The 57,671-nt window shown below is 74.9% G+C and carries 36 protein-coding genes (2 of these 36 cut by a window edge); 23 read left to right on the top strand and 13 right to left on the bottom strand.

Going from position 1 to position 57,671, the window contains the following annotated elements; genetic code table 11:
- From ACGFSC_RS16680 to ACGFSC_RS16650, 7 genes are all read left to right on the top strand, one after another.
- A protein-coding gene (locus ACGFSC_RS16680; RefSeq protein WP_359912069.1) for an amino acid adenylation domain-containing protein crosses the window boundary here: on the top strand, nt 1-512 show its end. It extends 3,691 nt beyond the left edge of the window; 512 of the gene's 4,203 nt are visible here — the last part of the coding sequence; its start codon lies off the left edge, out of view; it ends in the stop codon at nt 510-512.
- 20 nt (nt 513-532) lie between these two features.
- On the top strand, nt 533-3,952 hold the full coding sequence (locus ACGFSC_RS16675) for an amino acid adenylation domain-containing protein (RefSeq protein ID WP_359912067.1): 3,420 nt from the start codon (nt 533-535) through the stop codon (nt 3,950-3,952).
- Between the two features lie 4 nt (nt 3,953-3,956).
- Nucleotides 3,957-5,507 carry a GMC family oxidoreductase gene (locus ACGFSC_RS16670; protein WP_359912064.1) on the top strand — a complete coding sequence of 517 codons (1,551 nt, stop codon included), beginning with the start codon at nt 3,957-3,959 and terminating at the stop codon, nt 5,505-5,507.
- Nucleotides 5,495-6,295: an alpha/beta fold hydrolase gene (locus tag ACGFSC_RS16665; RefSeq protein WP_359912061.1), complete on the top strand. Its 801-nt coding sequence runs from the start codon at nt 5,495-5,497 to the stop codon at nt 6,293-6,295. The genes ACGFSC_RS16670 and ACGFSC_RS16665 overlap by 13 nt, the downstream gene beginning before the upstream one ends.
- Nucleotides 6,296-6,517: 222 nt before the next feature.
- Nucleotides 6,518-7,309: an alpha/beta fold hydrolase gene (locus tag ACGFSC_RS16660; RefSeq protein ID WP_359912058.1), complete on the top strand. Its 792-nt coding sequence runs from the start codon at nt 6,518-6,520 to the stop codon at nt 7,307-7,309.
- Between the two features lie 126 nt (nt 7,310-7,435).
- On the top strand, nt 7,436-9,004 hold the full coding sequence (locus ACGFSC_RS16655) for an AMP-binding protein (protein WP_359912056.1): 1,569 nt from the start codon (nt 7,436-7,438) through the stop codon (nt 9,002-9,004).
- 160 nt (nt 9,005-9,164) lie between these two features.
- Nucleotides 9,165-11,360, top strand: a complete 2,196-nt coding sequence (locus ACGFSC_RS16650) for an MMPL family transporter (RefSeq protein WP_359912053.1) — start codon at nt 9,165-9,167, stop codon at nt 11,358-11,360.
- 84 nt (nt 11,361-11,444) lie between these two features.
- Here the strand turns inward: ACGFSC_RS16650 and ACGFSC_RS16645 are convergent, their stop codons facing one another.
- From ACGFSC_RS16645 to ACGFSC_RS16635, 3 genes are all read right to left on the bottom strand, one after another.
- A complete protein-coding gene (locus tag ACGFSC_RS16645) occupies nt 11,445-11,837 on the bottom strand; it encodes a YrdB family protein (protein ID WP_359912050.1) in 393 nt (130 codons plus the stop codon).
- A complete protein-coding gene (locus tag ACGFSC_RS16640; protein WP_359912047.1) occupies nt 11,834-12,358 on the bottom strand; it encodes an SRPBCC family protein in 525 nt (174 codons plus the stop codon). The genes ACGFSC_RS16645 and ACGFSC_RS16640 overlap by 4 nt, the downstream gene beginning before the upstream one ends.
- 87 nt (nt 12,359-12,445) lie before the next feature.
- Nucleotides 12,446-14,017 (bottom strand): MFS transporter, encoded by a 1,572-nt coding sequence (locus ACGFSC_RS16635; protein ID WP_359912045.1) that lies wholly within the window; start codon nt 14,015-14,017, stop codon nt 12,446-12,448.
- 216 nt (nt 14,018-14,233) lie between these two features.
- Between ACGFSC_RS16635 and ACGFSC_RS16630 the strand changes: the two genes are divergently transcribed.
- The 4 genes from ACGFSC_RS16630 to ACGFSC_RS16615 all read left to right on the top strand — a co-directional run bounded on the left by ACGFSC_RS16630 (nt 14,234) and on the right by ACGFSC_RS16615 (nt 17,196).
- Nucleotides 14,234-15,292, top strand: coding sequence for a ketoacyl-ACP synthase III family protein (locus ACGFSC_RS16630; protein ID WP_359912042.1), 1,059 nt, complete (start codon nt 14,234-14,236; stop codon nt 15,290-15,292).
- Nucleotides 15,289-16,578, top strand: coding sequence for a type III PLP-dependent enzyme (locus ACGFSC_RS16625; RefSeq protein WP_359912040.1), 1,290 nt, complete (start codon nt 15,289-15,291; stop codon nt 16,576-16,578). The genes ACGFSC_RS16630 and ACGFSC_RS16625 overlap by 4 nt, the downstream gene beginning before the upstream one ends.
- A gap of 5 nt (nt 16,579-16,583) precedes the next feature.
- The gene (locus ACGFSC_RS16620; protein WP_359912038.1) at nt 16,584-16,871 is read left to right on the top strand and encodes an acyl carrier protein; all 288 of its coding nucleotides are present in this window, start codon (nt 16,584-16,586) and stop codon (nt 16,869-16,871) included.
- A gap of 142 nt (nt 16,872-17,013) precedes the next feature.
- Nucleotides 17,014-17,196, top strand: a complete 183-nt coding sequence (locus tag ACGFSC_RS16615; RefSeq protein ID WP_392863510.1) for a hypothetical protein — start codon at nt 17,014-17,016, stop codon at nt 17,194-17,196.
- Between the two features lie 195 nt (nt 17,197-17,391).
- Here the strand turns inward: ACGFSC_RS16615 and ACGFSC_RS16610 are convergent, their stop codons facing one another.
- Both ACGFSC_RS16610 and ACGFSC_RS16605 read right to left on the bottom strand, forming a co-directional pair.
- Nucleotides 17,392-18,618, bottom strand: a complete 1,227-nt coding sequence (locus tag ACGFSC_RS16610; RefSeq protein ID WP_359914433.1) for a cytochrome P450 — start codon at nt 18,616-18,618, stop codon at nt 17,392-17,394.
- Nucleotides 18,619-18,650: 32 nt separating this feature from the next.
- Entirely contained in the window at nt 18,651-19,928 is a 1,278-nt protein-coding gene (locus ACGFSC_RS16605; RefSeq protein ID WP_359914430.1) for an FAD-dependent oxidoreductase, read from the bottom strand.
- A 167-nt stretch (nt 19,929-20,095) separates the two neighbouring features.
- Here ACGFSC_RS16605 and ACGFSC_RS16600 point away from each other — a divergent pair, with 167 nt between their 5' ends.
- The 11 genes from ACGFSC_RS16600 (at nt 20,096) to ACGFSC_RS16550 (ending at nt 34,366) form a co-directional block, all read left to right on the top strand.
- Nucleotides 20,096-22,039 carry an HAD-IIIC family phosphatase gene (locus ACGFSC_RS16600; protein WP_359914428.1) on the top strand — a complete coding sequence of 648 codons (1,944 nt, stop codon included), beginning with the start codon at nt 20,096-20,098 and terminating at the stop codon, nt 22,037-22,039.
- A 2-nt stretch (nt 22,040-22,041) separates the two neighbouring features.
- Nucleotides 22,042-22,296 carry a DUF6059 family protein gene (locus tag ACGFSC_RS16595; RefSeq protein WP_359914425.1) on the top strand — a complete coding sequence of 85 codons (255 nt, stop codon included), beginning with the start codon at nt 22,042-22,044 and terminating at the stop codon, nt 22,294-22,296.
- A 70-nt stretch (nt 22,297-22,366) separates the two neighbouring features.
- Complete coding sequence (locus tag ACGFSC_RS16590) at nt 22,367-24,136, top strand: fatty acyl-AMP ligase (protein WP_359914422.1); 1,770 nt, start codon at nt 22,367-22,369, stop codon at nt 24,134-24,136.
- Between the two features lies 1 nt (nt 24,137).
- On the top strand, nt 24,138-25,916 hold the full coding sequence (locus ACGFSC_RS16585; RefSeq protein WP_359914419.1) for an acyl-CoA dehydrogenase family protein: 1,779 nt from the start codon (nt 24,138-24,140) through the stop codon (nt 25,914-25,916).
- Entirely contained in the window at nt 25,910-27,694 is a 1,785-nt protein-coding gene (locus ACGFSC_RS16580; protein ID WP_359914416.1) for an acyl-CoA dehydrogenase, read from the top strand. Before ACGFSC_RS16585 ends, ACGFSC_RS16580 begins: the two co-directional genes overlap by 7 nt.
- Nucleotides 27,695-27,734: 40 nt before the next feature.
- Nucleotides 27,735-28,034 (top strand): acyl carrier protein, encoded by a 300-nt coding sequence (locus ACGFSC_RS16575; RefSeq protein ID WP_359914414.1) that lies wholly within the window; start codon nt 27,735-27,737, stop codon nt 28,032-28,034.
- Nucleotides 28,034-31,036, top strand: a complete 3,003-nt coding sequence (locus tag ACGFSC_RS16570; RefSeq protein ID WP_359914435.1) for a beta-ketoacyl synthase N-terminal-like domain-containing protein — start codon at nt 28,034-28,036, stop codon at nt 31,034-31,036. Before ACGFSC_RS16575 ends, ACGFSC_RS16570 begins: the two co-directional genes overlap by 1 nt.
- Nucleotides 31,037-31,064: 28 nt before the next feature.
- Entirely contained in the window at nt 31,065-32,105 is a 1,041-nt protein-coding gene (locus ACGFSC_RS16565; protein ID WP_359914412.1) for a 3-oxoacyl-ACP synthase III family protein, read from the top strand.
- A gap of 22 nt (nt 32,106-32,127) precedes the next feature.
- Nucleotides 32,128-32,358 carry an acyl carrier protein gene (locus tag ACGFSC_RS16560; RefSeq protein WP_359914409.1) on the top strand — a complete coding sequence of 77 codons (231 nt, stop codon included), beginning with the start codon at nt 32,128-32,130 and terminating at the stop codon, nt 32,356-32,358.
- Complete coding sequence (locus tag ACGFSC_RS16555; RefSeq protein ID WP_359914406.1) at nt 32,355-33,170, top strand: 2-oxo acid dehydrogenase subunit E2; 816 nt, start codon at nt 32,355-32,357, stop codon at nt 33,168-33,170. The genes ACGFSC_RS16560 and ACGFSC_RS16555 overlap by 4 nt, the downstream gene beginning before the upstream one ends.
- A 119-nt stretch (nt 33,171-33,289) precedes the next feature.
- A complete protein-coding gene (locus ACGFSC_RS16550) occupies nt 33,290-34,366 on the top strand; it encodes an alpha/beta fold hydrolase (protein WP_392863507.1) in 1,077 nt (358 codons plus the stop codon).
- Nucleotides 34,367-34,400: 34 nt separating this feature from the next.
- Here ACGFSC_RS16550 and ACGFSC_RS16545 read toward each other — a convergent pair whose 3' ends face one another.
- The 8 genes from ACGFSC_RS16545 to ACGFSC_RS16510 all read right to left on the bottom strand — a co-directional run bounded on the left by ACGFSC_RS16545 (nt 34,401) and on the right by ACGFSC_RS16510 (nt 44,384).
- Entirely contained in the window at nt 34,401-37,121 is a 2,721-nt protein-coding gene (locus ACGFSC_RS16545) for a BTAD domain-containing putative transcriptional regulator (protein WP_380636671.1), read from the bottom strand.
- A gap of 26 nt (nt 37,122-37,147) precedes the next feature.
- A complete protein-coding gene (locus ACGFSC_RS16540; protein ID WP_359897594.1) occupies nt 37,148-38,161 on the bottom strand; it encodes an AfsA-related hotdog domain-containing protein in 1,014 nt (337 codons plus the stop codon).
- 65 nt (nt 38,162-38,226) lie between these two features.
- Nucleotides 38,227-39,396 carry an alpha-hydroxy acid oxidase gene (locus ACGFSC_RS16535; protein WP_359897595.1) on the bottom strand — a complete coding sequence of 390 codons (1,170 nt, stop codon included), beginning with the start codon at nt 39,394-39,396 and terminating at the stop codon, nt 38,227-38,229.
- Nucleotides 39,393-40,490, bottom strand: coding sequence for a 4-hydroxyphenylpyruvate dioxygenase (gene hppD, locus ACGFSC_RS16530; RefSeq protein ID WP_359897596.1), 1,098 nt, complete (start codon nt 40,488-40,490; stop codon nt 39,393-39,395). Before hppD ends, ACGFSC_RS16535 begins: the two co-directional genes overlap by 4 nt.
- A 134-nt stretch (nt 40,491-40,624) precedes the next feature.
- Complete coding sequence (locus tag ACGFSC_RS16525; RefSeq protein WP_359897597.1) at nt 40,625-40,837, bottom strand: MbtH family protein; 213 nt, start codon at nt 40,835-40,837, stop codon at nt 40,625-40,627.
- A gap of 56 nt (nt 40,838-40,893) precedes the next feature.
- Entirely contained in the window at nt 40,894-41,625 is a 732-nt protein-coding gene (locus ACGFSC_RS16520) for an alpha/beta fold hydrolase (RefSeq protein ID WP_359897598.1), read from the bottom strand.
- Between the two features lie 91 nt (nt 41,626-41,716).
- Entirely contained in the window at nt 41,717-42,958 is a 1,242-nt protein-coding gene (locus ACGFSC_RS16515) for a PLP-dependent aminotransferase family protein (RefSeq protein ID WP_359897599.1), read from the bottom strand.
- 130 nt (nt 42,959-43,088) lie between these two features.
- Entirely contained in the window at nt 43,089-44,384 is a 1,296-nt protein-coding gene (locus tag ACGFSC_RS16510) for a cysteate synthase (RefSeq protein ID WP_359897600.1), read from the bottom strand.
- A 1,096-nt stretch (nt 44,385-45,480) separates the two neighbouring features.
- Here ACGFSC_RS16510 and ACGFSC_RS16505 point away from each other — a divergent pair.
- A protein-coding gene (locus tag ACGFSC_RS16505) for an amino acid adenylation domain-containing protein (RefSeq protein WP_359897601.1) crosses the window boundary here: on the top strand, nt 45,481-57,671 show its 5' portion. The gene runs 817 nt beyond the window's last position; 12,191 of the gene's 13,008 nt are visible here — the first part of the coding sequence; the start codon lies at nt 45,481-45,483; its stop codon lies off the right edge, out of view.

Here is a 57,671-nt window from a genome sequence, read left to right as displayed (position 1 = left end):
CCCCCGAGCGGGCCGCCGCCCCAGAGGTCCGGGAGACGGACGGGGCCCGGGAGACGGACGAGGCGGCCGTGCTGCTCTGGTTCCTGGAGGACCTGGACATCGGCTTCGACCCGGCGGCCGTGCGCCCCGGGGCGGCCGCCGAGGTGGCCGCGGCCCCGGCGGCGGAACGGCTCGCCCGGGCCGTGGCGCTGGCCCGCGAACAGGGGCTCGACCTCCCGGACGCCGCCGACCTGGCCCTCAGCTGGCCGGTGTTCCGGGGAATCATCACCGCCTGCCACCGCTACCGCGCCGGGACGATCACGGCCGACACCACCGTGATCCGGGCGGCGCACGGGAGGGTCAGCGAGTTCGCCGACCACCCCCACGCGGACTCCGCCGAGTGGGGCTGGGCCCCGCTCACCACCGGCCGGACCACCGCCGACCGGACCGACGGCACCCACCACACCCTGCTCACCGGCACCCGTGTCGCGGCCGTCGCCGCACTCATGACCACGTGTCCGGCTCAGCACTGACCCCAGGGGGACGACCCGCGATGGACCACGACCTGATCTCGGAACTCCAGCACCTGGGCATCAAGCTGAGGCTCTCCGGCGACAGCCTCGAAGTGATCGCGCCGCCCGGCGCGGTCACCGCCCGGATCCGGGACGAACTCCGGGCCCGGCGCGGCGAGCTGATCGACCTGCTGCGCGCGGCCGGACAGGGCGCCGGCCCGGCGCCGCTCACCGCGCGGCCCGACCAGCGGCACGAGCCGTTCCCGCTCACCGACATCCAGCACGCCTACTGGATCGGCCACAACCGGGCGCTCGAACTGGGCGGGGTGGCCACCCACTTCTACTTCGAGCTCGACCGCGACGGCCTGGAGGTGGACCGTCTGGAGCGCAGCCTGCGCAAGGTCATCGCCCGGCACGACATGCTGCGCGCGGTGATCGGCCCGGACGGCCGCCAGCGGGTGCTGCCCGAGGTCCCGGACTACGAGATCCGCCACTACGACCGGGCGGACGCCACCGAGGACGCCTTCGAGGAGCACCTGCGCTCGCTGCGGGCCGAACTGGACCACCAGGTCCTCGCCCCCGACACCTGGCCGCTGTTCGACATCCGCGCCACCCGGCACCGCGAGGGGCTGCGCCTGCACGTCAGCCTCGACCTGCTGATCATGGACGCCTACAGCTTCGACCTGTTCTTCCGCGACTGGCAGCGCCACTACGAGGACGAGCAGTGGACGCCGGAGCCGTTCGCGATCGGCTACCGGGACTTCGTCCTCGCCGAGGAGGAGAAGCGCGGCGGCGCCCGGTACCGGGCCGCCGAGAAGTACTGGCTGGACCGCCTCGACGAACTGCCCCCGGCCCCGGACCTGCCGCTGGCGATCCAGCCCGGCTCGGCCGAGCGGACCGTCTTCACCCGCCGCCGGGCCTCGCTGCCCCGCGAGCAGTGGGAGCTGGTCAAGAAGACCGCCAGGGAGCGCGGCCTGACCCCCTCGTCGGTCCTGCTGGCGGCCTTCGCCGACGTGCTGCGCCAGTGGACGTCGCAGGGCGACTTCACCCTCAACCTGACCCTGTTCAACCGGCCCGCCGAGGCGCACCCGCAGATCGGCGGGATCATCGGCGACTTCACCTCGCTGACCCTGCTGCGGATCAGCGGCGGCCAGGACGAGAGCTTCGCCCGGCGCACCGCCGGCTTCCAGCAGCAGCTGATGCGGGACCTGGAGCACCTGTCGTACAGCGGCGTGCGCGTGCTGCGCGAGCGGGCCCGCCGGCTCGGCAGCGGCCTCGGCGCCGGCATGCCGATCGTCTTCACCAGCGCCCTCGGCTTCTCGGGCGACGCCGACACGATGGACGGCATGGCGTTCTTCGGCGACTACCGCCACGGGGTGAGCCAGACCCCGCAGGTCTGGCTCGACCACCAGGTGCTGGAGGAGAACGGCGAACTGGTCTTCAACTGGGACGCGGTGGAGGCGCTGTTCCCCGAGGGCCTGCTCGACGACATGTTCGCCGCCTTCCGGACCCTGCTCGGCCGGCTGAGCGACGATCCGGTCCTCTGGGACGACCTGGCCCCCACGGTCGGGGCCCCGGCCGCGCAGCTGGAGGAGCGCGAGCGGGTCAACGCCACCGCCCTCGACCTGCCCGGCGGGACGCTGCTGAGCCTCGTGGCCGACCAGGCGCGGCGCACCCCGGACGCCACGGCCGTCGTCTCCGAGGGCGGCACGCTCTCCTACGGCGACGTGCTGGCCTCGGCGCACCGGCTCGGCCACCGGCTCGCCGGCCTCGGCGCCGCCCGCGGCGAACTGGTCGGCGTGGTGCTGGACAGGGGCCCGGAGCAGATCCCGGCGGTCCTCGGGGTGACGGCCTCCGGCGCGGCCTACCTGCCGATCGATCCGCAGTGGCCCGCGGCGCGCCGCCGGCAGCTGCTGGAGTCCGGCCGGGCCGCCCTGGTGGTCACCTCGGCCCGCCACCGGGACGAGCTGGAGTGGCCCGCCGGGACGGTCCTGGTGACCCTGGACGACGAGGAGACGCTGGCACAGCCGGCCACCGAGCCGCCGACCGCGCCGGCCCCGGAGGACCTCGCCTACGTGATCTTCACCTCCGGCTCCACCGGCGTCCCCAAGGGCGTGATGATCGACCACCGGGGGGCCGTCAACACCGTTCGGGACATCAACCGCCGCTTCTCGGTCGGACCGGCCGACCGGGTGCTCGCCCTCTCGGCGCTCACCTTCGACCTGTCCGTCTACGACGTCTTCGGCACCCTCGCGGCCGGCGGCACCGTCGTCGTGCCGAGCCCCGAGCGCTCGCACGACCCGCTGCACTGGGCCGAGCTGGCCGAGCGCCACGGCGTCACGGTGTGGAACTCGGTGCCCGCCCTGATGCAGCTGTGGGCGGACTCCTCGGCCCGCCTGTCCGACGAGCGGGCCGGCGACCTGCGGCTGGTGCTGCTCAGCGGCGACTGGATCCCGGTCGCGCTGCCCGACGCCGTCCGCGCCCGGCACCCGCGCGCCGAGGTGGTCAGCCTGGGCGGGGCGACCGAGGCCTCCATCTGGTCGGTGCACTACCCGATCGGTCGGGTGCCGGCCGAGTGGGCCAGGATCCCCTACGGCAAGCCGCTGGCCAACCAGACCCTGCACGTCCTCGACGACCGGTTCCGGGACCGCCCGCTCTGGGCCACCGGGGAGATCTGGATCGGCGGCACCGGCGTGGCGAAGGGCTACTGGGCGGACCCGCAGCGCACCGCGGAGCGCTTCGTGCGCCACCCGGAGACCGGCGAGACGCTCTACCGCACCGGGGACCTGGGCCGCTACCTGCCCGGCGGGGACATCGAGTTCCTCGGCCGCCGGGACTTCCAGGTGAAGCTCAACGGCTACCGGGTGGAACTCGGCGAGATCGCCGCCACCCTGGAACGGCTCCCGGGCGTCGGCCGGGCGATCGCCCGGGTCGACACCAACCCCGCCACCGGCCGCCGCCAGCTCGTGGCCTACGCCGTCCCGGCCAGGCCCGGCTCCGACCCCGGCTCCGACCCCGGGGCCGCGGCATCCGGCGGCCCGGTGCGCCCGGATCCGGCCGTACTGCTGGCGGAGCTGGCCGAGCGCCTCCCCGACTACATGGTCCCCAAGCACTGCCTGCTCGTCGACGCGATCCCGCTGAGCGCCAACGGGAAGGTCGACGCCGCCGCGCTGCCGGCGCCGTGGAGCGAACTGGACGAGCAGGAACTCGTCGCCCCCCGCGACGAGTTCGAGGCGGCCGTGCTCGCGGTCTGGGCCGAGGTCATGGAGTTCGACGGCTTCGGGGTCGAGGACAACTTCTTCGAACTCGGCGGCGACTCCCTGCACGCCGTGCACATCCTCACCAAGGTGCGGGAGGCGTTCCAGTGGGAGGGCGACACCGAGGAAGGCCTCCAACTGCTCTTCGAGAACCCCACGGTGGCCGGACTGGCCGCCCTGGTCAAGGACCGGCGGGGGGCGTGAGCAGGTGAGCACGGAGAGCGGGATCCCGTACTGGGACGACGTGGTCGTCGGCGCGGGCTCGGCGGGGGCGGTGCTCGCCGCACGCCTGTCGCAACGGCCCGGGCGCCGGGTACTGCTGATCGAGGCCGGGGAACTCCCGGACGGCGACGGCGCGTCCGACGACCGGGCCGGGGTGCCCGTCCTGACCGGCCGCAACTGGGACTTCACCGCCAAGGCGTCCGAGGGCGCCAGGCGCGGGTTCCCGTACGGGGTCGGCAAGGTGGTCGGCGGCTCCTCCGCCGTCAACGGCGCGCTCGCGCTGCGCCCGCTGCCCGCGGACCTCGACGCCTGGGCGGCCGCCGGCAACCCGGAGTGGACCTGGGAGCGGATGCTGCCGTACCTGGTCGCCCTGGAGACGGACCACGACGCCGAGGGGCCGGCGCACGGCACGCGGGGACCGGTGCCGATCCGCCGGACCGGCGAGGACGCGCTCGCCACCACGGCCCGGGCCTTCCTGAACGGCTGCGCCCGGCTCGGCGTGCCCGTCCTGGCGGACCTCAACTCCGGCGCCGCGCTCGGCGCCGGCGTCACGCCCGCCAACGCCGTCGACGACCGCCGGATCTCGACGGCCGAGAGCCACCTGCGACCCGCCCGGGAGCGGGGCGACGGCCCGACCCTGTGGACCGGCAGCACGGCGACCCGGGTCCTGCTGGACGCGCGGAACCGGGCCACCGGGGTCGAGGTGCGGCGCGACGGACGGCTCCGGCAGGTGGCGGCCGGCCGGGTGACCCTGGCCGCCGGGGCGGTCAACACCCCGGCGGTGCTCCAGCGTTCGGGCATCGGCGACCCGCGGCTGCTGGCCGCCCTGGGCATCACCCCCGCACTGGACCTGCCCGGCGTGGGACGCAACCTCGTCGACCACCCGGCGGTCGTGCTCTGGTCCGAGCCCCGCGCCGGGGTCTGCCGGGCCGGGGACAGCTGGCACCAGGTCACCGCCCGCTGCGCCGCCGACCCGGCCGGCGCCGCGGCGGACCTGGGGCTGTTCCTGCTGGACGCGGTGCCCGTCGCGGCGAACCCGCTGATCGCCGGCATGCTCCGCGCCGAACTGGCCGTCGGGCTGTCGGCCATGGTGCTGCGGCCCGCCTCCCGCGGCTCGGTGACGATCCGGGATGCGGACGCCGCCACCCCGCCGGAGATCCTGCTCGGCCTGGCGACCGACCCGGCCGACGTCGACCTGCTGATGGCCGCCGTCCGGCAGGCCTGGGAGCTGCTGCGGTCGGCGCCGATGGCGGGGCTGCTGGAGCGGGTGCTGGTCTGGACCGACCGGATGGTCCGGGATGACCGGCTGCTGCGCGGCGCCGTGACCAGGTTCGTCTCGCCGAGCTGGCACGCCGTCGGCACCGCCCGGATGGGGCCGGCCGACGACCCGGAGGCGGTGGTGGACCAGCGCTGCCGGGTGCACGGCGCCGAGGGACTGTACGTCGTCGACGCCTCGGTGCTCCCGGTGATGCCCAGCGCCCCGCCCAACCTGACCTGCCTCGCACTCGCCGAAAGGGTGGCCCGATGGATGGACTGACCGGGATCCCGGCCGCCCCCCGGGCCGGGGAGTGGGCCGTGCGCCGCCGGGGACGGCCCCCGGCCCGGCTCCGGCTCTTCTGCCTGCCGCACGCGGGCGGCGGCGCGGCCGCCTTCCGCTCCTGGGCCCCGCACCTGGGCCCGGAGATCGAGGTCGTGCCGATCCGGCTGCCGGGGCGCGAGTCCCGCTTCCGGGAACGCCCCCACGACCGGCTCGGCGACCTGCTGCCGCCGCTGCTGCGCGACGTCGCCCCGCTGCTCGACGGGCCGCACGCCTGGTTCGGCCACAGCATGGGCGCGGGCATCGCCTTCGAGGTCTGCCGGGCCCTGCACCGGCTCGGCCTGCCCGAACCGCGGCGGCTCCTGGTGGCCGGCCTGCCGGCGCCGCAGCTCCCGCGCCGGGCGACCCCGGTGCACGACGCGCCCGCGCCCGAACTCTTCGAGCGGATCGGGGCGTTGAACGGGCACGGCGCCGAGGCCCGGGCCGGCAACCCGCTGCTGAACGTCATGCTGCCCACCCTGCGGGCCGACTTCGCGGTGGCCGAGACCCATGTGCACCGGCCCGGCCCGCCGCTGGACTGCCCGATCACCGTCTACGGCGGCCGCTCGGACGCCTCCACGACCGAGGACGAACTCCGGGCCTGGGGCCCGCACTCCACCGCCGGCACCACCGTCCGCCTCTTCGACGGCGGGCACTTCTTCCCGCACGACGCCCCGGAGGCGTTCCTGCCGGTCCTGGCGCGGGACCTGCTCGGCCGCCGGCCGGCGCCCGCCCCGGAGCGGGTCTGACGGGCCCCTCCGGGCGGGTGGTGCACAGCCGAACCTTTAGCGCCCGCACCGAGGCTGACGCACCGTCGGCCGGTCCGCCCCCACCGGCCGAACCCCGCCGCTCCGCCCGCCCGGCCCGGCACCCCCGACCGGGGCCGGGCGGGCGGAGCGCGAGAGGACGCCGGGGCAGGGTGCGGAGCCTCGGCCGCCGGGCGCCGCCCGGCCGAGAGGAGACCCAGCACCATGACGCGCTACCTCACCCGCACCCCGCCGCCCCCGGGACGACTGCGGGTGTTCTGCTTCCCGTACGCGGGCGGCGGGGCCTCGGCCTACGCGGGCTGGCAGCGCCGGATCACCGCGGACGCGGAGCTGCTCCCGGTCCAACTGCCCGGCCGGGAGGGGCGGATGGCGGAGCCGCGGTTCACCGACCTGGACGACCTGGTCGCCGACCTCGACGCGGAGCTCGGGCCGGAACTCGACCACCCGCACGTGCTCTACGGGCACAGCATGGGCGCCCTGATCGCCTTCGCGCTCGCCCAGCACCGCCACGCCCGCGGCGCCAGGCTGCCCGCGGCCCTGGTGCTCGGCGGCCACCGGGCGCCGCACCTGCCGGCGCCGCTGCCCGACGAGCCCGACATCCCCGACGCCGACCTGGTGCGGACCCTGGACGCCTACGGCGGACTGCCCCGGATCCTGCTGGACCACCCGGAGTGGCTCGCCGCCCTGCTGCCGATCGTCCGCGACGACCTGCGGCTGTGCGCCGCCGCCGGCACCGTCGCCCGCACGCCGCTGCCGGTGGCGCTGCACGCCTTCGGCGGGGCCGAGGACCGGCTGGTCACGGTGCCCGAGGTCCGGGAGTGGGCGCGCTACTCCACCCGGGAGAGCGAGATCAACGTGGTGCCCGGCGGCCACTTCTTCCCCCGGGAGGCGCCCGGGTTCCCGGAGCTCCTCTCCGCCGTGCTGCGCCGCTACGAGGCGGCCCCCGGCGCGATTCCCGGCACGCCCCCCGGGCCGGCCGGGGCCGGGCAGGGCTGACCGGAGCCGGGACGGCGCGCTTTTAGCGGTGCCAAAGCCCCCTCTCGGACGATGCGGAACGAGGCCGGGGGGCCGCGCACCGCCAGATGCCCGACCACCCGTCACCGTCACCGACTAGGGGGAGCATTGACCACGCGCACGTTCGAGACCGTAGCCGTACCCGGGGTCGCCACCGCCGCCGGCTCGGAGCACGCCGCCCGGATCGCCAACGCGGCCGAGGAGTTCCTCGGCGCCGCTGCCGCCGCCCGCCCGGACGCACCCGCCGTACGGGACCGCTACGGCGCCTGGACGTACGCCGAGCTGGACGCCGCCGCCGACTCCTTCGCCCGGATCCTGGCCGGCCACGGCATCCGGCCGGGCGACCGGGTGCTGGCCCGGGTGGGCAGCGGCCGCGAGTTCACCGCCCTGCTCTTCGGGGCCTGGCGGCGCGGCGCCGTGCTGGTTCCCGTCAACCCGGCGATGCGGGCCTTCCACCTGGGGCCGGTGCTGGCCGACTCGGCGCCGTCGCTGATCGTGGCGGAGGCGGCGGAGCGGGAGCAGGCCGACGGGCTGCGCTGGCCCGCCGGGGTGCCCGTCGCCGTGGTCTCCGAGCTGGACCTCTCCGGGCCCGCCGACCCGGCCGGGCGCGGCGAGGCGCTGGTGCCCGCCGACCGGCTGGCGCTGCTGATCTACACCTCCGGCAGCACCGCCGCGCCCAAGGCCGTGGCCTGCCCGCACGCCCAGGTGGTGTTCGCCGCGCGGGCGATCGCCCGGCGGCTGAACTACCGCCCGGACGACGTCGTGCTGACCGCCGTGCCGCTCTCCTTCGACTACGGCCTCTACCAGGTGCTGCTCTCGGCGCTGGCCGGGGCCGAACTGCTGCTGTCCGGCCCGGAGGGCCACGCCCGGCTGCTCGGGTTCGCCCGCGACCACGGCGCCACCGTGGTGCCGCTGGTGCCCTCGCTCGGCGAACTGCTGGTGCGCCTGGCCTCCCGGGACCCGCGGCCCACCGGGGTCCGGCTGTTCACCAACACCGGTGCCGCGCTCAACCCGCCGCTGATCGCCTCGCTGCGGGAGGCCTTCCCCGGCGCGGCGGTGGCCCCGATGTACGGCACCACCGAGTGCAAGCGGATCACCGTCCTGGAGCCCGACGGCGACCTGGCCCGGCCCGGCTCGGTGGGGCGCGCGCTGCCCGGCACCGAGGTGCTGACGCTGGACGACGACGGCCGGCCGCTGCCGCCGCACGAGATCGGCGAGATCGCCGTCCGCGGCCCGCACGTGATGGCCGGCTACTGGCAGGCCCCGGAGCCCACCGCGCAGCGGTTCCGGGTGAGCCCGGAGGACGGCCGGGTCACGCTCCGCACCGGCGACTACGGCTGGCTGGACGAGGACGGCCACCTGTACTTCCAGGGCCGGCGCGACGACCTGTTCAAGCGGCGCGGCTCGCGGATGAGCACGGTGGAGATCGAGGCCGCCGTCCTGGACATCGACGGGGTTCGCGAGGCGGCCCTGCTCGCCCCGGAGGAGGACCGGGACATGGTGCTGTTCGTGGTCGGCGAGGTCACCGCCGAGCAGGTGCTGGGCCGGCTGGCCGACCGGCTGGAGGCGGCCAAGGTCCCGGACCTCTGCCGGGTGCTGCCCGCGCTGCCGCTCACCGCCAACGGCAAGACGGACGGCAAGGCGCTGCGCGCCCTGCTGGCGGGGGAGCCGGCCTGACCGTCCGGCCGGAGCGCCGCGCCGCGCCGGTGACGTGCAGTCAGCGGACGGGCACGCCCCGCTCAAGCGAGAGCCAAGGGCCTTCGCCGAGGGTGGGGCGGCCGTGTCCGCCTCTGCGCCCGCGCTGCCGCACCACGGCCGCGCGACGGAAGGAATACCGATGTTCACCGCTCTGGGCTCCGCTCTGCACGGGCGACGGAGAGCCTCCCTGCTGCTGACCCTGCTGATCACCGTGCTGGCCGCGGTCTTCGGCGGCTCCGTCGGGGACAGGCTCACCAACGGGCTGTCCGACTACGACGACCCGGGCGGCGGCAACGTCGTCGCCCGGGAGACGATCACCCGCGCCACCGGCATCGACTCCCAGCAGGGCTACCTGCTGCTGGTCCGCACCGACGAGCAGCTGCGCGGTGCCGGCGCGCCCCCGGCCGCCGTGACCGCGGCCGTCCGGCTGCTGAAGGACCGGCCCGAGGTCGAGCGGGTCGTCGACTACTCGGCCGACCCCGCGCTGATCTCCCGGGACGGGCACAGCACGGTGGTCGTCGGCGCCGTGCGCCCGATGGCCGAACCGGAGACCAAGGCCGCCGAGCAGGAGCTCCAGCGGGCCGTCAAGGACGACCCGGCGCTGAACGGCCGGGCCTGGCTCGGCGGCGCCACGCCCGGCCACGTCCAGGTGGCCCAGGTCTCCGACACCGACCTGGCCGAGGCCGAGGGCCTGGCCACGCCGGTCATCCTGATCGCGCTGTTCCTGGTCTTCCGCGGCCTGGTGGCCGCCCTCGTCCCCCTGCTGGGCGCCGTCGTCTCGCTGCTGCTCACCATGGCCGGCCTGCGGATCGCCACCACCGCGATGGACGTCTCCACCGGGGCGATGAGCCTGGCCTTCGCCCTGGGCCTGGGGCTGTCCATCGACTTCGGCCTGCTGATCGTCACCCGCTACCGGGAGGAGCTGGCCGAGCACGGCCCCGGCGCCGAGGCGCTGCGGCGGACGGTCGCCACCGCCGGGCGCACCGTGCTGTTCAGCGCGCTCACGGTGGCGGCCGCGCTGCTCGCGATCATGGTGTTCCCGCACCCGTACCTGCGGTCCATGGGCCTGGCCGGCGTCATCACTGTCGTCTCGGCGGCCCTGTTCGCCCTGCTCGGACTGCCCGCGCTGCTCGCCGTGCTGGGCCACCGGATCAACGCGCTGGCGCCGCGCCGCTGGCAGCGGTCGGCGGCGGCCGGGCAGGCCACCGCCGGGCGCTGGCACCGGCTGGCCTCGGCGGTGATGCGCAGGCCCGCGGTCTTCACGCTGGTCGCCACCGCCGTCCTGCTGCTCGTCGCCTCCCCGCTCACCGGGGTGCGGTTCACCGGCGTCGACCCGACCTCGCTCCCCAAGGACATCAGCGCCGGGCAGGTCGCCGCGCGGCTCGGCGGCGACTTCGACGAAATCGCCACCAGCCCGTTGCAGATCGTCCTCGACACCGCCGACGACACCGGGCTCCAGGAGTACGCCCGGCGGGTCGCCGCGGTGCCCGGGGTGGAGTCGGTGGGCGAGCCGCAGCGGCTGGACGCCGCGCACTGGGAGATCGACGCCGTCCTCGCCGGCAACCCGCTGGACGGTCCGGCACTGCGGGCCGGCGAGCGGGTCCAGGACGTGGCGGCGCCCGTCACCGCCCGCTTCACCGGGACGACGGCGGACTTCCTCGCCCAGCGGGGCAGCATCGCCAACCGCCTGCCCCCGGCGTTCGGCGTGCTGGCCGGTGTGACGGTGCTGCTGCTGTTCGCCTTCTCCGGATCGGTGCTGCTGCCGCTGCTGGCCCTGGTGATGAACCTGCTCTCCACCGGCGCCGCGTTCGGCTTCCTGGTGTGGGTCTTCCAGGACGGCAACCTCGGCTTCGCCGCCCACAGCGGGCTGGAGACCACCACGCCCGTGCTGGTCTTCGCGCTCGCCTTCGGCCTCTCCACCGACTACAACGTCTTCCTGCTGGGGCGGATCAAGGAGGCCCGGGCCGCGGGCCGCGGCGACCGGGAGGCGGTCGCCGACGGCCTGGCGCAGATCGGCTCCACCGTCACCAGCGCCGCCGCGCTGTTCTGCGTCGCGGTGGGCGCGCTGGCGATGTCCCGGCTGGTGTTCGTCCAGGAGCTGGGCCTCGGCGCGGCGTTCTCCGTCCTGCTGGACGCCACGGTGGTGCGGGCGCTGCTGGTGCCCGCGCTGATGGCGCTGCTCGGCTCCGCCACCTGGTGGGCCCCCGGTCCGCTGCGCAGGCTGCACGCGGCGCTGCGGCTGGACCGCATGGAGGGCCCGGCCGCCCCGGAGCCGGCCGCCCCGGAGCCGGCCGCCGCGCCGGCCACCGGGAGGGTGCGCCGGCCGGTCGGCTGACCGACACGCCGGCGGCCTGAAGGCGGCGTACGACGGCCCGTCCTCCCTCCGGTGAGGGGGACGGGCCGTCGCGCCGGTCGCGGGTCAGTGCTGGAGCAGCCACCAGATCCGGTCGTACGCGGCGACGTGGTACACGGCCAGGACGATCAGGAACCACTGGGCGGTCCTGCGCATCCCGGCGTGCCACAGCCCCGCCGCGGCACCGCCGAACACGGCGAACTCCAGCAGCAGGCGGATCGGCCCCGGGGTGTCGAAGGTGGTCTCGCCGCTGCGGGCCTCGTCGCCCGCGGTGGCGAAGTCGCCCCAGACGACGGCCACCACCACGGGTATCGCGACCACCGCCAGGTACTTCAGCGCGCCGGGCGCCTTGCGCCAGCCCCACACGCCGAAGCCGTACAGGGCGAACAGCTCCAGCAGGAAGCGCAGGCCCAGGAAGACCGGGGTGTAGGCCAGGGCCAGGTCCGTCGTCGTGTTCACCGCTCGCCCTCCACCGTGCTCTTCAGCGCGCCCAGCCAGCCCCGCAGGACCGCCGACAGCTTCTCGCTGCTGTAGTACAGGCCGACCAGCGCGCCGCCGATCGACTCCTCGGACCGCACCACGGTGCCGCCCCCGGGCGCCGGCCGCAGCAGGAACCGGTGCACGCCCCGCGAGCCGGCCAGCCGACCGGTCCAGGCGATCTCCCGCCCGGGCGTCACCACGGCCAGCGTGGACCGGATGCGCATGCCGTTCAGCACCCAGCGGAAGGTCAGGTCCGCGGCCGGCCCCGCGCCGTCCAGGGCGGCCTCCCTGACGCCCGGCACCCAGCCCGGCCAGCCCGGCACGTCGGTGAGCACCCGCCAGACCTCGTCCGGCGGTGCGGCCACCGTCACCTCGCTCGCCGCGACCACAGGGGCCCGTTCGTCGATCCGCCCGCCCTTCGCGTACTCCTCGTGCAGGGTCCGGATCGGTGGGCCGACGTACATGGCCCGGCTGAGCAGCGAGCCTCTGGAAACGGTCATGGGAAAACACCTCCGCTGAAAACGGGCGAGCAGGCGTGACGGAGGCAGGCGCGATCCTTCCCCCGTCACTCGAATCGCGCTTGATCATTACCTTACGGGGCCGGGTTGACGGTCCGTCGGGGAGCGCGCGGGGTCGACCGGGGAAGCGCTCCGCGGCGCCGGTCCGGCCGGCGGCTCCGACCGGCCCGGCAGCAGGACGGCGCCGAGCACGGCGCCCACCGCCACCACCGCGGCGGCGGTGCCGAGCCCGGCCGCCGCGGCGTGGTCGAAGGCCTGCCGCGCCGCGGCCGCGAGTGCGTCCCCGGCCCGGCCGCCGGTGCGCTCCGCGAGCTCCAGGGCGTCGTGCAGCGAGCGGTCGGCCGGGTCCGGCAGCCCGGCCGCCCCGCTCGCGTAGCGGCGGGCGAGCACCGTGCCGACCAGCGCCACCCCCAGCGCGTTGCCCAGCTCCTGCAAGGTGTCGTTGAGGGCCGCGCCGGAGCCCGAACGGGCCTCGGGGACGAGGGAGATCACCGTGTCGGTCACCGGCGTCATGGCCAGCCCGAAGCCGATCCCGGTGACCACCAGGCCGGCCAGCACCGGCGGGTAGCCGCCGTCCACCACACCGACCACGACGATGCCGGCCGCCGCCAGCGCCAGTCCCGCGCCGACCGCCCCGCGCGGGCCGTGACGGCGGGTCAGCCGACCGGAGAGGAAGGCCCCGACACCCACCGAGAGGGCGCTCGGCAGCATTCCGAGCCCGGCCCGCAGCGGGCTGAGCCCGAGGCCGAACTGCAGCCGCTGGGTGAGCACGAAGAACGTGCCGGCCACGCCGGTCATCAGCAGCAGGTTCCCGCCCCCGGCGCCGACGAAGGCCGGCCTGCGCAGCAGGGCCAGGTCCACCATCGGGTGCGGGTGCCGGCGTTCCCAGGCGACGAAGGCGACCGCGGCGGCCCCGCCGGCGGCCAGCGCCGCCAGCACGCCCGGCGAGGTCCAGCCGTGCCCGGAGGCCTGGATCGCCCCGTACACCACCCCGCCCATGGCGCCGGCGCCCAGCAGGGCGCCCACCGGGTCGGCCGGGCGCGGGGCCGGATCGGCCGACTCCGGCAGCAGCACGGCGCCCGCCACCAGCACCAGCACCGCCGGCACCAGGCTCACCGCGAACACCGACCCCCACCAGAAGCGGTCCACCAGCGCGCCGCCCAGGACCGGGCCGGCCGCCACGCCGAGCGCCGAGACCGAGCCCCAGACGGCGATCGCCCGGGCGCGTTCGCGGGCCGGGAAGACGTTCACCAGGATCGCCAGGGTGCCCGGCATCACGAACGCCGCCCCGAGCCCCATCACGGCCCGTGCGGCGAGCAGTTGGGACGGTCCGTCGGCGAACAGCGCCACCAGGGAACCGGCCCCGAACGTCGCGGTGCCGGCCAGGGTGGCCCGCTTGCGGCCGTAGCGGTCGCCGAGCGTCCCGGCGGTCAGCAGGGCCCCGGCGAACACCAGGGTGTACGCGTCGACGATCCACTGCGCCTGCGACATGCCCGCGCCGGTGCTGCGGATGAGCTGCGGCACCGCCACGTTGAGCAGGCTGTTGTTGAGCAGGATCGCGAACAGCGCGGCGGACAGCACCGCGAGCACCCACCACCGGCGCGGGTCGGGGGGCGCCTCGTCCCCGGGGGATTGCTGCATGCTCGGCTCCCGTCGTCGGCAGGGCCGGCCCCGGTCGCGGGGCCGTCGCGCCCCAGGCTGGTCGGCCGGGCTGAAGCCGGGCTTGTGCGCGGCCCGGGCGCGGGTCGCCCGCCGGGTTTTAGCGGCACCCAAGTTGGCGCTCGGAGGATGCCGTGGACGGCGGGGTGAGGGCTCGACTCCATCGCCCGACGGACCGTCACGAGGAATGGAGACCCCATGCGCTGGCAAAACGTGTATGTGTCGGGGACCGGAGCCTGGCTGCCGCCGGCGGTCTCCGCGCGCTCCGCCGTCGACTCGGGTGAGTACGACCCCGAGCAGTTCGAGGCCGACGGGCTGCTGTCGGTCCGGGTGGCCCCGGACGACGTGGCGCCGCCCGACATGGCGGTGCAGGCCGCCACCACCGCGCTCAAGCGCTCCGGTGCCTCCCCGGAGGACGTCGCGCTGCTGGTGCACAGCTACATCTACTTCCAGGGCATCGACGGCTGGCCGGCCGCCTCCTACGTGGCCAACCACGCCGTCGGCCCCCGGGTGACCGCGCTGGAGCTGAAGCAGGAGTGCAACGCCGGCCTCGCCGGCCTGGAGCTCGCCGCCCACCGGCTGGCGTCGGCGGAGCCCGGCACCAGCGCGGTGCTCACCACGGCCGACCGCTTCGGCGCGCCGCTGATGCGCCGCTGGCGGCAGGAGCAGGGCATCGTCTACGGCGACGGCGCCGCCGCCGTGGTGCTGAGCAACCGGGGCGGGTTCGCCCGGCTGGTGTCCACCGCGACGGTCTCGGACAACTCGCTGGAGGCCGTGGTCCGGGGCAGGGGCTTCGAGCCGCTGCCCACCGGCGAGCAGCAGACCCTCAGCGAGCGGGTCGGCCACTACGTGCAGCAGCACGGCAGCCTGCGCGAGGCGACCGAGCGGCTCGTCGGCGTGGTCGGCGAGGCCATCGACACCGCCCTCGCGGACGCCGGCACCGACCGTCAGGGCCTGGCCTGGACGGTCATCCCGGCGACCGGACGCAGCAAGATGGAGTGGCAGGTGCAGAAGATGCTCGGGGTCTCCGAGGAGCGCACCACCTGGGAGTTCGCCCGCCGGGCCGGACACCTCGGCGCCGCCGACCAGTTCGCCGGGCTGAACGACCTGGCCGAGACGGGCGTGCTGCGCCCCGGCGACAAGGTCCTGGTGGTCGGCAGCGGATCCGGCTTCACCTGCACCTGCGCCGTGCTGGAGATCCTGGCGGAGCCCGAGTGGCGGGCCGCGGGCGGCCCCGGTGCCGAGGTGGGCCCGTGACCGCGGGCGCGTTCACCGATCCCGAACTGGTCGCGGCGTACGGCAGCCCGCTGTACGTCTACGACGCGGCCCGGGTCCGGGCCGCCGCCCGGGACCTGCGCGAGGCCGTCCCGCAGCCCTCCCGGATCTACTACTCCCTGAAGGCCAACCCCCACCCCGCCCTGGTCGCCGAACTGCGCCGCGGCGGCGTGCACGCCGAGGTCACCTCGCGCGGCGAGCTGGCCGCGGCGCTGGAGGCGGGGCACCCGGCCGGGGAACTGCTGTACTCCGGGCCGGGCAAGGTGGCGGCCGAGCTGGACGAGGCGGTGCGCGCCGGGGTGCGCGCCTTCTCCGTCGAGTCCTTCGGGGACCTGGAGCGGGTCGGCGCGGCCGCCGCCGCCCATGACGCGGTGGCCGACTGCGTGCTGCGGATCAACGCCGCCGGCGCGCCGGGCACCGCGGGGCTGCGGATGACCGGCGGCCCCTCCCAGTTCGGCTTCGACCTGGACTGGCTCGCGAAGGAGGCCGACCGGCTGCGGGTCGCCGGCACCCGGGTCGTCGGGCTGCACTTCTTCCCGCTGACCAACTCCGCGGACGAGGACGGCCTGATCGCCGAACTGGCCCAGAGCGTGCGCACCGCCGCCCACCTGCGCGACCGGCTCGGCATCGAGCTGGAGCTGCTGGACCTCGGCGGCGGCTTCGCCTGCCCGTACGCGACGGCCGGCGAGCGGCCGGTGTACCGGCGGCTGCGGGAGGCCCTGGCCGAGGTGCTGGACGAGAACCTGCCCGGCTGGCGCGAGGGGCGGCCGGTGATCGCCTTCGAGTCCGGCCGCTACCTGGTCGGCGACAGCGGGCGGCTGCTGAGCACCGTGACCGACGTCAAGCCGAGCCGGGGCAGCACCTACGCGGTGCTCGACGCCGGGATCAACCACCTCGGGGGGCTGTCCGGTCTGGGCCGGCTGCTGCCCCTGCGGGCCCAGCCGACCGGGCCGGCCCGGACCCCGGCCGCCGGGGAGCCGGCCGAGCCGGTGACCCTGGCCGGTCCGCTCTGCACCCCGGCGGACATCCTGGCCCGGGCCGTGGAACTGCCCGGGGTCCGTTCCGGCGACCTGCTCGCCGTCCCCAACGTGGGCGCGTACGGCCTCACCGCCAGCCTGCTCGGCTTCCTCGGCCACCGGGCCCCGGCCGAGGTACTGGTCGACGGCGACCGCGTGGTCTCCGCGACCCGGCTGGCGCTGCAGCGCCGGGCCCTGGAGCCCGGCGACGACGCCGCCCGCACCACCGACCCATCCACCGCACGGAGGTAGCACCCATGACCGACGAGACCCGCCAGGACCGGCCGTGGGACACGGCCTTCGAGGAACTGCTGCTCCAGACCCTGCCCCGGCTCGCCGCCCGCGGCCCGCTGACGGGTGACGCCAGCCTGCGCGCCGCGGGCCTGGACTCGCTCGCCATGGTCGAGCTCCTCGTCCAGGTGGAGCAGGTGTACGGGATCAGCATCCCGGACGGCGAGCTGGTGGCCGACACCTTCGCCACCCCGGCGCAGCTGTGGGACGTGATCGCCGGGCTGCGCGGCGGACGCGTGGCCGACCCGGCCTGACGCCGTCCCCGACCGACCGACCGCCCGTCCCCGAACCGCCCCGGGCCCGTCCCGGGAGCCGCCCCGCAGCGGCGGCTCCCGGGACGGGCCCCGGCGCCAGCACAGGAGTTTCCATGCGCCCCATCCAGTCCCGGAGCACGCGGTGATCTCCGCGGCGATCGTCGCGGTCGTGGTCCGCGTGGCGTTCTGGGTCCGGTCCCGGCTGCGCCGGCGGCAGGCCGAGGCCGAGCAGCCCGCCACGGGCGCGGCCGGGGCGGCCGTCGCGGCCGCCCCGGAGCCCGGGCCGGTGTCCACCGCGCCCGACCGGGCGGCGTCGGGCCGCTGAGCAGGGCCTCGCCGGCAGGCGGCTCCCGGGTCCGCGAGTTCCGTCTCGCGGACCCGGGAGCCGTTTCCGTCCTCCCCGGACACCTGGCCCGCACACCCCGGCCCGGCGCACCGTACCCGGGCCCGGCGAACGACGAGCAGCCCCCGGACTCCGGTCCGGGGGCTGCTCGTCGTCAGGGGCGGGGACGCGCCGGGGTCACCACACCACGGGCAGCGCGCTGATGCCGTGCACCAGCATGCCCGAGGGGCGCGGCAGGTCCTCCGGGGCCACGGCCAGCTTCAGGGTGGGGAAGCGCTGGAACAGCGAGCCGATCGCGATCTGGAGCTCCAGCCGGGCCAGGCCCGCGCCGATGCAGTAGTGGGTGCCGTGGCTGAACGCGAAGTGCGGGTTGCTCGGCCGGTGGAAGTCGAGCTCGTCCGGGTCGGTGTACTGGCGGCGGTCGCGGTTGGCGGAGGCCAGGCCGGGCAGCACCGCGGAGCCCTTGGGGATCACCACGCCGCCCAGTTCGAGCTCCTCGGTGGTGATCCGCAGCAGCCCCTCGTCGCCCGGCGGGTAGGCGCGCAGCAGCTCCTCCACCGCGGCGTCGATCAGCTCCGGGTTCGCCTGCAGCTCGGCCAGCCGCTCCGGGTTGGTGAGCAGCGCGACCACGCTGTTGGCGATCTGGTTGACCGTGGTCTCGTGGCCGGCCACCAGCAGGCTGATCCCGAGGAAGATCAGCTCCTCGTGGCTGAGCCGGTCGCCGTCCTCGTCGTGGATGGAGACCAGGGCGGACAGCAGGCCGTCGTCCGGCTGCTGCCGCTTGGCCTCGACCAGCTCGGAGAGGTAGGTGAACAGGCCGACCTGGGCCTCCAGCATCTCCTCCTTGGTCCGCGAGGTGGTCGCCAGGAAGGCGCTGGACCAGGCGGAGAACTTCTCCCGGTCCTCGAACGGCACCCCGAGCAGCTCGCAGATCACGGTCACCGGCAGCGGGAAGGCGAGCGCCGGGATGAGGTCCACCGGCCCCTCGCTCGCGGCCATGGCGTCCAGCAGGGCGTCGGTGTGCTCCTGGATCCGGGGCCGCAGGGCGGCCACCCGGCGGACGGTGAACTCCCGGGAGACCAGCTTGCGCACCCGGGTGTGCTCCGGCGGGTCCATGTTCAGCAGGCTCTTGAACTTCTGCGGCGCCGCCGCGAGCCGGGGCGCACCGTCCTCCAGGGTGGCGGCCCGGCTGAAGCGCGGGTCCGAGAACACGGTGCGCACGTCGTCGTACCGGGTGACCAGGTACGCGTGGTCGCCGCTGGGCATGCGCACCTCGGCCACCGGCCGGTTCTCCCGGAGGTGGCCGTAGAACGGGCAGGCCTGCATCGCGGACGGGCGCTCGAACGGGTAGTCCGGCACCTCCTGGGCCTCCGGGGCGGGTGCTGCGTCGGGCTGTGCGGTCATCGGTGGTTCCTCTCCGAATCTGTGGTTGTCGGTCAGCTCACGGAGCCCGTGCGGTGGGGGGCCACGGGCAGGACGGCGCGTCCGCTCCGGTGCGCGTCCTGGAGCGGGTAGTAGATGCCGGCGACGATCCTGCGCTTGAGGAGGCTGTTGGAGCTCACCAGGCGGTAGGCCAGCCGGCGCAGCGCCACCGGGACGGGATCGCTCAGCGCGAACGCCCGCTCCTGGCGCATCTGGAGGCCGCGGGAGCGGGCCACGTGCCCCTCCCGCACGTGCTGGAACCGGCGGCAGGCGGCGTGCAGGGCGCCCGGTCCGCCGTCGCCGGCCAACGCCTCGGCGACCAGCGGCGCCAGGACCACCGCGTCGGCGATCGCGTGGTTGACGCCCTGTCCCAGCACCGGGGTCAGGGTGTGCGCGGCGTCGCCCACCAGCACCAGGCCGGGCTGCGACCAGTGCGGCACCACGGTGGTGAAGATGTCCAGCATGGAGGTGTCCGACCAGCTGGTGACGGACTCCCGCACTCCGGCGGAGACCTCCGGGGCGAGCTCGTCGACCCGGGCGTACAGCGACTCGATGCCCTGCCTGCGCATCTCGCGCAGGCCGCCCTTGGGGATGTTGAAGCCCACCCGCACCAGGTCGGGCACGGTCGGGATGAACAGTCCGTGGCGGTCGCCCTGGATGCGGACCCGGTAGGTGTGCGGGTCCCAGGCCTCGGGCTGCGGCACCTTGAACCAGACGAAGTCCCGTTCCAGCGGGATCTTCTCGTACGGCAGCCCCGCCATCTCGCGGACCTTGCTGAAGCGGCCGTCGGCCGCCACCGTCAGCGCCGCGTGGACCTCGGACTCGCCCTCGGGGCCGCGGACCCGGACGCCGGTCACCGCCGTGCCGTCCCGCAGCAGTTCCACCGCGGTGGTCCGGCGCAGCAGGGTGAAGCCCGGCAGCGCGGCGGCCTCGTCGGCCAGCGCGGTCAGCAGCGGGGGCTGCGGCAGCTCCATCGGGAACGGGCAGGGCTGGTCGAAGGCCGCGAACTCGGCCTTCAGCACCGGTCGGCCGCCGTCGAGGATCTCCATCCGGCGGGTCTCCAGGGTGCTGTCCCTGACCTTGTCCAGGATGCCGAGCCGCTCCAGCAGCCACACCGAGTCCGGCGAGATCGACTCGCCCCGGAACGAGCGGTCGAAGTGGGCGCTCTGCTCCACCACGGTGACCGACACCGACCGGCGGGCCAGCTCCAGCGCCAGCGTCAGCCCGGCGGGACCGGCGCCGACGATGCACACCTGGGTGCTCACCGGCCTGGATCCGGCCGTATCTGTCATGGCTTGCTCCTCGCGTGTGGGTGGATCCGGAGGCACGGTCTCGGCCGCCACCCTTCGCGGACCGGCTAAAGCCCTCCTTGCGAAGCGCTCCCGGCCCGCGCGCAAGGACGCCTTAAGAGGGTCCGCGCAGGCTCGGCGCGTCCATCAGAGGCAGCGAAGGAGAGACCGTGACCGCGGTTGTGAACACGGCCACCGGCGAGCGGACCGGGCCGCTGGACCGGCTGCGCGCCCTGCACGGCGAGGGGCGGCTGGCCGAGGAGTACCCGCAGGTGCCCGGGCTGCTGGCCGAGCTGGCGGCGGGCGCGCCGGCCGGGACGCCCGGGCGGGACCTGGCCCGGGCCGGGCAGTTGCTGGCCCGGCTCGACCCGGCCGAGGTGCTGGCCCGCCACGAAGGGCTGGAGGCGGTCGGCGTGGCCGTCACCGGCCACTCCACGCTCGGCGCCCTCACCGCCCCGCTCACCGCCGAGCTCGCCCGCCACGGCTTCGTGGCGAAGGCGACGACCGCCGACTACGGCTCCTGGCTGCGGGACCTGCAGGACACCGGCAGCGAGCTGTACGCGGCGGGCGTGGACCTCGCCCTGTGCGTGCTGGACGCCCAGCTGGTGTTCGACGAACTGCCGCACCCCTGGCGGGCGGAGGACCTGGAGGACGCGGTCGCGGCCAAGCTGCGCCTGCTGACCGCGCTGGCCGCCCGCTACGTCGGGCACGGCAGCGGCACCCTGGTGCTCAACACGGTGCCGCTGCTGCCCGTCCACACCCGTCAGCTGGTCGACGCGCGCTCACGGGCGCGGATCGGCATCGCGTGGCGGGAGTTCAACGCCGGGCTGCTGCGGATCGCCCTGGACCACGAGCGGGTGCGCGTGGTCGACCTGGACCCGCTGGTCGCCGCGGGCGGACCGGTGAACGAGCCCCGGCTGGCCGCCTACGCCAAGGCGCAGCTCGGCGAGGAGCTGCTCGCGGCGTACGCCCGCGAGGTCGGCCACCTGGTGCGCGGCCTGCGCGGCCGGGCCAGGAAGGTGCTGGTGGTCGACCTCGACAACACCCTGTGGGACGGCATCCTGGGCGACGACGGTCCGGAGGGCATCGCCGCGGCCACCACCTACCGGGGCGAGGCGTTCGGCCGCTTCCAGCGGGTGGTGGCCCAAATAGGGGCCCAGGGCGTCCTGTTGGCGGTGTCCAGCAAGAACGACCAGGAGGCGGTGCTGGGGGTGCTGCGCGACCACCCCGACATGGTGCTCCGGGAGGGCGACTTCGTCCGGGTGAACGCCAACTGGGAGCCCAAGGACGGCAATCTGCTGGACATCGCGCGCCGGCTCAACCTGGGCGTGGACAGCTTCGTCTTCGTCGACGACTCGCCGTTCGAGTGCGGGCTGGTCGCGAGCAGCCTGCCCCAGGTGGCCGTCGTCCGGCTGGACGAGGAGCCGGCGCTGCACGTGGAGCGGCTGCTCGCGGACGGCTGGTTCGACGTGGCCGCGCTCACCGCGGAGGACCGGGTCCGCGCGGACCAGTACCGCTCCGAGGCCGCCCGGCAGGACCTGCTGGACGACGCCGGCTCGATGGAGGACTACCTGGCCCGGCTCGACGTGCGGGTCTCGCTCTCGCCGGTGCGGGAGCACGAGGTGGCCAGGGCCTCCCAGATCACCCTGCGCACCAACCAGTTCAACCTCACCACCGAGCGGCTCCAGGCGGCCGACGTCCGGGCCCGGATGGACGCGGCGGAGCACCTGGTGCTCGCGGTCCGCGCCACCGACCGGTTCGGCGACAACGGGCTGGTGGGCCTGGTCCTGGTGCGCACGGCCCAGGACGGCTGGCACATCGACAACGCCCTGCTGAGCTGCCGGGTCTTCGCCCGGGGCATCGAACAGGCCGCGCTGGCCGCCGTGCTGGAGCGCGCCCGGCGGGCCGGGGCGCCGGCCGTGCGCGCCCGCTTCCGGCCCACCGCCAAGAACGGCAAGGTGCGCGGGCTCTACCCGTCGCTGGGCTTCGTGCCCACCGGTGAGGACGCGGCCGGGGAGGTGTCCTTCCGGCACGACCTGGAGGTCCTGCCCGAGGTGCCGGGGCACGTCGCCCTGACCGCGGACTTCGACCGGGCCCCGGACCGGGGGGCGTAGCGGTGGGGCCGGGGGAGCGGCGGCGTGCGGCGCTGCGGCGGTGGGCCGCCGGCTGGGTCCGGGCGCTGGCCAACCTGGGCGCGATGTTCGGGGCGGTCACGGTCGAGTACCACCTGACCGTCGGCCGGGAGCCGGCGCCCGCGCCGTTGGAGGAACCGCCGGCGGACCACCCCGAGCGCCTGCTGCGCGGGGTCCCGCTGTCGGAGCGGGAGCAGGAGCTGTGGGCCCAACTGGAGGGCCTGCGCAGGCGCGTGTAGCGCAACGGCGGCTTTAGTGCTCGAACTGATGATCGGTCCGGACGTGTCGACCGAACGAGGGGGATTGACGGTGGCGGGTTTCCGATCGTTCGCGGAGCTGGTGCTCGCGCGGGCGGCAGAGCGTGGGGATGCGGACGCCTACCTGTTCCTGGAGAACGGGGTGCGGGGGGTGGAACCGGAACGGCTCACGTACGCGGGCCTGGACCGGTCGGCGAAGGAGCTGGCGGCCTGGCTGCAGGACCGGGGGATGACCGGCCGGCAGGTGCTGCTGCTGTACCCGTCGGGACTGGAGTTCCTGACGGCGTTCGTCGGCTGCCTGTACGCGGGCGCGGTGGCCGTCCCGGCGCCCCTGCCCACGGAGCAGGGCCAGCACTTCCAGCGGGTGTCCGGGATCGTCCGGGACGCCCGGGTCGGCGCCGTGCTGACCATCGGCAAGCACGCGCCGGACGTCGGGGCGTGGCTGGCGGACGAGGGCTTCTCCGACGTGCTCTGCCTCGCCACGGACGGGCCGGTGGGCGACGCCGCCGCCTGGCGCGACCCGGGGCTGCGCCCCGAGGACCTGGCCTTCCTCCAGTACACCTCCGGCTCGACCAGCGAGCCCAAGGGCGTGATGGTCTCGCACGCCAACCTGCTGGCCAACGAGGCCGCCATCCAGCGCTCCACCGGCAGCGGCCCGGACACCGTGCTGGGCGGCTGGCTGCCCTTCTACCACGACATGGGCCTGATCGGGCACGTGCTCCAGCCGCTGTGGCTGGGCACCAGCGCGGTGCTGATGTCCCCGACCTCCTTCCTGCGCCGTCCGGTGCGCTGGCTGGAACTGATCGGCGAGCACCGGGTGACCATCTCCGCCGCCCCCAACTTCGCCTACGACCTCTGCCTGCGGCGGGTGACCGACGCCCACCTGGAGGGCATCGACCTGTCCAGCTGGCAGGTCGCCTGCAACGGCGCGGAGCCGGTCCGCGCCGACACCCTGCGGGCCTTCGCCGAGCGCTTCGGGCCGTACGGCTTCCGGGCCGACACGTTCTTCCCCTGCTACGGCATGGCCGAGACCACGCTGCTGGTCTCCGGCAAGCGGCACGGCCGGCCGGCGGTGCTGCGCGAGGTGGACGCCGCGGGCCTGGAGGCGGGCCGGCTGGAGGGGCCGTTCCTCCGGGAGCCGACGCGGGCCCTGGCCTCCAGCGGCGTCGTGGGCTCCGAGGACTTCGAGGTGCGCATCGTCGACCCGCAGACCCGTGCGGAACGCCCCGAGCGCGAGGTCGGCGAGATCTGGGTGCGCGGCGCCAGCGTCTCCTCCGGCTACTGGGACCGCCCCGAGGTCAACGCGGAGGTGTTCGGCGCCCGGATCGCCGGCGCGGAGGAGCTCGGCCGCTGGCTGCGGACCGGCGACCTGGGCGCGGTGGAGCGCGGCGAACTGTTCGTCACCGGCCGGCTGAAGGAGATGATCCTGATCAACGGCCGCAACATCTACCCGTACGACGTGGAGAACGCGGTGCGCGCCCTGGAGCCGACGGCCTTCGGCGCCGGAGCGGTCTTCGCCGTCGACACCGGCCAGGAGCACCTGGTGGTGATCCACGAGGTCCGCCCGAGCGCCCTGGCGGACCAGGACCTCAAGAAGCTCACCGCCACCGTCCAGGCCCTGGTCAGCCGGGAGTTCGCGGTGCCCGCGGGCAACGTCCTGCTGGTGCGCCCGGGCACCGTCCGCCGCACCACCAGCGGCAAGATCCAGCGGACCCTGATGCGCAAGCTGTTCCTGGAGGGCGCCGTCACCCCGCTGCACGCCGTGCTCGACCCGGCGGTGCGCGAGCTCGTCGGCACCCGCGACCCGGAACCGGTGGGCTGACATGGACCACGCGCCGTACCGCGTCGCCGAGGAGCTCGAACAGTTCCTCGGCGACCCGGACGCCCCCGGCACCGTGTTCTCGTACGCCCGCAGCCTGGAGCTGGACGAGAGCGAGACCTTCCCGGCCGACATCTGCCGGGTCCTGGAGGACTGGCGCCTCCAGGACCACTACGTGCCCGCCGAGCACGGCGGCCGGCTCACCGACTACGAGACCGTCATGCAGGTCATGCGGACCGTCGCCCGCCGCGACCTCACCGTGGCGATCGGCCACGGCAAGACCTACCTGGGCGGCGTCTGCGTCTGGGTGTCGGGCAGCCCCGAGCAGGCCGCCCGGCTGGCCGCGGACATCCGCGCCGGCGTCCCGGTGTCGCTGGGCCTCACCGAGCGGGCGCACGGCAGCGACCTGCTCGCCGACGAGGTGCACGGCGAACCGGACGGCGCCGGGGGCTGGCTGGTCAGCGGCGAGAAGTGGCTGATCAACAACGCCACCCGGGGCAGCGTCCTGTCCGCGCTCGTACGCACCGACCCGGCCGGCGGCCCGCGCGGGTTCAGCGTGCTGCTGATGGACAAGCGCGGCCTCGGCCCGGAGCACTACCGCTGCCTCGACAAGATCCGCACCCACGGCATCCGCGGCGCCGACATCAGCGGCATCGCCTACGACCGGGCCCCGGTGCCGGCCACCGCCCTCGTCGGCACCGAGGGCGGCGGCCTGGAGACGGTGCTCAAGGCGCTCCAGCTGACCCGGACGATGTGCGCCGCGCTGTCGCTGGGCGCCGCCGACCACGCCCTCGCGCTGGCCCTGGACTTCGCCGAGCGGCGGGAGCTGTACGGCCGCCGCCTGGTGGACCTGCCGCAGGCGCGGCAGGTGCTCGCCTCGGCCGCCGCCGACGTGCTGGTCGGCGAGGCGCTGGCGACGGTCGCGATCCGTTCGGTCCACACCCTCACCGGCGAGCTCGGCGTGGCCGCCGCCGCCACCAAGTACCTGGTGCCCACCGGCACCGAGCAGGTCATCGCCGAACTGACCCGGCTGCTGGGCGCCCGCGCCTTCCTCAAGGGGGAGCACGCCGGCGGCATGTTCCAGAAGGTCGACCGGGACCACCGGATCGTCGGACTCTTCGACGGCAACACCCTGGTCAACCTCAACTCCCTGGTCAACCAGTTCCGTTCACTGTCCCGCGGCTGGGAACGGGGCACCGGGGACACCGCCGGGGCCGCCACCGCCTTCGACCTGGCCGCGCCGCTGCCGGCCCTGGACCCGTCCCGGCTCTCCCTGGTCGCCAAGGGCGGCAGCGGCATCGTCGCGTCGCTGCCGGCCTCCGTGGCCGCCCTGCGCGCCGAGGCCGGGCACGACCCCGCGCTCGACGGCGCCCTGGAGGCCGCCGAACTGCTGCTCGCCGCGACCGGCCGCGTCCACGCCGAGATGGCCGCCCACCGCTCCCCGGTCTCCGACGTGCCGACCGCCGCCTTCGAGGTCGCCCGGCGCTACAGCCTCTGCCTGGCGGGCGCCGCCTGCCTGGGCCTGTGGGCGCACAACCACCGGGCCGCCGCCCGGGGACGCACCGGCGCGCTCTGGCGCGACGGCGTCTGGCTGTGGCCCGCCCTGGACCGGCTGCTGGTCCGGCTCGGCGAGCAGGACGGCCCCCGGCCGGAGGCCTACCCCGCGCTGCTGGCACGGCTGCGCGACACCCGGGCGGCCGGCGAGCTGCACTCCCTGCTCCCGCTGCGGCTGCACCGCCCCGCACCCACCGACGACCGTCCTGCCGAGGGGGCGCCATGCTGACCGATTCCGCGGCCCCCGGACTCCCCCGTCCGGAGGCCCCCGCCGACCGCCCCCGGGAGGGGGCCCAGGAGACCGCGGCCCGGGACCGGGTCGCCGAACTCGAACGCCGCTTCGGCGACCCGGGCGACCCGGCCAACCCGGTCGGCACCGAACGGCTGCTGGCCGCCGACGAGGCCGGCGAGCTGTCCGGGGCCGGCGAACAACTGCTGGACGACCTCCGCCTGACCGCCGAATTCGTCCCCGCCGAACTCGGCGGGCGGCTCACCCGGATCGACACCCTGGCCCGCACCCTGCGGCCGGTCTTCCGGCGCGACGTCGCACTCGGCCTCGGCTACGGCGTCACCTCGTTCATGGCGGCCGTCAACGTCTGGACCGCGGGCAGCGCGCAGCAGCGCGCCCGGCTGGCCGAACTGCTGCTCGGCGGCGCCAAGGTCTCGGTCGCCTACCACGAGCTGGCGCACGGCAACGACTTCCTGCGCAACGACTTCCGGGCCCGGCCCGAGCCCGGCGGCTACCGGCTGCACGGCCGCAAACAGGTCATCAACAACGCCGACCGGGCCGCCGCCTTCGCGCTGTTCGCCCGCACCGACGACGCGCCCGGCGCCCGCAGCCACTCGGTCCTGCTGGCGGAGCGCGACCAGCTCGACCCGGCCCGCTTCGCCACCCTGCCCCGCCACCCCACCGCCGGGGTGCGCGGCTGCCGGATCTCCGGCCTGGACTTCGACGACTGCCCCGTCCCGGCCGCCACCCTGGTCGGCGAGCAGGGCCAGGGCGCGGAACTGGCGCTGCGCTCCTTCCAGATCACCCGCAGCGTCCTGCCCGGGATGGCGCTCGGAGCCGCCGACACCGGCCTGCGAACCGTCGTCGGGTTCGCCCTGGGCCGGCGCCTCTACCGGCGCCCGGTGGCGGAGATCCCGCACGCCCGCTCCACCCTCACCGGCGCCTTCCTGGACCTGCTGGTCTGCGACAGCCTCTCGCTGGTCGGAACCCGCGCCGTGCACCTCCTGCCGGAGGAGACCAGCGTGTCCGCCGCCGTCGTCAAGTACCTGGTGCCCAAGGTGCTGACGGAGGTCATGCACGACCTGTCGATCGTGCTCGGCGCCCGGTTCTACCTCCGCGACGGCGAGTTCGGCGCCTTCCAGAAGCACCTGCGCGACCTCCCGGTGCTCAGCCTCGGCCACGCCGGCTCGGCGGCCTGCCAGGCCACCGTCGTCCCGCAGCTGGCCAGGCTCGCCCGGCGGGCCTGGTTCACCGGCGACGAGGCGCCCGCGGCGCTCTTCGAGACCCGCACGGACCTGCCCGGGATCCCCTTCGACCGGCTCACCCTCGCCGCCGGACGGGACAGCCTCAGCGCCTCGCTGGTCGCCTCCCGCGACGACCGGCCCGACCCGGCGCCCGAGGAGCGGGCCCTGCGGACCCTCGCGCTCGCCATGGTGGACGAGCTGCGGCGGATCCAGCAGGACAGCCTCGCCCTCGCCCCCCAGGACCGCACCGCCCTGGCCGGCCCCGGCGCCTTCGCCCTGGCCGACCGCTACGCGGTGGTCCTCGCCGCGGCCGCCGTCCTCGGCGTCCGGCGCGCGGCCCGGGCCGACGGCACCGACCCCTTCCTCGCCGACCCCTCCTGGGCCGCGGCCGCCCTGCACCGGCTCGCCCGGCGCCTCGGACGCCGCCCGGCCGACCTGCCGGCCGGCTGCGAGGAGAAGGTCCACCAGGAACTGCTGCGCCGCTTCCACGAGCGCCGCGGCTACGACCTCTACGACACCCCGCTGGCCGGCTGACCGGCCGCCCCGTCCTTTCCCACGCAGCGAGGAGCACCTCATGACCGTCCCCACCACCGGCCTTCCGGCCACCCTCGGCGAGCACACCGTCGAGACCCTGACCGGCTGGCTCGCCGACCGGATCTCCCTCTACCTGAAGCGCCCGGCCGACGAGATCGCCCCCGGCGTCCCGCTCGCCGAGTACGGCCTGGACTCGGTCGCCGCGCTGAGCCTGTGCGGCGACATCGAGGAGGACTTCGACCTCGTCCTGGAGCCCACCGTGGCCTGGGACTACCCGACCGTCGACGCGCTCGCCGGATACCTGGTGGAGGAGCTGCGCGCCACCGTGGGAGAGGCATGATGCAGCCCGTCGCCATCGTCGGCATCGACTGCCGCTTCCCCGGCGCACCGGACCCCGCCGCGTACTGGGACCTGCTGATGCGCTCCGGTGACGGCGTCGGACGGGTGCCCGAACAGCGGTGGAACGCCGACGACTTCTACTCGCCCGAAGGCGCCGAGGGGCACTCCAACACCACCAGCGGCGGCTTCATCACCGACCCGGACGCCTTCGACCACGAGTTCTTCGCGATCTCGCCGCGCGAGGCCGCCGCGATGGACCCCCAGCAGCGGCTGGTCCTGCAGTGCGCCTGGCGCGCGGTCGAGGACGCCGGAATCGCGCCGCAGAGCCTGGCCGGGACCGACACCGGGGTCTTCGTCGGCATCATGGGCAACGAGTGGGCCCACCTCCACCTCACCGACTACGCGCGGGTCACCGCGCAGGTCGGATCCGGCAACGGCTACTGCATGACCGCCAACCGGATCTCCTACCACCTCGACCTCAAGGGCCCGAGCCTGGCCGTGGACACGGCCTGCTCCTCCTCGCTGGTCGCCGTCCACCTGGCGTGCAACGCCCTGCTCGCGGGGGAGTGCGACACCGCCGTCGCGGCCGGGGTGAACATCGCCCTCACGCCGGCCCTCGGCATCTTCTACACCCAGGCCGGGCTCTCCGCGCCCGACGGCCGCTGCAAGCCCTTCAGTGCCGACGCCGACGGCATCGGCCGCGGCGAGGGCGTCGGCGCGGTGGTGCTGCGCCGCCTCGAGGACGCGATCGCCGACGGGCAGCCGGTGTACGCGGTGATCCGCGGCACCGCCGTCAACCAGGACGGGCGCAGCAACGGCCTCACCGCGCCCAACCGCTGGTCGCAGCAGGAGGTGCTGGCCTCCGCCTACCGCCGGGCCGGGGTCGAGCCGTCCGACGTCGCCTTCACCGAGGGCCACGGCACCGGCACCGTGCTCGGCGACATGATCGAGGTCAAGGCGCTCGGCGACCTGCACGCCGACCGCACCGGCAAGCCGCTGGCCCTCGGCTCGGTCAAGGGCAACCTCGGCCACACCGAGGGCGCCGCCGGGATCGCCGGACTCATCAAGGTGGCGCTCTCCCTGCACCACCGGGTGGTGCCCGCCAGCCGGTTCGCCGCCAGGGAGAACCCGGCGCTGAAACTCTCCAAGTACGGCCTGCGGCTGCTCAAGGCGCCCCTGCGGCTGGCGGCCGGAACCACCGTCGGCGGCCTCAGCAGCTTCGGCATGGGCGGCACCAACGCCCACGCGGTGCTGGAGTCCGCGCCCGGCGGCGCCGCCCGGCCCACGGCCGGATCCGCCGCCCGGCCCACCGGCCTCGGGGCGGCGGTGTTCACCCTGACCGCGCCCACCGCGCAGGCGCTGCGCCGCAACCTGGTGGCGCAGGCCGACGCCCTCCAGCGCCACCGGGTGACCCCGGTCGGCGCCGTGGGCTGGAGCAGCACCCGGCTCAAGACCGGCCACCGGCACCGCTTCGCCGTACCGGCCACCGACACCGCCGACCTGGCGGCCGTCCTGCGCCGGGCGGCCGACGACGAGGACCTGCTGACCCGCCTCACCGGCGGGCCGGGCGGGCGCCCGCGGGTGGCCCTGCTCTTCACCGGGCAGGGCTCGCAGTACCCGGGCATGGCGGCCGGCCTCTACCGCGACGCCCCGCTGTTCCGCCGCCACCTCGACCGGGCGGACGAGGCGCTCCGGCCGCACACCGAGGGCTCGGTGCGCGACCTGCTGCTCGCCGCGGACCCCGCCGTCCACCGCACCGGCTGGGCGCAGCCGTCCCTGTTCGCGGTCGGCTACGCGCTGGCCGCCACCCTGACCGAACTCGGGGTGCGCCCCGGGATGCTGCTCGGCCACAGCATCGGCGAGTACGCGGCCGCGGTGCTCGCCGACGCGCTGCCGCTGGAGCAGGCGGCCCGGCTGGTCTCGGCGCGCGGCCGGCTGATGCAGGAACTCCCCGCGGGCGGCGGGATGCTGGCGGTGCGCGCGGAGGCCGCCGTCCTGGCCGAGCGGATCGCCGGCGAACCGCTGATCGGGATCGCCGCCGTCAACGGGCCCACGGCCACCGTGCTCTCCGGAGACCTCGCGGCGCTGGCCCGGATCGAGGAGGAGCTGACCCGCGCCGGGGTGCGCTCGCGCCGCCTGGAGGTCTCGCACGCCTTCCACTCGCCGTTGATGGAGCCCGTGCTGGAACGCTTCGCCGCGGTCGCGGAGGAGGCCGGCGGGAGCGTCCCGGCCCTGCCGGTGTACTCCACGCTGCGCGGCAGGCTGCTGGAGGCCGAGCCGATGGACGCGGCCTACTGGGTCGAGCACATCGGCGCTCCGGTGCTGTTCGCGGACGCCGCACGGCAGTTGCTCGCGGAGGCGCCGACCCACCTGCTGGAGGTCGGCCCGCGGCCGGTGCTCGTCCCGATGGCCCGCCGGCTGGGCGGTGCCCCCGCCGGGGCGGGCCCGCGCGGCGTCCTGCCGGTGCCGGGCGAGCAGGCCGGCGGGCGGGAGCTGGCCGAGGCCGTCGCCGAGCTGTTCCGCGGCGGGGCCGACCCGGACTGGCACGCGGTGTACGCCGAGGAGGACCGCAGGGCGCACCGGCTGGCCCCGTACGCCTTCGCCGACGACCGCCGGTTCTGGGCCCGCCCGCCCGTTCGGTCCACGTCCGTTCCGTCCGCCTCCGACCCGTCCGCGCTCGTCCCGTCCGCGACCGTCCCGTCCGCCGCCGACCCGCGGCCGGCCGGGTCCGACCCGGGCCTCCGGGCCCCGGACCCGGTGGCCGGCGCCGTCCTGGCCGCCGTGGCGCAGGTGGGCAGCTACGCGCCCGAGGAGATCACCCCGCACGCACGGCTCTTCGAGGACCTCGGCTTCGACTCGGTGATGGTCATGGAGCTCAAGAAGCGCATCGAGGAGCGGCTGACCGGCCTCGAACCGCTGAGCGTGGAGGACCTGTTGCCCCGGCTGTCCTCGGTCGGCGACCTCATCGGCTTCCTGGGCGAACGGCACACCGCCGCCGTCTGAACCCGTCCCGCAGAAAGGACCGCACACCATGCAGCCGCCACCCGAGCGCGATCCCGTCCAGGCGTACCTCGCCTCGGTCGGGACCGCCCTGCCCGGCGACCCGGTCGACAACGCCGCGCTCGCCAAGGTGCTGGGGGTCAACGAGGAGTGGATCGACCTCTTCATCGGCACCCGCACCCGCCACTTCGCCCGCGACCTCGCCACCGGCACGGTGCGCTGGTCGCTCGCCGACCTGTGCGCCCAGGCCGGCGCCCGGGCCGTCGCCGCCGCCGGGATCGACCCGGCGGAGATCGGTTTCGTGGTGCTCGGCACCGCGACCCCGGACCACCTGATGCCCGCCACCGTCAACCACATCGCCGACCAGCTCGGCCTGGACCAGGTGCCCACGTACCAGCTCCAGTCCGGCTGCGCCGGTGCCGTCCAGGCGCTCGGGCTCGGCCGGACCCTGATCGCCGGCGAGGGCCACCGGGCCGGCCTGGTGATCGGCGGCGACGTCTGCAGCAAGCACCTCGACCTCGACCGGGACCTGGCCGGCGCGGCGCCGAGCGACCTGGTCAACTACGTGCTCTTCGGCGACGGCGCCGGCGCCGCGGTGCTCACCGCCGAGCCCAGGGGCGAGGCGGTGGCGCTGCGCCGGGTGCTCAACCGGTTCACCGGCCTCGGCCGGGAACCCGGCCAGGTCATCGACTGGTTCGGCCTGGCCGACCGGTACGACGACCGGCAGGCCGTCCGGGAGGACTACAAGGCCATCGAGGAGTTCGTCCCGGTGATGGCGGTGGAGATCCTCTGGGAGCTGCTCGACGACCTGGACTGGTCCGCCGAGGAGCTCGACTACCTGCTGCCCCCGCAGCTCTCCGGCCGGATGACCCGCCGCATCCACGAGCAGCTCGACGTGCCCGGTGCCACCGAGGTGTCCTGCGTCGCGGACACCGGCAACAACGGCAACGCGCTGCCCTTCCTCCAGCTGGAGCGGCTGCTGGGGCAGATGTCCCGCGGCGAGAAGGCCCTCGCGGTGGCCGTGGAGTCCAGCAAGTGGATCAAGGCGGGCTTCGCCCTGGAGAAGATGTGACACTCCGTCACCGATTGGACGCATGATGCAGACCGTCGACGAGTTCGCCCGCCTGGTCCGCGAGGAACTGGGCATCCCGCTGGCGGACGGGGACATCGCCGCCGACCTCGACCGGATCCCCGAGTGGGACTCCCTCTACCTGCTCAAGCTGGTCACCGCGCTGGAGCGGAGCACCGGCCGCCCGCTGCCGGTCGGACGGGTGATGGAGGCCCGCAGCCTGGAGGAGATCTACCGGCTGGCGGTCGACCGGTGACCGCCGCCCGCCCGCACCCCGAGCGCCGCCGGCGGCACACCCTCTACTTCCTGGAGCACGCCGCCCGGCAGCGCCCGGTGCACCTGGACACCGAGGTCGACATGACCCGCGTCCAGCACCACCGCGCCGAGGCCGGGGCGGCCGGGAACCGCTACTCGGTGGTCGCCTACCTGCTGCACGCCACCGGCCGCGTGCTGGACCGCCACCCCGAGGCCAACGCCGTCCTGGCCCCGGGCTGGCCCGGCCTGCGGGGCCCCCGGACGGTCCGCTTCACCGGCGTCACCGCCAAGCTCGCCCTCGACCGCCCGGTGGACGGCGAGCGCACCGTGCTCTCCGCACTGCTGCCGGGCCTGGAGAGCGCCGACCTGCCCGCCATCCAGGCGCGGATCGACCGCTACCGGGACATCGCCGCCGCCGACCTCCCGGAGTTCCGCGGCGTGCGGATGCTGGGCCGGCTGCCGGTCCCGCTCGGCCGGCTGGCCTTCGCCGCCGCGCTGCGCAGCCCCCGGCGCCGCCCCGGCGTCCTGGGCACCGTCGCGGTCAGCTCGCTCGGGCACCGCCCGGTGGACGGCTTCCACGCCAGCGGAGGCACCGCGGTGACGCTGAACGCCGGCCGGGTGCTCGACCGGCCCGTGGTGCGGGACGGCCGGGTCGAGGTGGCCCCGCTGATGCGGCTCGGCCTCACCTTCGACCACCGGGTCATCGACGGCGCCCTCGCCGCCGACGTCCTCGCCGACCTCAAGCAGGCCCTGGAGGGCTTCGAGGACGGCGCGGGCCCGGACCGCCCCGCCGGCGCCGCGGGGACGGCCTGAGCCGCCACCCGCACGGTCCTTCCGGGCGGGGCCGGGCCGGGGCCGCCCCCGGCCCGGCCCGCGCCGACCACCCCGCCCCCGCCCCCGCCCCCCGCCTACCGCCCACCCGAGGACGCACCATGGACCATCTGGCAGAGCTCAAGGAGTTCGCCCGGCTGCACGGACGCGGCCAGGGCCTGACGGAGCAGTACGTCCGGTCCGTACTGTCCCGGATCACCGGGGACGAACCCGGCGACCCCGGCTCCTGGGCGCGGGTGTGGACCGCCGAGGGCGACCGGCTGCGGGCCGGCCGCCCGCTCGACGCCTGCCGGCGCTACGCGCTCGCCCGCTTCCCGTACCACGGCGACGAGGACCGGCTGGAGGCCCAGCGCCGCTGCGTCGACGCCTTCGACACCTGGCGGCGCACCGGCCGCAACGGCATCGAGCGGCTGGAGTTCGAACACCCGGACGGCAACCTGGCGGCCTGGGCGTCCGGCCTGTCGGCCGACCGGCCGCGGCCGCTGCTGCTGATCATGGGAGGCATCGTCAGCGTCAAGGAGCAGTGGGCTCCGACGCTTCCGCTGTTCGCCCGGCTCGGCTTCGCCGCCGTCGCCACCGAACTGCCCGGGGTCGGCGAGAACACGCTTCCCTACCGTGCCGACTCCTGGCGCCTGCTGCCGTACCTGCTGGACCGGCTGGCCGACCGCGCGCGGGTCGCCGAGACGGCGGCGCTCGCCCTCAGCTTCAGCGGGCACCTGGCGCTGCGGGCCGCCGCCGAGGACCCCCGCATCCGCAGCATCCACACCGTCGGGGCGCCCGTCGCCGGGTTCTTCACCGACTCCGCCTGGTGGCCCGAGGTCCCCGGCATCACCGTGGAGACCCTGCGCCGGCTCACCCGGACCGCGGACCGGGACGAACTCCGGGACGTCCTGGCCGACTTCCCGCTCACCCCGGCCCAGCTCGGATCCGTGGACATCCCGGTCGACTACGTGGCCAGTTCCCGCGACGAGATCATCCCGCAGGGCGAGCACCGCCGGCTCGCGCTGCTGGCACCGCGGGCCCGGTTCAAGGTCTTCGACGACGTCCACGGCTCCCCGGGACACGTCGGGGCGATGCGCCGGTGGCTGATCCTCTCCCTGCTGCGCGCCCGCCTGAGCGAGGGGCGGCGCCGGCCGCCGGCCGGCGCCGCCCGGGCGCGGACGGTCGGGTCTCGCTGAGGGCCGGCCCGCGCGGGCCGGCCCTCAGCGCGGCTCAGAGCCGCTGGGGGAGCTGCCGGGCGAGCGGCCCGCCGGTCCGCCCGGCGCCGGCCGGGGCGAACGACGGGCGGCCCGGGTCGAGCAGCCACATGCCCGGGCGGACCTCCACGGCGGCCGCCCGCCCGTCCGGACCGGCGATCCGCTCCGCGGTGCGGCGGGCGTAGGTGGCCCAGCGGCGGTCGCCGAGCCGTTCGGCGGCCCTCCCGCACTCGTCGAGCAGCCGGAGCGCGCCGAGCGGGAGCCCCTGGTGCAGGTTCACCATCGCCAGACCGCCCAGCGCGGCCACGACCCCCCGCAGGTCGTGGCCGGCCGAGCAGAGGGCCAGCGCCCGGCCGTACCGCCGGGCGGCGGTCGTCAGGCGGCCCCGGCCGAGCAGCACGTCGGCCTCGCCGATCCGGCAGCGCGCGGCCCCGAGCCGGTCTCCGGCCAGGCCGAACAGCCGGCGGGCCTCGCCGTACCGGCCGAGCGCCCGGTCCGCCTCGCGCCGCTGCCAGGCGAGGTCGCCCAGGGAGTGGAGCACCGCCGCCTCGGCGGCCGGGGAGCCCGCCCGGCGCGCGGCGTCCAGCGCGAGCCGGTGGGAGGTCTCCCACTGGTCCCAGACCGCGCAGGTCTGGAAGTACCCGGCGGTACTGCCCGCCAGCTCCCACACCAGGGGCCACAGCCCGGCCGCGTGCGCCAGCCGCACCGACTGCACCAGCCCGGCGGCCTCCTGCCGGAACCAGGCCAGCGGCGCGCACGGCGCCGGTGCCCGGCCGCCCGCGCCGGACGGCGGCGCCGCGGCCGGCTCCTCGGGCTGCCGGCTGCGGCCGGGCGTGAGCAGCGCGTCGGCCCGGCGGGCGAGGGACAGGTAGGCGGCGCCCAGCCGCGCCGTCGCCGCGCGCAGCGAGTCCGTGCGCTCCTGCTGGCGCAGTTCCCCGGAGAGCACCCGCAGCAGCTCGTGGAAGCCGTAGCGGACCTGCCCGTCCGGCTGCGGCCTGGTCTCCAGCAGCTGGGCGCGGACCAGGCCCTCCACCAGCTCCTCGGCGACCGGCGCCTCGACGTCGAGCAGCGCCGCCACCGTCCACAGCGCGAAGTCGGGCACGGGGGCCAGCCCCAGCAGCCGGAACGCCCGCTGCTGCTCGGGCCGCGCCTCCTGGTACGCCGTCATCAGGCAGGCCCGCAGGTCGAGGTCGCCCTCGCGCAGCCGCTCCAGCCGGGTCCGTTCGTCGCGCAGCCGGGCCGCCAGGCCCTCGGCGGTGGTGTGCGGACGGGCGACCAGCGAGGCCGCCGCGACCCGCAGGGCCAGCGGCAGGTGGCCGCAGAGCCCGGCGATCTCCGCCACCGCCACCGGGTCGGCCGCCATCAGTTCCCCGCCGGCGACGTGGAGCATCTCCATCGCCTCGTCCGGGCGCAGCGGCTGGAGGACGAGGTGCCGGGCGCCGTCGAGGGCGGAGAGCATCCGCCGGCCGGTGACGATCACCGAGCAGTCGCCGACCGCCGACAGCAGGGGGCGGATCTGCTCCTCCGAGCCGGCATCGTCGAGCACCAGCAGCGGCCGGCGCCCCCGTAAGGCGCGCTGCAGTGCCGCGGTGAGCTGCCCGCGGTCCGCCGGGACCTGGTCCGCCGCGCCGTGGTCGCCCCCACCGAGCCCGCGCAGCAGGGCGGTTGTCGCCTCGTCGGCGGTCAGCGGCCGGCCGAGCGGCCCGCGCAGCCGGACCAGGACCTGGCCGTCCGGGAACGCGTCCGCGACCTGCCGGGCCAGCTGCACCGCGAACGCGGTCTTGCCCACGCCGGCCCGTCCGGCCACCGCCACCAGCCGCACCGGCGGCCGGCCGGCCTCGCCGCGCAGCATCCGCTCGGCCGAGGCGGTCTCCTCGTGGCGTCCGATGAGCCTCTCCGTCCCGCCGGGCAGCCCCCGCAGCGGCCCGGTGGTCGGGGAGGCGGCCCGGGCGACGGACCCGCCGGCCGGCTCGGGAGGTCTCCAGTCGAGGGACGGGTCCGAGCGCAGGATCCGCTCCTGGAGGCGCTTGAGCGAGCGCCCGGGTTCCACGCCGAGCTCCTCGACCAGCGAGCGCCGCAGCCTGGCGTAGACCCGCAGGGCGTCCGACTGGCGGTCGGTGCGGTACAGCACCACCATCAGGTGGCCGTGCAGCGCCTCCCGCAGCGGGTGCTCGGTGGCCAGCGCCATCAGTTCCCCGGCGAGCTTGCGGTGGTGGCCGAGCCGCAGGTCCGCCCGGATCCGCTGGTCGAGCGACTCCATCCGCAGCTCGTCCAGCCGGATGGCGGTGCTCTCCAGGCGCACCCCGTGCGGCACGCCGGACAGCGCCGGGCCGGTCCACACCGCCAGCGCGTCGTGCAGCAGCCGGGAGGCGGCGGCGAAGTCGCCCTGCTCGTAGGCGGTACGGCCGGCCACCCGCAGCGTCTCGAAGCGGGCCAGGTCGAAGTCCTCCTCGGGCACCCGCAGCAGGTACCCCGGGGACCGGGTGAGCAGCAGTTCCTCGGTCTCCAGCCCGGGGGGTCTGCCCTCGGCCAGCAGCTTGCGCAGCTGGGAGATGTACACCTGGAGGGTGGTGGTCGCGGTGCGGGGCGGTTCGGTCCCCCAGAGCTCGTCGATCAGGCTGTCCGAGGAGATGACCTCCCCGGCGCGCACCAGCAGGGTCGCGAGCAGCGCGCGCGGTTTGGCGGCGGACGGCGTGCGGGGGGACAGCGAGACCGGCCCCAGGATCCGGAAGCGCATCACATGGTCCTTTCGATCGGCCGGGTTCAGCAGTCCTGCAGGAGGGAGGCGGAGGCACTGGCGACGACCCGGCTGCCCTGGCTGAAGGCGACCCGCATCCGGGCGACCGGCCGGCCGGCCGCGTCCCGGGTGGGGCGGCGGGAGGAGACCGTGCAGGCGAGCGGCAGGTCGGTGTCCCCGAGGCCCCGGTAGGAGGTCCGCCAGTGGGTCAGGACGGCGTGGCCGGGCTCGAAGCCGTGCAGCTCCGCGGCCACCAGCAGGGACGCCTGCCGGGAGGCCTCCAGGAACAGCGACCCGGGGATCGGGCCGCCGGCCGCCGCGCGGAAGAGCCCGTGCTCCGGGGCCGGGTCGACCGGCAGCAGGAACTCCCCGTCGAGGACCCTGAGCGGCGGACCGACCAGCACGTTGCGCGGGTCGCTCCGTCCGACGCGGGCCGGGCGCAGCGCCCCGTCCGCGCCGGGCGCGGACACCGCGCAGGAGTCGTTCAGGCTCTCGCGCCGGCCCCGGGCGCGGTGGCTGCGGTGCACCCCGGGCATGACGAACACCAGCCTGGTCCGGTTGAGTCCGCAGTTCACTCCGTCGATGGCCACCCGGGCCACGCACTCCAGGCCGCGCGGGACGCCGTTGACCACGTCGCCCGGGGTCAGGGTGAGCTCCATGGCGAGGTGGGCGGCCCGCCCGGTGCGGCGCCACGGCGAGAGGTCCAGGACGTCGACGCTGCTGGAGGCGAAGGCCTCGGGCCGGTCGGCCGGGACCCGGAAGTACTGCTGGGCGATGAAGTGCGCCGCCTGGTGCATCGTCTCCGCCGGGAACAGGACGTCGTGGAAGGTGCCCGGACCGTCGGTGAACAGCTCGTGGTCGTCCGGCAGTTCGGCCGACAGCACGAAGTGCTGCTCCTCCGGGGCGGTGGTGTCCAGGGCGAAGCCCTCGGCGGTGGAGGGGCGGCGCAGCAGGTGCAGCGGCGCGGCGGGCCGGCCGCCGGTGGGGAAGGGCCCGACCGGTCGGGCGGGCGGGTAGGGGAACGGGAGCGCTGTATCCATGGCAGTGGTCCTCGGGTCGGTGGCGCCCGGAGCGTCGGGTCGGGTGGGGGCCGGGGCCCCCGGGGCTACCCGTGCGGCGCGGAGACCGTCCGCAACGGCGCGGAGGTGACCACGCGCAGGGACCGCGCGGCCTCGACCGAGTCGCAGCCGGCCAGTCCGAGCGCGTCCCGCAGCTCCTCGGTCAGCATGCGCAGGACGCCGCCGACCCCGGCCTGGCCGCCGGTGGCGAGGCCCCAGAACACCGGGCGGCCGACCAGGACGCCGTCGGCGCCGAGCGCCAGGGCCTTGACGATGTCGCTGCCGGTGCGCACCGCGCCGTCGACCAGGACCTCGCAGCGGCCGTCCACGGCGTCCCGGATCTCCGGGAGCACCGCCATCGGCGGTACGGCGCCGTCGAGTTGGCGCCCGCCGTGGTTGGAGACGACGATCGCGTCGACCCCCTGGTCCGCCGCCTGCCGGGCGTCCCGGGGATCGAGGAGGCCCTTGAGGACCAGCCGGAGTCCGGTGCGCTCGCGGAGCCGTTCGATGTGCCGCCAGGAGAGCGAGGCGGTCATGAAGGCCTTGGTGTGCTCCGCCACCGCGGACGTCCGGGACCGCTGGGCGTGGGCCCGGGAGGCCGAGCCGTCACCGAGGTGGGCGGCCTGGACGTCCAGCGGCAGGGTGAACTGGTTGCGCACGTCGCGCAGCCGGCGTCCCATCCAGGGCAGGTCCACGGTCAGCATCAGCGCCTCGCAGCCGGCCTGCTCGGCCCGGTCGACGAGGTCGAACAGCCTGGCCTCGTCGTTGAGCCAGTACAGCTGGAGCCAGAGCCGGCCGCCCTGGGCGGCGATCTCCTCCAGCGGGTAGCTGCTCAGGGTCCCGGTGACGAAGGGGACGCCGGCGTCCCGGGCCGCGCGGGCCACGGCGAGTTCGCCGTCCGGGTGCACCAGCCGGTGGTAGGCCATCGGGGCGACGGCGATCGGCGCCGCGGCGTCCCGGCCCAGCAGCGGGGACGCGGTGACGCAGTCGGCGACGTCCCGCAGGACCCGCGGCACCAGGTGGAGCAGGTCGAAGGCGTCGCGGTTGGCGCGCACCGAGGACTCCGTGCCGCTGCCGCCGGCGACGAAGTCCCAGATGTCCGGCGGCAGGACCGCGGCGGCGGCCCGCTCCAGGTCCTGGAGGCAGGCGGGTTCGCGCTGCCACCGGGCGGCGGGCTCGTCGCGGACCGCCGGGGTGGGGAAGGAGGGGGCGGTCACCGCGCGGCACCGCCCTGCTTCGCCCGGTCCAGCTCGACGGCCTCGTACAGCGCCTTGATGTTGGAGCTCCCGAAGGTCTCCGCGCCCAGGCGCTCGATGACCTCGAAGAAGAGGGTGCGGCGGGGGTGGGTGGAGCGGGTGAAGATCTGGAACAGCTGGCCGGCGTGGTCCTCGTCCACCAGCAGGTTCCACCGGCGCAGGTCCTCCAGCGGGTGGTTCTTCGGGGTCAGCCGCCGGCCGAGGAGGTCGTAGTAGGAGCCGGGGGCGGTCAGGAACCGCACTCCGCGCTCGGACAGGGCGGTGACGGAGCGCACGGCGTCCTCCACCGAGAAGGCGATGTGCTGCACGCCCGCGCCGCCGTGGCGGGCGAGGAACTCGTCGATCTGCCCGGGGTCGGCGGTGGTGTCGGGTTCGATGACGGTGAAGGTCACCGTTCCCGAGGGGCTCTGGACGACCTTGGAGTCCATCCCCTGGGCACCGGTGACGATGCGTTCCTCGAAGATGGTGTCGAAGCCCAGGACCCGGTTGTAGTGGTCGACGGTCGACTGGAGCTCGCCGGCGTCGACGCACACGGCGAAGTGGTCGATCCGCAGGAGGCCGACGGGCGGCGCGACCTCGCGCGCGGCGGCGAGGGCGGACGGGTCGACGACCAGTCCGTGGGGCAGCGCGGGCGGTGCGGCGCCGTCGTCCGGGACGAAGGTGTGCACGACGTCGCCGAAGCCGCCGACGGTCGCGGTGGTGCCGCCCGCCGGGTGCGGCGCCGGGGCGGCCACGGGCCGCGCGCCGCGCCGGGTGGCCTCGGCGAAGGCCGCGGTCACGTCGGGGACCCGCAGGGCGATGTCGGAGACCCCGTCACCGTGCCGCGCGGTGTAGGCGCCGGCGGGGTGGTCCGTGTCCCGGCTCTCGGTGAGGACGAGCGTGACGTCCCCCTGGGCGAGGGCGGTGCTCCTGAGGCCCGTTCCGGTCGCCACCTGCGGGGCGACGACCCGGAACGCGTACTGCCCGACCCAGGTGGCCGTGCCGGCCTCGATGTCGTCCACGCACAGCTCGACGTACTCGATGCCGAGGTTGCCGTAGACCGCGGACCCACTCACGTGATTCTCTCCTTGGAAATGTCGCAGGGCTCCACCGGCGCGGGGCGGGCGCGCCGGCCGCGCAGGCTCGGGTGGCGTGCCGTCCGTTGCCCGGGGCGGGCCGCCCCGGGCAGCGAACGGACGTGCGGCGGTGCTCAGTTGGCGGCCATGGCCTCGACCAGGCTCTTCGGGCGCATGTCCGTCCAGTTGGCCTCGACGTAGTCCAGGCACTCCTGGCGGCCGGCCTCGCCGAACGCGGTCTCCCAGCCGGCGGGCACCTCGACGGAGGCGGGCCACAGCGAGTGCTGCCCCTCCGCGTTGCGCAGCACCAGGTACGGGGCGTCGTTGTTCTCGAACGGGTTCGTCACTGTCGTCTTCCTTAGCGGTGGTGGTGACGGCGCCGCGGGTTCGCGGCGGCCTCGGTTCAGTGGGCGGCCGGGACGCCGAGCCGGGACAGCAGGTCCCGCAGCAGGCTGGCCTGCTGGTCGGTGAGGTAGAAGTGCCCGCCCTGGAAGGCCCGCGCGGTGAAGGACGCCCGCGTCACCGGGGCCCACGCGGCCACCGACCCGGCGTCGGTGTCGGCGTCCTCGTCCCCGTAGTACGCGACGACGGGGACGTCCAGGACGGCACCGGCGGGATCGGCCCGGTACTCCTCCACGATGCGGTAGTCGGCCCGGACCGCCGGGAGCACCAGTTCCAGCAGGTCCGGGTGGTCCAGCGCGGCCGTCTCCGTGCCGCCCAGCTCCTTCAGGTGCCGGACGAGTTCCCGGTCGGGCGCGGTCGCGTACGACTGCTCCGGGACGCTCTCCCGCCCGGGGCCGGACCGCCCGGAGACGAACAGGGCGGTGATCCGTGCGCCGTGCGCCTCCTGGAGCCGGCGGGCGGCCTCGAAGGCGACCGACGCGCCCATGCTGTGGCCGAAGAACGCCAGCGGCCGGTCGAGCAGCGGGAGGCACTCGGCGACCACCGGGGCCACCAGGGCCTCCATGGTCCGCGCGGGCGGTTCGAGCAGCCGGTCCTCCCGCCCCGGGTACCGCACGGCGAGCAGCTCCACGTCGTCGGGGAGGGACGGCCCCCACGCCCGGTAGAAGCTCGCCGCGCCGCCCGCGTGCGGGAAGCAGACGATCCGGGTGCGGGGCTCCGCCGACGGTTTCACTACTCGCAACCACTGGTGTGCTGGGCGCACGTCTTTCCTCTCAGCCTCGGTCTCGATGGCACCCCGGGGGCCCGCGGTGCGCGGGCCGGCCTCACCGCGCGGCGGCCGCGGCCTGCTCCCGGACGAAGCCGGCCAGCCGGTCCAGCCCCTCGTCGATCTCCGCGGGGAGCAGGTGGCTGAAGGACAGCCGCATCACGTGGCGCGGCTCGGAGTCCGCGTAGAAGTGGTGCAGCGGCGTCCACAGCACGCGGTGCCCGCCGGCGCTGAGCTCCAGCAGTTCGTCGCTCGCCGCGAAGGGCACGGTGAGCAGCAGGAAGAACCCGCCGCTCGGGGTGTTCCAGGAGACGCCGGGCACCTGTCCGGCGCCGAACCGCGCGGCCAGGCCGTCCAGCATCAGCCGGAGGTTCGCGCGGTACGTCTCCCGCTCGCGGGCGTTGGCCGCCCGCAGGCTGTGCCCGTTCTCCAGCAGCTTCCCGGCGATGACGGCCTGGGCGATCGGCGAGGTGTTCACCGTCGTCATGCTCTTGATCTTCGCCAGCTCGTCGGCCAGCAGGCCTGCCTCGCCCCGCGGGCCGGTGACGGGCTGGTCCGCGACCACGTAGCCGACCCGGGCGCCGGGGAGCCCGGTCTTGGCGAACGAGCCGAGGTAGACGACGCGTCCGTCGGTGTCGAGGGCCTTCATGGTGGGGGGCCCGTCGGGGTCGCCGAGCAGGCCGTACGGGTTGTCCTCCAGCACCAGGAGGTCGAGCTCCGCGGCGGCCCGCAGGGTCCGCAGCCGGTCCTCCCGGCTCATCCGCACCCCGCCGGGGTTGGCGAAGTCCGGTACGAGGTAGAGGGCCCGCGGGCGCCGGCCCGCCGCCCTGGCCTCCCGCACCACGGCGGTGAGGTGCGCCAGGTCGACGCCCGCCGCGGACTCCCGGACCGGGAGCAGCGGCATGTCGACGAGCTGGGCGGCCCCGTGCACCCCGACGTAGCTCGGCGTCACCGCGAGCAGCACGTCCTCGGGGGTGGCGCGCAGCGCCCGCAGGGTCAGGTAGAGCGCCTCCTGGCAGCCCACGGTGACCACGACGGCCTCCGGGTCCACCACGATGCCCTCGTCGACGGCCAGGTGGGCCGCGACCAGTTCGTGGATGACGCCCTTGGTGCGGCCGTACTGGAGGACGGTGCGCCGGACCTTCGCCTCGTCACCGTCGAAACGCTCGGAGAGGTGGCGGCGGTAGACGTCGAGGTGGCGGTGGACGTCGTCGAGGTCGAAGTAGCCCTCGAACGGCCGGCCCGCGGCGAAGGACACCGCGTCCGGGTAGTCCTGGGACACCTCGTTGAGAAAGTTCATCGACGCGCTCACCGGGGAGCCCAGCGATTCGTGCAGGTCCCGGACGTCGAGGGGCAGGGACGACCCTGCCACGGTGCGGTTGCCCAACGGGCCCACTTCCCTTCTGACGGTTCGGCTCGGAGGTTCCGGCTCAGCGCACGGAGGCAACGGCGCGCGGTCGGCTGCCGGTCGCGAAGGCGTCCAGCACGCGCGCCGCGACCTCGTCGGGGGAGTCGCCGCGCGAGACCAGCCACGCCCGCGGCGCGGCGGCCGGGGCGTCGGCGTACAGCCTCCGGCGTCCGCCGCCCGTCACGTTGAGCAGGCAGGTCGCGTCCGGCGCGAGCCGCCCGTCCCGGACGGCGTCGCGCAGCGCCGCCACGGCGACGGCGGCCGCCGGCTCGATGTCGATGCCCTCCAGCTCCTCGAACACCGCCCTGGCCGCCTCCGCCTCCGCGCGGCCGGCGACCAGCATGTCGCCGGAGCCGGCGCGCAGGACGTCCCGGACACCGCCGCCGACGAGGTAGGGGGGCGTCGCGTTGGCGAGCTCCGGGGCGTAGAGGTCGAGCGGTGCCGCGGCCCGCGCCGGGTCCTCCGGCTGCCCCTGCCACGCCCGGTCGAGCGGGGCGAAGTCCGCGTTCTGGCACAGGAGCATCCGCGGGACCGACTGTCCGTCGGCGGCACCGGAGGCGATGACGCGCTCGGCGGCCTCGTGGACGGCGATCGCCCCGGCGCCGCTTCCCACCGCCTGGACGTAGACCTCGGGAAGGACCCCCATCTCCTCGAAGGCGGCGAGGGCGACCACGCCCAGCCCGTCGCGGCGGCCGACGTTGCGGACCCCGCCCTCGGCGAAGAACCCGGGACCGCAGGCGATCAGCTTCCGGCTGAAGTCGATCGCGTCGTTGTAGGTGGCGTCCTCCAGCGCGACCACCTGGACGTCCGCCGACCCCGCGTCGGCGGCCGCCACGGCCGGCAGTGCCCGGCTCGGGACCACCAGCAGCCGGGGGACTCCCTCGCTCCGGGCCGCGGCGAAGGCCGCCGCGGTGTTGCCGGCCGAGGCGATGACCATCACACCGGCCTGTTCGGGGGTGCGTCCCAGCACCGCGAAGGCCTCGAGCTCCTTGAAGGAGCCGGAGGTCATCCGGCAGCCGCGTTCGGGCCAGTACCCGCTGAAGGAGATCCACAGGTCGGTCAGGCCGAGGGCCTTCCCGAGGCCCTCGCTCCGGTAGACGGCCGGCCGGTGGGAGCCGTCGACCTCGCGTCGGACCGGCAGCCAGCCGTAGCGGAAGATGCCGGACCGCTCCGGCGTGACGGTGAACCGCTGTTCCGCGTACTCGCTGCGCAGCAGGGTGTCGTCCCCGCATCGCGGGCAGCTCAGGCAGAGCCCGTCGTCGGAGCTCCGCCAGTCGCAGCCGGCGCAAACGAGCAGGTAGGTACAAGCAGGATCCACGAGGGTGCGTTCCTTTCGCGTCGAACGGCGTCCCCGCCGTGGGCGCGCCTGTCCGCGGACATCGCGGACCGGCCCCTGCCGCACGGTCGGAGGCATGCGTGTTCAGCCCTTTTCCGGCGCGCACCGGGACTTGCCGGGCACGCCGAAGTGCGACGCGCGACAATCGCGGCGTCGATATCCGGAAAAAGGGAAAAGACTGCCTGATAAACGCCTCGGCGGGCCTTCGGACGGAAGGGGGCCGATGGGCTTTATGACATGTTCAGGACAGATTTCAGAGAGGTGTGGCCCCGAAAAGAAGGATTGCTGTGGACCCTGTTGAAATGGGTCGGAAACTGTTCATCATACCCCGTTGTCCCCCGACGTGTGCAGCAAGCGTGTTCTGCAGGCTTGCGAGTGACCAGCATAGACGCCGCAATCGCAGTTTTCCTGTGACCGGGCTCACATTGCAGGGCTTCTGAAGATCGACTTTACTGTCCTGACGCCTGCTCAGGAGCCCGTCGGATGTTGGCCGAGTCTGCCATCCGGACGCGGGAGCGGCGATCGCCGCGCATGGTTCATCATGTGCGCTTCGCGTGGCGAAGTGTCGGCAATACGGGGGAAAGTCAATGTGTGAGCGTTGTGGCGGGAATGGTCTCGCCGGATGTACCGAAGAGGGTCCTTCGATTCGCGGGCGGGGCCGTCGGCCCATTCCACGCAGGGGGGGTTCTGCGTCAATGCCCGCCGTTTTCTCCACACTTCTTTCGCCGGCGCTTCACTGACGCGTCGGCCGGTCCGCGCCAGGATTGATCCGAAAGCGGACAGACCATGACCGGCCGCCCGGGATTCCCGCGGTTCCGGTTTCCCCGAGGGGGGCGGTTCGGGCTGCCCGGCGCCGGAGCGGCCGCCGGCCGGCCCGCCCGCGTCCCCCGTCGCCCGCCCGATTCCGCGCCCGGCCGCCCCTCCTCCGAAGGGTCCGGCCGAGGCCTCGGCCTGCCGTCGCGGCGGCCTCCCGGCACCGGCACCTCCCGCGGGAGGCCCCTGCCCCGAGGCCGGACGACCCCGGGCCCCGCACGCACGCACGCGTGGAAACACGCTCACAACGGGACGATGGAGTGGTATGAGCACGTCAGAAGTCGGCGTCGCGTACAAGGAGCTCTCTGCCGCGCAGCGAGGCATCTGGAACGCTCAGCAACTCGACCCGGACAACCCCGTCTACAGCGTGGCCCAGTGCCTGGAGATCGAAGGGGACCTGGACCCGCAGCTGTTCGAGCGGGCCGTGCGGGAGATCACCGCACGGGTCGAACCCCTCCACGTGCGCTTCACCGGATCGGGCACCTCGCTGCGCCAGTACGTGGCCGTCTCGGACGACTGGCCGCTGCACACCTTCGACGTCAGCGCCGAGCGCGACCCGGTCGCCGCCGCCGAGGCCTGGATGCGCGCCGACCTGGCCCGGCCGATGCGGCTGGACCGCGACCGCCTCTTCACCTACGCCCTGTTCCGCGTCGCCGCCGACCGCCACCTCTGGTACCAGCGCGGCCACCACATCGCCGCCGACGGCTTCAGCGGCGCCATCGTCGCCTCGCGGGTGGCCGCCCACTACACCGCCCTCGCGGCCGGCGGTCCGGTGCCCGAGCCGCGGACGGTGCCGCTGGACACCCTCCTGGACAGGGACACCGAGTACCGCGCCTCGGCGAGCTTCGCCGAGGACCGCGCCTACTGGGCCGAAACCCTGGCCGACCGCCCGGACATGCCCAGCCTCAGCGGCGGACGCCCGCCCGTCGGCACCCCGCACACCCTGGCCCGGCACGCCGAGACCGTCGACGCCGAGACCTCCGCGCACCTCCGCACGGCCGCACGCGGTCTGCGGACCACCGTCTCCGGCCTGGCCATCGCCGCCTCCGTGCTCTGCTTCCACCGCCTGACCGGCGTCGAGGACGTCGTCATCGGCGTCCCCGTCCTCGGCCGGAGCCGCCAGGAACTCGACGTCCCCGGCATGGCGGCCAACATGCTGCCGATCCGGGTGGCCGTGTCGGACGACCTCACCCTCCAGCAGCTCGTCCGGCGGGTCGGGACCGCGATCCGCACCGCGCTGCGCCACCAGCGGTACCGCTACGAGGACATCCTCCGGGACCTCGGGCTGGTCGGCCGCGGCAACCTGTTCAGCCTGGTCATGAGCGCCATGCCGTTCGACTACGACCTCGCCTTCGGCAACTGCTCGGTCCGGCTGAAGCCGCTGGGCGGCGGCCACTTCAACGACTTCTCGCTGTCGCTCTACGACAACTCCACCGACGGCCTCATCGGCATCGCCTCGGACGTCAACCCCGAGCTCTACAGCGACGACACCAACCGCGCCAAGGTGGCGCTCTTCCGCAACACCCTGCTGGCGATGGCCGCCGCCCCCGCCGACACCCCCCTCCGTCGGATCGAGGTGTTGGGCGAGGCGGAGCGGGAGCTGGTGCTGTTCGGGTGGAACGACACGGCGCGTGAGGTGCCGGCGGTGACGCTGCCGGAGCTGTTCGAGGCGCAGGCGGTGCGGACGCCGGGTGCGGTGGCGGTGTCGGACGCTGCGGGTGGTGTGACGTACGGGGAGTTGAACGAGCGGGCGAACCGGTTGGCGCACCTGCTGGTCGGGGGTGGTGTGGGGCCGGAGGACCTGGTCGCGGTGTGCCTGCCGCGCTCGGTGGAGCTGGTGGTGGCGCTGCTCGCGATCGGCAAGACGGGGGCGGCGTACCTGCCGCTGGACCCGGAGTACCCGGTCGAGCGGCTGGCGGCGACGATGGCGGACGCCCGGCCGTCGGTGCTGGTCGCCTCCGGTGCGACGGCGGGGCTGGGCCTGGGCGTTGACGCCGGGGTGCGGCGGATCGACCTGGACGCCGCGGAGACCGCCGATGCGCTGAGCGTGCTGCCGGTGTCGGATCCGGAGCGTGCGGGCCACTGTCCGGAGAGTCCGGCGTATGTCATTTACACCTCGGGGTCGACGGGTCGGCCGAAGGGTGTGGTGGTGACGCAGGCGGGCCTGGTGAATTACGTGGTCCGGTGTGTGGAGGTGTATCCGGAGGTCGCGGGGCTGACGGTGCTGCACGCGTCGGTGTCGTTCGACGCGGGTGTGACGGGTCTGTACGGGGCTCTGGTGTGCGGTGGCGAGGTGGTGGTCGCCGCGTTGGACGATGCTCTGCCGGGTGTGTTGGGCGGTCGTCGGCCGTCGTTCATGAAGGTGACGCCGAGCGCGCTGGCGGTGCTGGACTCGCTGGGCGGCGCGGTGAGTCCGTCGGGCCGGCTGATGGTGGGCGGTGAGGCGGTCCAGGCGGCGGCGGTGGCGCAGTGGCGCGAGCGTCATCCGGGTGTCGTGGTGGTGGACCACTACGGTCCGACGGAGGCGACGGTCGGCTGCACCGACTTCGTGCTTCCGGAGGTGCTGGACGGGTCGGAGGTCGTGCCGATCGGACGGCCGATGTGGAACACCCGGGCATATGTGCTGGATTCCGGGCTGCGTCCGGTTCCGGTGGGTGCGGCGGGTGAGCTGTACATCGCCGGTGTCCAGCTGGCGCGCGGCTACCTGGGCCGTCCGGACCTGACGGCGGAGCGCTTCGTGGCCTGCCCGTTCGGTTCGGTCGGGGAGCGGATGTACCGCACCGGCGACCTGGCCCGCTGGCGCGCCGACGGCACGCTGGAGTACCTGGGCCGCACCGACGACCAGGTCAAGGTGCGCGGCTACCGCATCGAGCTGGGCGAGATCGAGTCCGCCCTGCTCGGCCAGGCGGGCGTGGCCCAGGGAGTGGTGATCGTCCGGGAGGACGTCCCCGGCGACAAGCGGCTGACCGCCTACGCCGTCCCGGACCTGGACGCGGACGTGGAGCTGGACGCCGTCGCGCTGCGGGACGCGCTCGCGACGGCGCTTCCCGACTACATGGTCCCGTCCGCGGTCGTACTGCTGGAGGCGCTCCCGCTGACCGTCAACGGCAAGCTGGACCGCCGCGCCCTCCCGGCCCCGGACCGGACCGCCGAGCTGGAGGCCTCCTACCGCGCGCCCCGGACGCCCGAGGAGACCCTCCTGTGCGAGGCGTTCGCCGAGGTCCTCGGGCTGGAGCGGGTCGGCGTCGACGACAACTTCTTCGAACTCGGCGGGCATTCGCTGCTGGCGGTGACGCTGGTGGAGCGGCTGCGTTCCCGCGGCCTGCAGGTGTCGGTGAAGGCGCTGTTCCAGGCTCCGACGCCGGCCGGACTGGCGGCCGTGGACGCGGGCCAGGCGTTCGTGGTGCCGGAGAACCGGATCCCGAGCGACGCGACCGTTCTGACGCCGGACATGGTCACGCTGGCCGAGGTCACCGAGGACGATCTCGCGCGGATCGTGGAGCAGGTCCCGGGCGGTGCGGCGAACGTCGCCGACGTCTACCCGCTGGCGCCGCTGCAGGAGGGGATCTTCTTCCACCACCTGCTGGACGCCGACCAGGGCCGCGACGTCTACACGCTGCCGACGGTGCTGGCCTTCGACTCGCGGGAGCGGGTCGACGGATTCGTGTCCGCGGTGCAGGCGGTGGTGGACCGGCACGACATCCTGCGGACGGCGGTGCTGTGGGAGGGACTGTCCCAGCCGCTGCAGGTCGTGCTGCGGCAGGCGCCGCTGGTGGTGTCCGAGGTCGCCCTGGCGGCCGGTGCCGGTGACGAAGCGGTCGCCCGGCTGCTGGCGGCGTGCCCGCCGTCGATGGACATCCGCCGGGCGCCTCTTCTTGATCTGACCATCACTCAGGACGCTTCTGGTGGCCGGTGGTTGGTCGTGCTTCGCAGCCACCACCTGATCCGCGACCACCAGGCGCTGGAAGTCCTGCTGGACGAGGTGCGGGCGCACCTGGAGCAGGAGGAGGACCGGCTGCCGGAGCCGGCGCCGTACCGCGACTTCGTCGCGCACGCGCGCCTGGCGGTCACCGCAGAGCAGCACCGCGCGTTCTTCGAGCGGGCGCTCGGGGAGGTGGAGGAGTCGACCGCGCCGTACGGCGTTCTGGACACGCACGGCGAAGGCGGCGAGGTCGGTGAGACGATCGTCGAGCTGTCGGACGAACTGGCCGATCATGTGCGGAAGTTGGCTCGCCTGAACGGTGTGAGCGCGGCCGCGTTCTTCCACCTGGCGTGGGCACGGGTCGCGGCGGCGACGACGGGGCAGACGCATCCGGTGTTCGGAACCGTGCTGCTCGGCCGGATGGACGCGGGAGGTGCGGCGAGCCGTACGCCGGGCCTGTACATCAACACGCTGCCGATCCGGGTCGACGCCACCCAGCGACTTGGCGACGGACTGCGGGCAGCACAGGCGCAGTTGGCCGAACTGCTGACGCACGAGCATGCCCCGCTGTCCCTCGCCCAGCAGGCGACCAGCCTGCCGGCGCAGAGCCCGCTGTTCACCTCGATCCTCAACTACCGTCACAGCAAGCCGCGTTCCGAGTTCGGTCGGGGGAACCTGCCGGAGACCGGGATCGCGGGCATCGACATCCTGTACGCCCATGAGGGCAACAACTACCCGTTGACGGTGTCGGTGGACGACACCGGTGTCGGGTTCCGGTTCACGGTGCAGGCGTGTGCGCCGATGGACTCGGACGTGGTCTGCGGTCTGCTGTGCACGGCCGTGGGGAACCTGGTCGGCGGGCTGGAGGAGGACTCCGCCGACACGCTCGACCGGATCGCCGTTCTGGACGCCGGGCAGCGGGAGTTGGTGCTGCGCGGCTGGAACGACACGGCGCGTGAGGTGCCGGTGGGGACGCTGCCGGGGCTGTTCGAGGCGCAGGTGGCGCGGACGCCGGATGCGGACGCGGTGGTGTTCGGCAGTGGTGCGGCGCGTGAGGTCGTGTCGTACACGGAGCTGAACGAGCGGGCGAACCGCTTGGCGCACCTGCTGGTTGAGGCCGGCGTTGGGCCGGAGCACCTGGTGGCGGTGTGTCTTCCGCGCTCGACCGAGCTGGTCGTGTCGCTGGTGGCGATCGAGAAGGCCGGGGCGGCGTATCTGCCGCTGGACCCGGACTACCCGGCGGAGCGCCTGGCCTCCACTCTGGAGGACGGCCGTCCGACGGTGCTGGTCACTGACAGTGTGACGATGGTCGGGGAGCTGGCGGCTGGTGTCCGGCGGATCGACCTGGACAGCCCAGACACCGTCAACGCCCTGAGTGTGCAGGCGGTTTCGAACCCGGGGCGGGTGGGCCACGGCCCGCAGAGCCCGGCGTACGTGATCTACACGTCCGGTTCCACCGGCCGCCCGAAGGGTGTGGTGGTCGCGCACGACGGTGTGGTGAACCGTTTGGCGTGGATGCAGGACGACTACGGCCTGACGTCGTCGGATCGGGTGCTGCAGAAGACTCCGGTCGGGTTCGACGTCTCCGTGTGGGAGTTCTTCTGGCCGCTGACCACCGGCGCCACCCTGGTGGTCGCACGTCCGGACGGTCACCGTGATCCGGCGTACCTGGCGGAGGTGATCCGCGCGGAGGGCGTGACGGTCACGCACTTCATTCCGTCGATGATGCAGGTGTTCCTGCTGGAGCCGGCCGCGCGGACCTGTACTTCTCTGCGGGCGGTGTTCGCGAGTGGTGAGGCGCTGTCGCCGGAGCTGCGCGACGCGTTCCTGCGGGATGTTGGTGTTCCGCTGCACAACCTGTACGGGCCGACGGAGGCGTCGATCGACGTCACCGCCTGGGAGTGCGTGCCGGGGACGGCGACCGTGCCGATCGGCGGCCCGGTCGGCAACACCCGGGTGTACGTGCTGGACGCGGCCCTGCGGCCGGTCCCGGTCGGTGTTCCCGGTGAGTTGTACCTCGCCGGTGTGCAGTTGGCACGGGGCTACCTGAACCGTCCGGGTCTGACGGCGGAGCGGTTCGTGGCCTGCCCGTTCGGCGAGGCGGGGGAGCGGATGTACCGCACCGGTGACCTCGCCCGCTGGCGCGAGGACGGCACGCTCGACTACCTGGGCCGCACGGACGACCAGGTGAAGGTGCGTGGTTACCGCATCGAGCTGGGCGAGATCGAGGCGGCCGTGCTCGGTCGGCCGGGTGTCGCCCAGGCCGCCGTGATCGTCCGCGAGGACGTCCCGGGCGACAAGCGCATCGCCGCCTACGTCGTCCCCGCCGCCGGTGCGGAGATCGACACTGCCGAGATCAGGGCCGGGCTGGGCGCCGTCCTGCCCGAGTACATGGTCCCGTCCGCGATCATGGCGCTGGACGCGCTCCCGCTGACCGTCAACGGCAAGCTCGACCGCCGCGCTCTCCCGGCCCCCGAGATCACCGCGATCCAGGAGGCCTACCGCGCGCCGCGCACGGCGGACGAGGAACTGCTCTGCGAGGTGTTCGCCGAGGTCCTGGGCCTGCCCCAGGTGGGCATCGACGACAACTTCTTCGAGCTGGGCGGGCATTCGCTGCTGGCGGTCACCCTGGTCGAGCGGCTGCGCTCGCGCGGCCTGCACGTCTCGGTGCGGGCGCTCTTCCAGGCCCCGACGGCGGCCGGACTCGCGGCCGTCGATACCGGCCGGGCCTTCGTGGTGCCGGAGAACCGGATCCCGCAGGACGCCACCGCCCTCACCCCGGACATGGTCACGCTGGCCGAGCTGAGCCAGGCGGACCTCGACCGGATCGTGGAACAGGTCCCCCGCGGTGCGGCGAACATCGCCGACATCTACCCGCTGGCGCCGCTGCAGGAGGGGATCTTCTTCCACCACCTGCTGGACGCGGACCAGGGCCGCGACGTCTACATCGTCCCGGTCGTTCTGGGCTTCGACTCCCGCGAGCGCGTCGACGCGTTCGTGACCGCGCTTCAGCGCGTCGTCGACCGGCACGACATCCTGCGGACGGCCGTGCTGTGGGAGGGCATCTCCCAGCCGCTCCAGGTGGTCCTGCGCCAGGCGCCGTTGGCGGTCGAGGAGGTCGTCCTCACCGGGGACCAGGGCGAGGACGCGGTGGCCCGGCTGCTGGCGGCCTGCCCGCCGTCGATGGACATCCGTCAGGCGCCGATGCTCGATCTGACGATCACCCACATCACCTCCGATGGGCTCTGGTTGGTCGCTCTGCGCAGCCACCACCTGATCCGCGACCACCAGGCGCTGGAGATCCTGTTGGACGAGGTGCGCGCGCACCTGGAGCAGGATGTCGAGCGGCTGCCGGAACCGGCGCCGTACCGCGACTTCGTCGCGCACGCGCGCCTGGCGGTCACCGCCGACCAGCACCGCGCCTACTTCGAGCGCGCCCTCGGCGAGGTCGAGGAGCCCACCGCGCCGTACGGCGTCCTGGGCACCCGCGGCGACGGCAGTGACACCGGCGAGGCGATCGTCGAGCTGTCGGCCGAACTGGCCGACCGGGTGCGGGAGTCGGCACGTCGTCACGGTGCCAGTGCCGCCGCGCTGTTCCACCTCGCCTGGGCGCGCGTCGCCGCCGCCACGACCGGGCAGACGCATCCGGTGTTCGGCACCGTGCTGCTCGGCCGGATGGACGCCGGGGACACGGCGAGCCGCACCCCGGGCCTGTTCATCAACACCCTGCCGATCCGGATCGACGCCACCCGGCCGCTGGACGCCGGACTGCGCGCCGTCCAGGTCCAGTTGGGCGAGCTGCTGCGGCACGAGCACGCTCCGCTGGCGCTCGCCCAGCAGGTGGCCGGACTCCCCGCCCAGAGTCCGCTGTTCACCTCGCTCCTCAACTACCGCCACAGCAGGCCGCGTTCGGATTCCGGTCAGGGGAGCCTGCTGGAGACCGGGATCGCGGGCATCGACATCCTGTACGCCCACGAGCGGAACAACTACCCGGTGACGGCCTCGGTGGACGACACCGGCGTCGGCTTCCGGCTCACGGTGCACGCGGCCGAGCCGATCGACTCCGACACCGTCTGCGGCCTGCTGCACACCGCCGTCGAGAACCTGGTCGGCGCCCTGGAGGCGCACCCCGCCGCCACGCTGGACACGGTCGCCGTCCTGGACGACCGTCGGCAGGACCAGCTGCTGCGCGGCTGGAACGACACCGCGCGGGAGCTGCCGGCCGCGACGCTGCCGGAGCTGTTCGAGGCGCAGGTCGCCCGGACGCCGGACGCGGTCGCGTTGGTGCGCACGCGCGCCATGGACCCGGACACCACGGACACCCCGGATACCACGGACACCCCGGGCCACGAGACGCTGACCTACGCCGAACTCGACGCGCGCGCGGGCCGGCTGGCCCGCGTCCTGGCCGGCTACGGGGTCGGGCCGGAGGCGCTGGTCGCTGTCGGCATGCACCGGTCCACGGAGCTGGTCACCACCTTCCTGGCGATCGCCAAGGCGGGCGGCGTGTTCGTCCCGCTGGACCTGCGTTCGCCCGAGGCGCGGACGGCGGCCGTCCTGGCGGACGCCCGTCCGCACCTGCTGGTGGCCGACTCCGCCCTGCGGGAGCACGAGGTCGTGCGCACGGCCGAGGCGCAGGGCACCCGGGTGGTCCTCGTCGACGCCGACGTCCTCGCCGCGCCCGCAGCGGACGGCTCGGACGGCTCGGACACCATGGAGCCCGTGAGCCCGACGCGGGTGCTGCCGGACCAGGCGGCGTACATCATGTACACCTCCGGCTCCACCGGCACCCCCAAGGGCATCGTCACCACGCACGCCGACGTCGCCGCCCTCGTGCGGGACTCGCGCTGGAACGTCGGCCCGGCCGACCGCGTGCTGTTCCACGCCCCGCACGCCTTCGACGCGTCCACCTACGAGCTGTGGGTCCCGCTCGTCCACGGCGGCAGCGTCTCCGTCGCGCCGGAGGTCAGGCTCGACAGCGCCACCCTGCACCGGCTGATCGTCGACACCCGGGCCACCCACGTCCATGTCACGGCCGGGCTCTTCCGCGTCATCAGCGAGGAGAGCCCCGAGATCTTCGCCGACGTGACGGAGGTCCTCACGGGCGGCGACGTCGTGCCGCCCACCGCGGTCGCGCGGCTGCTCGACGCCCTCCCGCACCTGACCGTCCGCCACCTGTACGGCCCGACCGAGACCACGCTGTGCGCCACCCAGCACCCGATGGCCGCCCGGGCCGAGCTCGGGCACACGCTGCCCATCGGCAGCCCGATGGACGACACCCGGGTGTACGTGCTGGACGCCGCGCTGCGGCCGGTGCCGGTGGGGGTGCCCGGCGAGCTGTACATCGCCGGCACCGGGCTGGCCCGGGGCTACCTGAACCGTCCGGGCCTGACCGCGGAGCGCTTCGTGGCCTGCCCGTTCGGCGGGGCCGGGGATGGGCCCCTCGCCCCCAGCCCGGCGGCTGGGAGGTGCCCCCAGCCCGGTGGCGGGCAAGGAGGGAGGATGTACCGCACGGGCGACCTCGCCCGCTGGCGCGAGGACGGCACGCTCGACTACCTGGGCCGCACCGACGACCAGGTGAAGATCCGCGGCTTCCGGATCGAGTTGGCGGAGATCGAGTCCGCCCTGCTCGCCCGGCCGGGCGTGGCCCAGGGCGTGGTGATCGTCCGCGAGGACGTCCCCGGCGACAAGCGGCTGACCGCCTACGTGGTGCCCGAGGCGGGTGCGGCGGTGGACTCCGCCGCCCTGCGCGCGGAGCTGGCGGCGGTGCTGCCGGACTACATGGTCCCGTCCGCGGTGCTCGCCCTGGAGGCGCTGCCGCTGACGGCCAACAGCAAGCTGGACCGCCGCGCTCTCCCGGCCCCGGACCACGCGGCGGCGCTGGGGGCGTCCTACCGGGCGCCGCGGACACCGGAGGAGCAGCTGCTGTCCGAGGCGTTCGCGGACGTCCTGGGCCTGCCGCAGGTCGGCGTCGACGACGACTTCTTCGAGCTGGGCGGGCACTCGCTGCTGGCCACCCGGCTGGTCAGCCGGGTCCGTTCGGCCCTGCGGGTGGAACTGCCGCTGCGGGTGGTCTTCGAGAGCCCCACCGTGGCCGCGCTGGCGCCCCGGCTGTCGAAGGCGGAGCAGGCCGCGCCCGCGCTGGTCGCCACCGCCCGTCCGGACGTGGTGCCGCTCTCCCTGGAGCAGCGCCGGATGTGGTTCCTCAACGAGCTGGACGGCGCGAACGCGGCCTACAACATCCCGCTGGCGCTGCGGTTCGCGGGCGCCCTGGACCGGTCGGCGCTGGCGGACGCCCTGCGGGACGTGGTGGCGCGGCACGAGGTGCTGCGGACGGTCTTCCCGGCTCCGGCGGGGGAGCCGCGGCAGCGGGTCCTCGCCGTGGACGAGTACCGCTGCGAGCTCGCGGTGGTGGAGGTGGCCGCGGCCGACGTCGACGGGCTGCTGGCCCGGGCGGCCGCCCGCCCGTTCGACCTGGCCACGGAGATCCCGATCCGGGCGACCCTGTTCGAGGTCGGGCCCGAGGAGCACGTCCTGCTGGTGGTGATCCACCACATCGCCGGCGACGGCTGGTCGATGCGCCCGCTGGCCCAGGACCTCTCGTCCGCCTACACGGCGCGCAGCACCGGCGGCGCGCCCGACTGGGCCCCGCTCCCGGTGCAGTACGCCGACTACACGGTGTGGCAGCGCGAGCTGCTCGGCGCGGACGACGACCCGGGCAGCGTGCTGAACCGTCAGCTCGCCTACTGGGAGAAGACGCTCGACGGCACCCGGCAGCAGCTGGAGCTGCCGGCGGACCGTCCGCGCCCGGCGGCGCTGACCCACCGCGGCGGGGTCGTCGAGCTGACCGTCCCGGCCGCCCTGCACGAGGAGCTGACCAGGCTCGCCCGGGCCGAGGGCGTGACCATGTTCATGGTGCTCCAGGCGGCCCTGGCCACGATGCTGTCCCGGCTCGGCGCGGGGGAGGACATCCCGATCGGCACGGCGGTCGCCGGGCGTACGGACGCGGCCATGGACGACATGGTCGGGTTCTTCGTCAACACCCTGGTCCTGCGGACGGACCTCTCCGGTTCGCCGACGTTCTCCGGCCTGCTCAACCGGGTCCGCGAGGCGGGACTGGAGGCGTTCGCGCACCAGGACGTCCCGTTCGAGCGCCTGGTGGAGAGCCTGGCCCCTGCTCGCTCGCTGACCCACCACCCGCTGTTCCAGGTCATGCTGGTCCTCCAGAACAACGAGGGGGCCACGCTCGACCTGCCCGGGCTGGACGTCAGCGGCCTGCCGAACGGCAGCTGGCCGGCCAAGTACGACCTCGACTTCACCTTCGAGGAGCGCTTCACCGCCGACCGGCGCCCGGCCGGCCTGCGGGGCCGCATCGTCTACGCCCGGGACCTCTTCGAGCACGGGACGGCCGAGCAGTTCGGCGCCAGGCTGCACCGGGTGCTCGCGGCGATGGCCGACGATCCGCGCCAACCGGCCCACCGGGTCGAGGTGTTGGGCGAGGCGGAGCGGGAGCTGGTGCTGTTCGGGTGGAACGACACGGCGCGTGAGGTGCCGGCGGTGACGCTGCCGGAGCTGTTCGAGGCGCAGGCGGTGCGTACGCCGGGTGCGGTGGCGGTGTCGGACGCGTCGGGTGGTGTGACGTACGGGGAGTTGAACGAGCGGGCGAACCGCTTGGCGCACCTGCTGGTCGCCGAGGGTGTCGGGCCGGAGGACCTGGTCGCGGTGTGCCTGCCGCGCTCGGTGGAGCTGGTGGTGGCGCTGCTCGCGGTGGGGAAGACGGGGGCGGCGTACCTGCCGCTGGACCCGGAGTACCCGGTCGAGCGGCTGGCGGCGACGGTGGCCGACAGCGGTCCCGTGGTGCTGCTGACCGCCGGCGGCGTCGGTGCGGCCGGGGAGGTGGCCGAGGGCGTCCGGCGGATCGATATCGATGCTGTCGAGACCGTCAACGCCCTGAGTGCGCTGCCGACTTCGAACCCGGAGCGCGCGGGCCACCGTCCGGAGAGTCCGGCGTACGTGATCTACACCTCGGGGTCGACGGGTCGGCCGAAGGGTGTGGTGGTGACGCAGGCGGGCCTGGTGAACTACGTGGTCCGGTGTGTGGAGGCGTATCCGGAGGTCGCGGGGCTGACGGTGCTGCACGCGTCGGTGTCGTTCGACGCGGGTGTGACCGGTCTGTACGGGGCTCTGGTGTGCGGTGGCGAGGTGGTGGTCGCCGCGTTGGACGACGCTCTGCCGGGTGTGTTGGGCGGCCGTCGGCCGTCGTTCATGAAGGTGACGCCGAGCGCGCTGGCGGTGCTGGACTCGCTGGGCGGCGCGGTGAGCCCGTCGGGCCGGCTGATGGTGGGCGGTGAGGCGGTCCAGGCGGCGGCGGTGGCGCAGTGGCGCGAGCGTCATCCGGGTGTCGCGGTGGTGGACCACTACGGTCCGACGGAGGCGACGGTCGGGTGCACCGACTTCGTGCTCCCGGAGGTGCTGGACGGGGCGGAGGTCGTGCCGATCGGCCGGCCGATGTGGAACACCCGGGCGTACGTGCT

It is taken from the genome of Kitasatospora sp. NPDC048715 (assembly GCF_043198905.1).
Lineage (GTDB): Bacteria > Actinomycetota > Actinomycetes > Streptomycetales > Streptomycetaceae > Kitasatospora > Kitasatospora lactacystinica.
Note: the sequence above shows the minus strand (reverse complement) of the source record. Positions and strands in the feature narration are given on the sequence as shown.

Excerpts from the sequence above, each read along its gene's own strand:
- ACGFSC_RS16605 (WP_359914430.1), bottom strand. The coding sequence starts at position 19,928 with ATGACAGATACGGCCGGATCCAGGCCGGTGAGCACCCAGGTGTGCATC.
- ACGFSC_RS16540 (WP_359897594.1), bottom strand. The coding sequence starts at position 38,161 with ATGGATACAGCGCTCCCGTTCCCCTACCCGCCCGCCCGACCGGTCGGG.
- ACGFSC_RS16665 (WP_359912061.1), top strand. The coding sequence starts at position 5,495 with ATGGATGGACTGACCGGGATCCCGGCCGCCCCCCGGGCCGGGGAGTGG.
- ACGFSC_RS16515 (WP_359897599.1), bottom strand. The coding sequence starts at position 42,958 with ATGAACTTTCTCAACGAGGTGTCCCAGGACTACCCGGACGCGGTGTCC.
- ACGFSC_RS16550 (WP_392863507.1), top strand. The coding sequence starts at position 33,290 with ATGGACCATCTGGCAGAGCTCAAGGAGTTCGCCCGGCTGCACGGACGC.
- ACGFSC_RS16620 (WP_359912038.1), top strand. The coding sequence starts at position 16,584 with ATGACCGACGAGACCCGCCAGGACCGGCCGTGGGACACGGCCTTCGAG.
- ACGFSC_RS16635 (WP_359912045.1), bottom strand. The coding sequence starts at position 14,017 with ATGCAGCAATCCCCCGGGGACGAGGCGCCCCCCGACCCGCGCCGGTGG.
- ACGFSC_RS16575 (WP_359914414.1), top strand. The coding sequence starts at position 27,735 with ATGACCGTCCCCACCACCGGCCTTCCGGCCACCCTCGGCGAGCACACC.
- ACGFSC_RS16640 (WP_359912047.1), bottom strand. The coding sequence starts at position 12,358 with ATGACCGTTTCCAGAGGCTCGCTGCTCAGCCGGGCCATGTACGTCGGC.
- ACGFSC_RS16675 (WP_359912067.1), top strand. The coding sequence starts at position 533 with ATGGACCACGACCTGATCTCGGAACTCCAGCACCTGGGCATCAAGCTG.
- ACGFSC_RS16545 (WP_380636671.1), bottom strand. The coding sequence starts at position 37,121 with ATGCGCTTCCGGATCCTGGGGCCGGTCTCGCTGTCCCCCCGCACGCCG.
- ACGFSC_RS16585 (WP_359914419.1), top strand. The coding sequence starts at position 24,138 with ATGGACCACGCGCCGTACCGCGTCGCCGAGGAGCTCGAACAGTTCCTC.
- ACGFSC_RS16565 (WP_359914412.1), top strand. The coding sequence starts at position 31,065 with ATGCAGCCGCCACCCGAGCGCGATCCCGTCCAGGCGTACCTCGCCTCG.
- ACGFSC_RS16570 (WP_359914435.1), top strand. The coding sequence starts at position 28,034 with ATGCAGCCCGTCGCCATCGTCGGCATCGACTGCCGCTTCCCCGGCGCA.
- ACGFSC_RS16610 (WP_359914433.1), bottom strand. The coding sequence starts at position 18,618 with ATGACCGCACAGCCCGACGCAGCACCCGCCCCGGAGGCCCAGGAGGTG.
- ACGFSC_RS16660 (WP_359912058.1), top strand. The coding sequence starts at position 6,518 with ATGACGCGCTACCTCACCCGCACCCCGCCGCCCCCGGGACGACTGCGG.
- ACGFSC_RS16650 (WP_359912053.1), top strand. The coding sequence starts at position 9,165 with ATGTTCACCGCTCTGGGCTCCGCTCTGCACGGGCGACGGAGAGCCTCC.
- ACGFSC_RS16560 (WP_359914409.1), top strand. The coding sequence starts at position 32,128 with ATGATGCAGACCGTCGACGAGTTCGCCCGCCTGGTCCGCGAGGAACTG.
- ACGFSC_RS16580 (WP_359914416.1), top strand. The coding sequence starts at position 25,910 with ATGCTGACCGATTCCGCGGCCCCCGGACTCCCCCGTCCGGAGGCCCCC.
- ACGFSC_RS16630 (WP_359912042.1), top strand. The coding sequence starts at position 14,234 with ATGCGCTGGCAAAACGTGTATGTGTCGGGGACCGGAGCCTGGCTGCCG.